The following is a 57,416-nucleotide window of genomic DNA, read 5'->3' as shown; positions in this document are numbered from 1 at the left end:
TGGTACAGAGGGCATTGGTAACTATAACCTTCAGGTTAATGTTGATGAGAATTTTCTAATCAAAACCAATTCTGTAGAAAGACTTAGGGTTACTGGGAATGGTAAAGTGGGAATAGGGACGGCCGCTCCAAAATACCCGCTCTCTGTTGCTGGCGTGATGAATGTCGAAGGCAATGGCGATTATTACGGTGCATGGTTTGGAGGAGAAGCGAGAACTGCGAACCCTTCTTTAAACCTTGGAGGTTGGCACAATCAAAAAGGGTCTATCTTTTGGAATAATAGCGACAGAAGTCTGGTCTTCGAAACTCAGAATAATTCTGATGTTTATCCAAACTCAATGGTTATTAGACATGGTAGTGTTGGCATTGGCACAGACTCTCCTAGTTCGAAACTACATGTAAGAAGTGGGTTATCTGGGGGAACTGTACATGGTTTTTCAAAACTCACAGTAGAAAACTCGGGAGAGGCAATGATCTCAATTTTAACTCCCAATAATGTTCGTGCATATATGGGCTTTGCCGATTCTGATGATAATTATGTGGGGGGAATGCAATACAACCATTCTACTAATCAAATGCTATTTAGGGTTAACAATCATGGCAATGAGGCATTATTGATTGACTCCAATGACTACGTTGGAATAGGTACCGCCTCTCCCACCGAAAAACTCTCAGTAGACGGCACCGTGCTAGCAAAGAAGGTGAGAGTCTCCACCACTGGAGCAGATTGGCCAGATTATGTTTTCTCTCCTGACTATAGGCTCAGAAGCCTTGGTGAACTAGCAGCTTTCATCCAAGTCAATCAGCACCTACCAGAGGTTCCTTCCGCCAAAGAGATAGAAGTAAAAGGACAGGACTTGGGCGATATTCAGGCCACACTTTTGAAGAAGGTGGAGGAGTTGACACTATACATCTTGGAGTTAGAAGCTGGGAGAAAGAAGTTAGAAGTTAGGAACCAAAAATTGGAAGCTGAAAACTCTGAGCTTAGAACCATGTTTCTTGAGCTTAAAAAAGAAGTTGAATCCATCAAAACACAAAAACAATAAGCATCATGAAAAAGACACTTACACTCTTGCTTACTCTGGCACTACCAATATTCGTTTCTGCTCAAATTCAGAACTTCGATACAAATGGTGGTGTCGATTATGACAATACTCGCAAAGATGTTCGAATAGGACCTTATACATCAATTGGCAGCACTCGGATGAATAACTTCGGATATATTGGGTTTAATGCCTATTTAAATTCATCATCAGTAAGTGGTCTCTATAATAGATTCAAGCCAGATTGGCCAGGCAATGGGTCTACCTCAGGAAAAGGAATTGTATTTCATATGACTGCTGGAGGAAATGCAGATCTCAATATAGTTGGTATAGATTGGGGAAGTAGTTCTAACGAACAGGACTTAAGCAGTTTCTCAAACATTATGACTTTAAAACATAATCAGTTAGTAGGTATTGGCACCACTTCACCGACCTCATCTCTCCATATCCTTTCATCTGATTCCCGTGGAATGAAATTCAGCCGATCTGGTGCACATGATTTTGGATATGAAATAGGAGGAACAACTTTTGGCCTCTATGATTACACAGATGGAGAATACAGATGGAGAACTGGAAATGGTCATGTCATTTTAAATGAGTCAGGAGGCAATGTGGGCATTGGCACTACTTCGCCTAACGCAAAGTTAGATCTCAGAAATGGCCACCTTTATGTTGGCGATGACACATTTAACAATCCTGGCAGCTGGGGAGCAACCATCAATCTGGACGACAACGTGCATTCCAGAGTATTGATCGAAGAAAGGGGTACAGGAGTTCAGACCGCCTTGATGTCTCATACGGGTGGAACCTCCAAAGTAGGTACTATCTCAAATCACGATTTTCAAATAGTTGCCAACCACGATGAAAAGGTCAGGATAGCAACAAATGGTAATATCGGTATTGGTACAAGTACGCCTAACGCCAAATTAGACCTAAGGAATGGCCACCTCTATGTCGGTGATGACACATTTAACAATCCTGGCAATTGGGGCGCAACAATCAATCTGGACGACAATGTCCATTCTCGAATTCTGATAGAGGAAAGAAGTACGGGTGTCCAAACTTCCTTATGGGCTCATACAGGTGGAAATGCGAAAGTCGGAACCATATCCAATCATAACTTTAGTATTATTTCTAATGGAAGTGAAAAGATGACAGTCACAACTAGTGGAAAGATAGGTATCGGCACTTTATCACCCACCGAAAAACTTTCAGTTGACGGAACAGTCCTAGCCAAAAAAGTGAGAGTCTCTACCACAGGAGCAGATTGGCCAGACTATGTCTTCTCTCCTAATTACAAACTAAAAAACCTGAGTGAGCTTGAAGCTTATATCCAAGCTAACCAGCACCTTCCAGAGGTTCCTTCCACCAAAGAGATTGAAGAAAAAGGCCAGGATTTGGGAGATATTCAGACCACACTTTTGAAGAAGGTGGAGGAGTTGACGCTTTACTTAATTGAACAGGACAAAAGGAATAAGGATCAAGAGGCTAGGTTAAAGGCTCTAGAAGAGGAGAATAAAAGTCTTAGAAAGCTACTTGAGTCTAAGAATTAAGCTTTCAAATGATCAATGTTGAATTACTAATTCATAATTCAACATTGATCATTTAATATATTACCCCCCAATCCACTCAGCTACAAACAAGTTTGTATCTCTGCCGCCACCATTGTTACGGTTAGAAGAGAAAACAATATGCTTACCGTCATTAGAGAATACAGGGAAGGCATCAAAGGTTTCATCTCTTGTGATTCGCGTCAGGCCAGTACCATCTATGTTGATCATGTAGAGATTGAAAGGGAAGCCTCTTGTAGCTGTATGATTTGAGGCAAAGATGATTTTCTCGCCTGATGGGTGAAAGAACGGTGCCCAGTTGGCTTGGCCAAGATCGGTTAGTTTTCTCAGGTCAGAACCATCGGCATTGCAGATATAAAGCTCCATATCTGTCGGCATTACCAAACCTTCTTTCAATAGGTCCTGGTAGATTTTAATGTCTTCCTCAGTCTTCGGTCTAGAAGATCTAAAAATAAGTTTTGACCCGTCAGGCGAAAAGAATGCTCCACCATCATATCCCAATTCGTTGGTGATTTGCTTCACATCAGAACCATCGATATTCATAGTGAACAACTCCAAGTCACCAGTTCTCATAGAAGTGAAAACGATACGATCGCCTTTCGGGGAAACGGTAGCTTCGGCATCATAGCCCTCCTCATTAGTCAATTGATCAATGATATTACCATCTAGGTCTGCAGTGAAAATATCGAAGCTCGGGTAGATCGGCCAAACATATTTTCCGTCCGCCCTTCTCTCAGGTACTGGAGGGCAGTTCTCCCCACCTAAGTGAGTAGATCCATAAACGATCGTTTTATTCCCCGGCAAGAAGTAGGAACAAGTAGTCCTTCCCATTCCTGTACTGACCATTTGCGGTCGGTTATTCTTTAAGTCATCATTGCGCCAATCCGTCACAAACATTTGATCACAACCTACTCCCCATTCAGCATAGTCCGACTGGAAGACAATGTGCTTGTCGTCAAAACTCCAATACGCCTCTGCGTTATTACCTCCAAAAGTCAATTGCTTGATATTCCTGAGGTACTTCATTTCTTCTGGGTGAAGCAAAAGTGAGTCTTGAGCAGATCTAGCTTCAGTCGAGACTGTTTCTTTTTTCTGTGCACCACAGCCGAAAACCAAAAGGACTAATAATACAGAAATGTATCGCATGGAATATATGATTCGTTGAATAATGGCGCGAAGATAATGATTATTATCTTTGTCCTAAAGTTGAAATTATGAAGAGTTTGAAGCGCCTATTCTTATTGATCACAGTACTATCGATCACATTTGCTTGTACCGATTTTACCACCGACAAAGAACTTAAAGTAGGCCTTGAAAAGGACATTACTTTTCTGGCCGATGATGCTTTAGAAGGTAGAGCGATCGGCACCCCAGGTGAGGAAAAGGCGGCAAACTATATAGCTGAGGCATTCGAAAAGATAGGCCTTAGCCCAAAAGGCACTGATGGCTATTTTCAACCTTTTACAGTTAAGAAATCTACCAATCCCCATGAAGAAGCGGTAGTTGGGACTGATGGCGAAGGTGTTACGGGCAGAAATGTAGCAGGTTTTATTGATAACGGCAGTGACTACACCGTGGTGATCGGTGCTCACTATGATCATTTAGGCTATGGTTCCGAGGGGTCGCTGTTCAGAGGCGAACCTGCCATTCACAATGGTGCAGATGACAATGCCAGTGGTACATCAGCGGTAATTCAGCTTGCCAAAATCCTTAAAGCCAAGAAAAGTAAATACAACTTTCTCTTTCTTGCCTTTTCAGGAGAAGAAAACGGGCTTTGGGGTTCTAACTACTTTTCAAAGAATTCTACTGTTGATCTAGCCAGTGTCAACTATATGATCAATATGGACATGGTCGGTAGAATGAACGAAGAAAAGACGGTAGCGATCAATGGTGTAGGGACGAGTCCACTGTGGATCGAAAAACTGGAGACTATTAATTCAGACAGTCTAAAACTGGTTACTTCAGAATCTGGTGTTGGGCCTTCAGATCATACCTCATTCTATCTTCAAGATCTTCCAGTATTGCATTTCTTCACTGGCCAGCACGAAGACTACCATAAACCTTCTGACGATGCTGATAAAATCAACTACGATGGATTGGTTCTTGTCATTCGCTACATTGAGCGCTTGGTGGATGAGTTAGACAATGAAGATAAGCTGGCATTTACAAAAACCAATGATAGCTCTGGTGATAACCCTAGGTTCACAGTTTCTCTCGGTGTGGTTCCTGATTACCTGTTTGATGGTCAGGGCATGCGGATTGATGGCGTTACGGATGGTAAGCCTGCCTCTGCAGCAGGGATGAAAAAGGGAGACATCGTAGTTAAGCTCGGTGACTCCACCATAGTAGATATGATGAGTTATATGCGAGCACTTAGCGGCTTCAAAGCCGGTCAACAGACTGTAGTTGAATTTAAACGAGGTGAAGAACTGAAGGCTGCTGAAGTCAAATTCTAAGCCTGATGATATTCATAAGAACCCTCATATCATTCTTAAAAGACCCTGAGTATCGCTCGCTCCTTCTAGCTTCAGCAGCTATTGTAGTGATAGGTACAGTAGCATATCATTATATTGAAGGTTGGGGTTGGTTGGATTCACTGTACTTTTCAACCATCACGTTGACAACCATTGGCTATGGCGACTTTGCTCCTCAAACGGATTTAGGCAAAATCTTTACTGTCATCTACATTGCCATAGGCGTGGGTATGGTACTAGCCTTCCTCAATACGCTTTACAAACACTTCCGAGACTTCCCCGCTAAAGACAACAAAAAGTAATTTTCAATTTTTTCGATCAAGTTTGAACTCTTTTTTGGAATGATTGTTCTGTTATAGAATTTATTATTCTGGAACAATCATTCTAAAAAAGATAAAATGATAAAACTTAACAACAAAGTGGCGGTGATTACGGGAGGTAGCACCGGTATAGGACTGGCTTCGGCTAAAACATTTCTTGCAGAAGGTGCTAAAGTGGTGATCACTGGTCGTACCCAAGAAACGCTTGACGCTGCGGTGGCAGAAATTAATGATGACAACTTAACAGCCATTCAATCCGACACCTCAAAACTCAGCGATATTGATGCTCTGGTGACAGCCGTAAAAGACAAATTCGGAACTGTTGATATTCTCTTTGCCAATGCCGGTATTGCCTGGTTTGCACCTATTGATCAGGTAGACGAGGCTTTCTTTGACGCCCACTTTAATACCAACGTGAAGGGATTATTCTTTACAATTCAGAAGTTATTACCAATCTTCAATGATGGTGGATCAATTGTGTTAAACGCTTCTGCAGTAGTTCATAAAGGCTTTGAGAACGGATCAGTATACTCTGCCACCAAGGGTGCTGTAAGAAACTTTGCTAGAACAATTTCTTCTGATTTGGCTCCAAGAGGTATAAGAGTGAATGTGGTAAGTCCTGGGCCAATCGAAACGCCTATTTACAGTAAAATGGGAATGACCGAAGAGCAATTAGCCGGAATGGCAGAAGGCTTTGCAGCCATGGTACCTATGAAAAGGTTTGGAGCTTCCGAGGAAGTAGCTAAAGCCGTACTCTTCCTTGCCTCTGACGATTCATCTTATGTATTGGGTGAAGAGATACTAGTAGACGGAGGAATAGCAACTATCTAAGTTGCTTATTCTGGAACGATCAGTTATTTTTAAGTAGTGAGCAATTCAAATATGAAAGAATTGCTCACTATTAACCATTTAAAATCATGGCTAGAACCAAAAGTTTTGTAGAAAGTGAGGTGTTAGATAAGGCGCTGAATCTTTTCTGGACTCAGGGTTATCATGCCACGTCAATCCAAGATCTTGTCAACCATCTAGGAATCAACCGAGCAAGCATTTATGATACCTGGGGCGATAAACACGGACTATATTTGGAAACACTGAAGCAGTACCGTAGGAATAACTCTGGCAAGCTTCTGGAGAAAATAAGGTCGGAACAATCCGCAGTGGAATTCATCAGAGGTTTCCTGGAAGATATTGTATCAGATTCGTCCGCTGATGAACTAAAAAAAGGCTGCTACCTGTCCAACTCCGCAACAGAACTGGCCAACTGTGACCAAACCGTGAGTGACATGTTCACAGACAACCGAGTAAAAATGGAGGCGGTCTTAAATGAACTCATCAAAGAGGGCCAGGAAGCTGGAGAGTTTTCGTCAAAACACTCTAGTGAGGCGCTTGCCAGGTTTGTGTTTAATGCAGCAAGCGGTATGAGGGTTATGGCCAAAGGTGACATTACCAAATCAGAATTGGCCGATGTTGTAGATGTTACTCTATCCGCATTAACCTGATTTTTATCAGTTTTTCAAAAACTGCTTTTCCATACATTTAGGACCTAAACGTTGCATATGAGGAGAGCGGTTGGTTCATTTTTGTCCAGAAATCAGTTTAGATTACTACGTTATAGTATCGGTATACTATTCATATGGTTCGGCATGCTCAAGTTCTTTCCAGGCGTCAGCCCGGCAGAAGGTTTGGCCACCGACACGATCAGCATACTGTCATTTGGTTTATTGAAGAAAGCGCTTAGCATTAAGTTACTGGCCATTTTAGAGGTTAGTTTAGGCGTTCTACTCATGTTTACCAAAGAGTATCGCATCACCTTTTGGCTCTTGCTCTTCCATATGGCTTGCACCATAATGCCTTTATTCATTCTGCCAGAAGTGACGTTCAAGTCCATACCTTTCCAGTTGACCATCGAAGGCCAATACATTATCAAGAACTTTGTCATTATTTGTGCAGCCTTTGTATTGCTTTTTGCCCATCAGGAGCAATCGTATTCAGAATAATTAGAACACTAGAGAACTTTTATGCTTGAATTCTTATTTATTTAAGAATTAAAAGAAGCAGCTATTGAAATACGATGTAGTCATTATTGGAGGCGGGCCTATCGGGCTAAACTGTGCTATTGAAGCAAAGAAGGCTAACCTTAGTTATATAATATTGGAAAAGGGAGTTTTGGTGAACTCACTATACAATTTCCCTACCAATATGACCTTCTTTTCAACTTCCAATTTATTAGAGATTGGTGATGTTCCATTTATCGCACATAGTGATAAACCCACACGCAAGGAAGCATTAGAATACTTCAGAAGAGTCAAGGAAAGCTGGGATCTAAATATCAGTCTTTATACTGAGGTGGAATCCATGCAAAAGTCGGGTGACACCTATACAATCTATACAAACAAAGGTGAGTTCGAAGCTTCTAATGTTATCGTGTCGACTGGCTTCTATGATACACCGAGGCAACTTGGTATTCCAGGTGAAGAACTGCCGAAAGTGAAGCATTTCTATGACGATCCGCACCCCTACTTAGGTCAGAAGGTACTGGTCATCGGAGCAGCCAACTCTGCATGTGATGTGGCCCTAGAAACCTACTACAAGGATGCGGAAGTCACGATGGCCATTCGAGAATCAGAGATTTACCCGAAGGTGAAATATTGGATTCGCCCCAACATTATTAATCGCATCGAAGAAGGCTCGATCAAAGCCTACTTCAACACTACTGTAAAAGAAATTCGTCCTTGCGAGGTGGTATTGAACACTCCTGATGGAGAAATCACTATTGAAAATGATTTTGTTTTGGCTATGACTGGCTACAAACCAAACTACACCTTATTCGAAAAACTGGGGCTTCCTATCTCGGATGACGAACTCAAGATTCCTTTACATGATCCTGAAACCCTAGAAACTCCGCTTGTGGGTGTTTATGTGGCCGGGGTAATCAACGCGGGTCTTCAGACAAGTAAGCTATTCATAGAAAACACCCGAGTGCATTCGGGTATGATTGTAAATAGCATATTGAAAAAGAACTAGCCCTTCCATTTGATGTTGCAACCCAGGCTTGGGATCTGCTGAGCAGAAACTTCTTTGCCCGCCAAAATCTCTTCTAAGGCATTGCGTATGTCGGCACCAGTGACAAGCTTACCATTTCCGGGCCTTGAATCATCTAGCTGACCTCTGTACACACATTTCAATTCCCCATCAAAAATGTAGAAGTCGGGTGTACAGGCCGCATCATAGGCCTTAGCGACCTCCTGCGTCTCATCATATAAATAAGGAAAATCATAGCCCACTTTTTCAGCTTCAATTTTCATCAAATGAGGTGCGTCTTGCGGATAGTTCTCTACATCATTGGAGCTAATCGCAATAAATGAAACGCCTTTAGCTTTGTAATCACTAACTAATGACACGATCCCTTCGTCTACATGTTTGACAAACGGACAATGGTTACAGATAAACATAATGACAGTTGCCTGACCTGACTTCAAGTCATCGAGGCTCAGTTGTTTTCCTGAAATGGTATCAGGCAGTGAGAAGCCTGGCGCCTTCGTACCCAAGGGCATCATATTCGATAATGTTCTGGCCATTAGAATTACTATTTATGCTAAGTACTGTAAAGATGCACCCGCAAAAGTTAATGCCAAAAAGAAACCGAGCATGTCGGTGACTGTTGTCAAGATTGGACCGGAAGCTAAGGCTGGATCTACTTTCATCTTTTTAAGAAAAAGTGGAATAGTACCTCCAATGGAAACTGCCACTACGGTGTTGATGGCTAATGCGCCACCAACCACCAAGCCTAAATAGGCATTTCCTTCGTAAAAGAATGCTGCTAATCCTATCAAGAGACCAAGCACTAACCCATTAATTAAACCGACTTTGATCTCCTGCATGAGTACTCGAAATAATTCATATGGCTTTACCACACCCAGAGAGAGCTCTCTTAAACTGACTGCTACGGCCTGATTACCGCTGCAGCCCGACATATCAGAGATCACAGGAAGGAATATGGCTAAGGCAATCACCTCTTGCAAAGTATCTTGATACAGTGCGATGACACTTGCGGCTATGATATTGAGCACAATATTCACACTCAACCATGAGAGTCTCCGCTTAGACCTTAGCAAAACGGGCATGGTTCGAAGTTCCTCCCCTCCTACAATACCCTGGGTTTCTAGTAGCTCGTAATTCGACTTGTCCGATTCGGCCTCTCTAACATCTTTCCTCAGGACTAAGCCGAGCAGGTGGTTATCTTCATCAACCACGGGTACACCATAAAAATCGTATTTATCAAAAAACCCGATCAGGTCGTCTAAAGAATCGGTGTCTTTGACAACAAGCGCATCTTTGATCACTATAGATTGGAGCTTCGTATTACCACGAGACAGTAGCACATCTCTCATTTGCAGCACTCCAAGAAACTGACCTTCTTCTATGACATAGATATATTGAACATGATATCCCTCGTACTGATCGGCATTCTCCCTTAATCTTTTTGTGATCTCTCCTACGGTTTCATGTGCTTCAAAGGCTAGATACTCTGTTACCATGATACCACCAGCCGTATCCGGATCATATTCGATTAGTCTTCGAATATTTTCAGCCTCTTCCGGAATCATCTCTTCCAGAATTGCCTCGGCATCCTCATCATCCAACTCGGCTATGATATCTACCTGATCATCACTGTAGAGCTCATTCAGAATAGATGCGGCCGTTTCAACCTCAGCTGCCTCAATGGCCTGCACAGCCTGATACTGCGGAATAAATTCCATTAATCGTGCACCATCTTCCGCTGAGACTAGATCAATGAGCGCTAACCTCTCCTCCTTACTTAGGTGGCTATAGGCATGAACGATTTCATCCGTCTCCAGATTTTCTAGCAACTGATGAATGGCGTCAACTGAAGCAGTCTCAATTAATTCTGAAAGTCGATCTTTGGTATCTGTTGCTTGTTGCATAATCAAATTTCAATTGATTAATTCGAATTCAAAGGTCCATGGAGGTAAATATTTTATTTTTTAATTACTGGCATTAACATCCTTTAACAAATCGCATCGCAAGTTTTCTTTGGGGTCCTCATCTAACCCTACAAATCATAAAAAAATAAGTCATGAAAAAAGAAAACTTAAAAAAATACGGATTGGTCATTTTGGTTATGTTGTTTGTCGGGGCTTCAAGCGTACAGGCTCAACAATTCAGGAGAGGTGAAAGACCACAAGGACAACAAGAACTTAGAGGACCTCAAGCTGGAGAAATGGATAGGAAAGGCCCAAGAGGGCCACACATTCCAAATTTGACAGAAGAGCAAAAAGAGCAAATGAAAGCTTTCAAAATCGAATTTGAGAAAGCCGCTCTCCCCTTGAGAAACCAGATAGGTGAAAAGGAGGCAAGACTGCATACCCTCGTCACTGCCGAAAACTATGACGAACGCGCCACTAATAAGGTGATCGAGGAAATCGGAGATTTAAAGACCGATTTAATGAAGCTTGAAGTTGGTCAAAGGCAAAAAGTAAAAAGCATACTGACGGATGAGCAGGTACTGGCTCTAAATCATCAGGCAATGAGAGGGCCAAAAGGTGGCGCCAAGAGAGGACCAGGTAATGGGCCGCATCATGGTAGAGGAAGATAAATCCATCCACTTCTAAATAGTAATACAATCTCTTACATTGGGGTAGTCTTCTCTGAAGGCTGCCCTTAAACTATTAATCTATTTGACCGATCCGGAAATCATATTGGCTTTGCAGCAAAAGTCTGAAGCGGCTTTTCGTTCATTAGTAGATCATTACAAGGATCGAGTTTATAATACCTGCCTAGGCCTGCTCCAGAACTCCGAAGAGGCTGAAGAGGCCACTCAGGATGTTTTTATCGAAGTATACAAATCGGTAGAAAAGTTTCGAGGCGATGCGAAGCTATCCACCTGGATGTACAGAATCGCTACTACCAAATCGCTCGAGCGTATTAGAAAACAAAAGGCACAAAAGCGCTTTGCTTTTTTTCAATCACTCACCGGAGGCGAAAGGGGCTATGAGACAACAAAGCATGCGACTTTCGATCACCCGGGTGTGATTTTGGAGAATAAGGAACATGCGAAGACGCTCTTTAAGACTATAAAAACACTACCCGACAGTCAACGCATTGCCTTTACACTTCACAAGGTTGAAGGGCTACCTTATCAGGAAATTGCAGAAGTTCTAAACACCAGTGTGCCATCAGTTGAGTCATTGATGTTCAGAGCACGAAAAAATTTGCAGAAAAAACTAAAAACTTATTACGAAAAAAATTTTCAGAAATAGCGCAAGTTATTGCTTAAAACCACATCTAATGGACAGGAGAGCATTATGAAAGCTGAAAAAGACATAGCGGAAAAAATAAATCAGACATTAAATAGTTTGGAGGGGTTGGGTAAGGCAGAGGCAAGCCCGTTTTTCTATAGCAAGCTGGAAGCAAGGATGCAAGACGAGCTAACTTCTTCCATTGGCAGGTTTGCTTTTGTTGGCAATCTTAAGACGAGCATGGCGGTTCTCGGTGTCATAATGGTCTTGAATGTAACCAGTCTATTTCTACTCAGTGGTTCTGACAAAGAGTCGACCACAGGAGGTTCAGACTTAGACCTGATTTCTCAAGACTACTTCTCAGATACCGATGACTATGAATACTTAAACAGCTATTAAGATGAACTCCTTGAAAAACAACAAATACATTGGATGGGTAGTGATCTTATTGGCTGCCCTGAATGTCGCGCTTCTCATTTTCATCTGGTTTGGTCATAATCGATTATCCCAAAAGCCTCGTCAAGGAGGAATGCGGGTTTTGGAAGAAAGACTACAACTCAATGAAGAACAGAAGGAGCAACTTAATCAGCTGCGTGATGAACACTTCAAAAACATGGAAGGTTTGAGAGTAGCATCACAAGCGGCCAGACAGGAACTCCATAGCCTTTGGGCCGAAGCCGATGCTTCTGATAAAGTAACTGAATTATCCCAGCGCATAGGGAATACCCATGCGGCCATCGAAAAAGCAAACTATGACCACTTTGCACAGATCAGAGCAATTTGTTCTCCTGAGCAACAAAAAATCTTCGATGAGCTAATCCAAGATGTTTTAAGACAGGGCGAACGACCAGGTCCTCCTAACGGTAGAATGCCAAGGGGCGGACGAGGTTCGGGAGGTTTACCACCTTCTAGGAATTGACAAAGTACCTCAGTTTCTAAGAATTAGAGCTGCGCCCAAACTTAAAATATGTAAGAGATGAAAAAGGCTATTTTTTCAATGAGCATGGTGGCATTAATATTCAGTTGTTCACCAAACGATGAAGTAACAGATGATATCGATGATACGGTAAATACTGATTTTTCAGGTATCCTCAATTTACCAAGCGACTACTATAACTATGCAAATCCTGAGTTACCCAACCACTTCACTACAGGTCAGGTAGCAGGAATAGATAATACCCCAAATAACAACCCAGTTACGGATGAAGGTGCCACGCTAGGGAGGGTCCTTTTCTATGATGTGAACTTGTCAGGGAATAATACCGTTTCATGTGCATCATGCCATATCCAAGAAAGAGGCTTTGCCGATGAAGGTGCTTTCAGCATCGGCTTTCAAGGCGGTTTGACAGGTAGAAATTCAATGGGACTAGCCAACGCAAGATATTATGACAATGGACGTTTCTTCTGGGACGAACGAGCTAACACATTGGAAGATCAGGTATTGATGCCCATACAAGATGAAGTAGAAATGGGATTAACATTGACCGAGCTAGTGAGTAAGATTCAAGACCAAGACTACTACCAGCCATTATTTACTGATGCTTTTGGGAGCAGCGATGTCACTTCGGAAAGAATCTCACTTGCCTTGTCACAATTCGTAAGATCAATGGTCTCATACGAATCTAGATATGATGAAGGGCTCGTAGCCGTCAACGGAGATGAAGATGACGACTTCCCTAATTTCACAGAACTAGAAAACATAGGTAAGGACTTATTCTTCAGCAATAGAACGCAATGTTCTAACTGCCATGAAACTGCTACTTTCAGTGGCGATCAGGCCAGAAACAATGGCTTAGATGCTGTGCTTACTGATCTGGGGGTTGGAGGCGTAACCGGAAACAATAACGATCAGGGAGAGTTTAAAGTAAACTCGCTAAGAAATATAGCATTAACTGGACCTTACATGCATGACGGTAGATTTGCTACACTGCGTGAAGTGGTAGAGTTCTACAATAATGGTGTACAAAATAGCCCCGGTTTAGACAATAGATTAAGAGTAGGAGGCGGAGGTCGCGGAGGTAATAATGGAAATGTAAGAAGACTGAACCTCAATGGTCAGGAGATTGACGCTTTGGTTGCTTTTCTGAATACATTGACTGATGAATCCTTCTTAACGGATGAGAAATTTTCGAATCCTTTCGTTAATAATTAGAGAACAATAGTTCATATACTATGTATTTTGGTTGAAGAAAAGGAGCTCAAACGGGGCTCCTTCTTCCTTTTATAGCTATCTTATATCGTGCTTGATTCTATCCAGCTGAACAAACTCATTGATTTAAGGCATGTGCTGCATCAAAACCCAGAATTATCGGGGCACGAGGAAAATACTGCTAAGACTATTTCAGAATTTTTAGGGCTGTGCAAAGCCAATCAGATAATCGAAAATGTAGGTGGCCATGGTGTCATCGGTATATGGAATGGTTCAGAAAAAGGAAGCAACATTCTCTTAAGAGCAGAACTTGATGCGCTGCCCATTCAAGAGACCAATGACCTACCTTATGCTTCAGGCATACCCAGTATTTCGCATAAGTGTGGGCATGATGGTCATATGGCCATACTCTGCGGTGTAGCTCTAAAACTAGCAGAAGACAGACCCAAACAAGGTGACATTATACTTTTGTTTCAGCCTGCAGAAGAAACAGGACAGGGCGCCAAAGCCGTCTTGTCCGACAAGAAGTTCAAGGCCTTGAATTATGACTACGCCTTTGCCCTTCACAACCTTCCAAAAAGAAAAAAAGGCAGCATCCTTTGTAAAAATGGTTCATTCTGTGCCGCCTCCACTGGCATGAAGATTAAGCTTACGGGTAAAACCGCACATGCGAGTCAACCCCATACGGGAAACAACCCTGCAATGGCCGTTGCACAAATGATGTTTTGCTTTGACCGAATCTTAGAAACTACAGAATTCAATAACAAAACACTCATTACGCTCACACATACCACCATAGGTGAAGAGAGTTTTGGGGTGTCAGCTGGTCATGCCGAAATATGGCTAACCCTAAGAGCCTTCGAAAGTCATGACTTTGATTTATTGAAGCTTCTTGTAGAAAGAGAAACTAAAAGCATTGCATCTAAATATAGCTTGGGCATTGATCTGACTTATCACGAGTCCTTTGAAGCAACAGAGAACCACAGCGAAGCTGTCGATATTGTTAAATCTGTTGCTTCCAAGTACTCAATCCCCTACAAGTCCATGCGTAAACCAAACCCGTGGTCAGAAGACTTTGGGCTTTTCCTCAAGGAGGCAAAAGGAGCCATGTTTGGCTTAGGTTCTGGAAAAAAGACTCCTGATCTACATAATCCGGATTATGATTTTCCAGATGAAATCATTGACATAGGAGTTCAAACGTTCTGGGGAATCATTCAAGAGATAAATACTTAAACTAAAAAAGCCACTCCGAATAATCGGAATGGCTTTTCTTTATGATTTAGTAGTCCTGCTATTCTGCAGAATCCTCTTCTTCTTTCTTTTTCCGAGAAGCTCTCTTCTTCTTAATTTTTATGGTCAACTCTTCAGATTTACCGTCATGATCAGCACTTAGGGTATCACCGTCATTGATATCACCTTTTAAGATCTCTTCAGCAATCTGATCTTCCAAATACTTCTGAATGGCTCTGTTCAAAGGTCTGGCTCCATATTGAGGATCAAATCCTTTTTCTGATATGAAGTCCTTAGCTTTCGCAGTAAGCGAAACCTTATATCCCATAGCTTCTACCCTTCCTAAAAGCTTGCCAAGAGAGATGTCGATAATCTTATGAATATCATCTCTTCCCAGAGAATTGAAGATGATAACATCGTCAAGTCTGTTCAAGAACTCTGGACTGAAAGTCTTCTTTAAGGCCTTTTGAATTGTATCCTTGATGATCTGATCTTCAGAATCTCTCTTCGTTTGCGTACTGAATCCAATCCCCGAACCGAAGTCTTTCAAATCTCGGACACCAATATTTGATGTCATGATAATGATCGTATTTCGGAAGTCAACTCTTCTGCCCAAACCATCAGTCAAAATACCATCATCAAGTACTTGAAGTAAAATGTTAAAGACATCTGGGTGTGCCTTTTCGATCTCATCTAACAATACGACAGAATAAGGTTTTCTTCTCACCTTTTCAGTGAGTTGCCCACCTTCTTCATAACCCACATAACCTGGAGGCGCTCCAACGAGTCTGGATACAGAGAATTTCTCCATATACTCACTCATATCTATTCTAACCAAAGAATCTTCTTTGTCAAATAGGTAGGTTGAAAGCACTTTGGCCAACTCCGTTTTACCTACGCCTGTGGGGCCTAAGAAGACAAAGGTTCCGATCGGCTTAGCTGGATCTTTCAATCCCACGCGCGTTCTCTGAATCGCTTTGGTTAACTTACTAATCGCTTCATCTTGGCCGATCACTTTTCCCTTGAGCTGCTCGCCCATTCCGACCAATTTGGCCTGTTCTTTCTGAGCAACACGCTTCGTAGGAATACCCGTCATCATAGCAATTACCTCTGCTACGTTTTCTTCGTCAACGGTATATCGTTTTGCCTTACTCTCTTCTTCCCAGCGCTCTTTTGCACTGTCAAGTTGATCGATTAGCTTCTTTTCTTTATCTCTTAACTGAGCTGCCTCTTCATACTTCTGACTTTTAACAACTCTGTTCTTTTCCTTTTTGATATCCTCAATCGCATCTTCCAGTTTGACAATATCTTCAGGAACATGAATGTTGTTGATATGCACTCTCGCACCAGCCTCATCCAATACATCGATGGCTTTGTCTGGTAGGAAACGATCTGATATATATCGATCGGAAAGTTGAACACATGCCTTCAGTGCATCATCCGTATAACTTACATGGTGATGCTCTTCATACTTCTCCTTGATATTATCCAGAATCTGAATGGTCTCTTCTGGTGTAGTCGGGTCGACCATCACCTGTTGGAACCTTCGTGCTAAAGCACCATCCTTTTCGATGTACTGTCTGTACTCATCCAAGGTAGTTGCTCCAATGCATTGAATCTCACCTCTGGCAAGGGCTGGCTTAAACATGTTAGAGGCATCCAAAGAACCTGAGGCTCCGCCTGCACCTACGATGGTATGTAATTCATCAATAAAGAGAATTACCTCAGGTGATTTTTCAAGCTCGTTCATTACCGCCTTCATGCGCTCTTCGAACTGACCACGGTATTTGGTACCTGCTACTAATGACGCCAAGTCCAGAGTCACCACGCGCTTGCCGAACAATACGCGAGACACTTTCTTTTGAACAATTCTTAGTGCAAGGCCTTCAGCAATAGCACTCTTTCCTACACCAGGTTCACCGATAAGGATTGGGTTGTTTTTCTTTCTTCTTGATAGAATCTGACCAACGCGTTCGATTTCTTTTTCCCTGCCCACAATTGGATCAAGCTTTCCATCTTCAGCATATTTCGTTAAGTCCCTTCCAAAGTTATCAAGGACAGGAGTTCTAGACTTCTCACCGCCTTTACCGGACGGCCTGTCACCTCCACTTCCAGATCCACTGCTGCTTCCGAACATCTTTCCAGAATCTTCGTCTGGATCGTCAGTGTCGGATGATGCCAATGGATTGTCGGTCTGGTATTCTAACATTTCTTTTACTACTTCATAGTTCACATCAAACTTCTCTAGTATCTGCGTAGCGATATTGTCTTCATCTCTCAAGATTGAGAGTAACAAATGCTCTGTACCAATCAGTTGACTTTTGAAAATTTTTGCTTCTAGATAGGTGATTTTAAGCACCTTTTCTGACTGTCTTGTCAATGGGATATTAGCCAAGTTCTTCACATTGTGATTAGCCGTCCCTTTTGTAGCTCTTTCGATCGCCTCTCTGAGTTCTTCTAGCGAAGTACCCAGCTTCTTCAGAATGCTCACCGCTACTCCTTCTCCTTCACGAATCATCCCTAGTAAAAGGTGCTCTGTACCGATGTAGTCGTGCCCTAATCTTAGGGCCTCTTCTCTACTCAGGGAGATCACTTCTTTTACTCTATTTGAAAATTTTGCTTCCATTTATTGCCTTTGTCAGTGGTTCAATTCATGCATTAAACCACGATTTCAATATAATAAGATATACCTTACGATCTACTAGAAACGTAATCAAAAACCTAATTGTTCTTAATCATAACACCTGAGTTGTGTAATACCTCTAAAGCGTCAGGGCCCGTACAAAAAAGCAGATCTAAGATGCTCATGTTTGGTACAAAGTCTTTGCCAAAGATTTGGTGATAACTTTTTGGCTCAAACCATGTCAGACTGTCTATAGATTTCTTGGGATGTATTGCCGATCGAAAGTCAACTATGCCCTCAGGTGGATTTTTCGAATATTCCGCAGACTCATTCAACTTGACTTTCATTTTCAGGAGTTTAAGACATAATGTCAGCAAGCGTGAATTGAGTTCATAAAGCGTAGTACAATTCGCTTTGATTTCAGCTTCGAAATAGCCCGCATAGTAGTCAAAAAACGGAGACTTCCCATAGGCCGATTGAATCGCCCGCCAATGGTTGTTGGCCCACTTCTGTTTGTAGTCTATGGTAAGGTTTTTAATTAGAACCTTTCGCCCTCCATGGTGCACAGGAATGCTCAGACTCTGGATCTTATTAGAGCCGATTATCTCACAACGATTTCGGTAAGACTGCTTCTCAAAGTTTTCGTGGGTTTCAATGAAGACCTCTTCGCTATAGCTCAGCAAAACGAAATAGGCCACCGATGGTAGGTATTGGGATTCAACAAGAACTTTCATTAGAGGTACTCATTAATATCTCCCAAACCTTCTCTAACTACTTCAAAGTCGTCCTGTGAACAATCTACTACAGTGGAAGCTACATTGGCGCCATAACCGCCATCAATGACTATGTCTACCAGATTTTCATATTTCTCAAAGATCAGTTCAGGGTCTGTTGAATATTCAAGAATCTCGTCCTCATCGTGAATGGATGTGGTGATGATTGGGTTACCAAGGTTCTTTACAATCTCTCGAGGTATGTTGTTATCAGGAACTCTGATCCCTACCGTCTTCTTTTTTGCATTCAAAACCTTTGGTACACTATTGCTGGCATTCAGAATAAAGGTGAATGGCCCGGGTAGTGCCTTTTTCATCACTTTGAAAATAGGCGTGCTAAGTCCTCTTGTGTACTCTGCAATTTCGCTAAGATCATAGCAGATAAATGATAAGGCCTGAGGCTTGGTATTTTTAATTTGGCATACTCTCTGAACCGCCTTGTTATTACTAAAGTCACAACCGATTCCATAAACCGTATCAGTGGGGTAAATAACCACACCACCAGACTTCAAGACCTTTACGATCTTATCAATCTTATCGATTTCAGGGTTTTCTTCGTATAGCTTAATTAATTCCGCTGCCATGGCTGTGACTTGAGGTCGAAGTTAGGACAAATTGACTATTTTTGTGCCCTTATGCAGAAAAGAAAGCGATTTATGATCGGTATGGTGATCTTCTCGGTGATCCTAACCTCTTTTTCATTTTACTTTTATCAGGTATTCTATGGATCAAATATTCTGATTGAGAAAACAGCACAAGTGGTGTTGATTGACAGAGATGATAATTTCGATTCTCTCAGGAACAAGCTTTATGACCAAACGATTGTTGACGAAATTTTGTCTTTCAGCTTTGTAGCAAAAGCACTCGGTTACCAAGACAATGTTAAACCGGGCGTCTATCTGCTGGAACCTAATATGAACAATTTGGAAGCCGTGCGTAGACTAAGGGCTGGTGACCAAATCCCTGTAGACGTCACATTTAATAATGTTCGCTTCAAAGAAGACCTTGTTGAGAAAATTGCCGATGATACAGGAATCGATCCTGATGAGTTTCTGAACCTACTTAATGACGAAGCATATTTAGCCACACTTGGCTTCAATAAGGAAACGATTATGGCCATGTTCATCCCCAACACCTATGAGGTGTATTGGACCATTTCTTCGAAGGCCTTATTCGACAGGATGAAAAAAGAATACGATAGGTTCTGGACAAGTTCCAGAAAAGCAAAGGCAGAAGCGCTGGGTATGTCACAAGTGGAAGTTTCAACCCTAGCCGCAATAGTACAAGATGAGATGTATATCGCCAGCGAAAGTCCGACAATTGCCGGCCTCTACATCAATCGCATCAAGGAAAATATGCTTTTACAAGCAGACCCAACTGTAAAGTTTGCATTAGGAGATTTCACGATCCAAAGAGTGCTTCTAGCTGACACCAGAATTGACAGCCCTTATAACACCTATAAATATCGAGGTCTACCTCCAGGTCCTATCAACTTACCTACAATAGCTTCCTTAGATGCTGTTCTAAATTATGAAAAGCATGACTATCTTTATATGTGTGCAAGAGAAGACTTTTCAGGCTATCACCGCTTTGCAAAGGATTTGACCCAACACAATAAAAATGCAAGGCTCCTGCATAAGGCCTTGAATGATAGGAAAATATTTCGATAAGCATGTATAGTGCCTCTACCCAGATAAGGGTAAGATATGCCGAAACTGATCAGATGTCATATGTGTATTATGGCAATTACGCCATGTACTATGAAGTAGGCCGTGTAGAAGCACTTCGTCAACTAGGTTTTCAGTATAAGAGCCTGGAGGAACAAGGCATCATGATGCCGGTACATGATTTACAATGTAAATATCTATCACCGGCCAAGTATGACGAACTCCTTACCGTCAAGGTAATCATCAGGGAGCTACCCAAGGTCAGGATGATTTTCGAGTATGAGGTGCTCAATGAAGAAGGAACGTTAGTCAATGAAGGTAAAACCACTTTGGTATTCATCAACATGGAGACCAACCGACCTTGCCGTGCACCCGAAGCGCTGACAGAAGTATTAAAACCTTACTTCTCATGAAAGCGAAACTTCTATCCATTGTGCTAGAGAATCCGCTTTACATAAGGCTGGTCAACCTACTCCAACATATCAAGGTCGGAAAAGCCAAAGTTGGGCTGTATGATGCTATTGTCATTTTCATTCAAAAGCTAAGCAACGATAGGTTGTTAGCGAGAGCCAATGGTGTGGCTTTTAGTTTTACAATGGCGATATTCCCTGCCATCATTTTCTTATTTACGCTTACGCCTTACATTCAAAACTTTTTCCCTGATGTTACCAATGACCAAATCATTGGCTTTCTAGAAAACTTGCTTCCAGAGAACCTGTATGCTGCTGCTGACTCTACAATTCATGACATCATTAATAAGCAGCGTGGTGGACTATTGTCTTTTGGTTTTGTCCTTACGCTCATCTTATCAACAAATGGAATGAACTCTTTGATGAGCGCTTTCAATGCTAGCTATAAAACAAAGGAGACTCGTGGTTTTCTAAAAATGCGTTTTATCGCAACGGTACTTATATTTATTCTGGCACTATCCGTATTGATTTCTGTCGGGCTCTTAGTGGTTGGCCAACAGCTGTTAGAGGATAACAGTATTAGAGAGATAATTCAGGAAAACATCTCAATTGACATCATCATTCTTTTGAGGTTTATAGTCCTTTACATCGTTTTTCAGATTGCCATTTCAAGTATTTACTACCTGGCACCTGCGGTACACAAAAGGTGGCACTTTATGAGTGTGGGTTCAGTATTCTCGACATTTACTATCATCCTGGCATTTTTCGGTTTTTCGTACTACGTCAACAATTTTGGAGCCTATAATCGCCTCTATGGATCGATCGGGGTTTTGATTGTCTTAATGTTACTTCTCTTCATTATTTCACTAATTCTGCTAGTAGGCTTTGAAATGAATGCTGCCTTTGACAAGGCCAAAACAAAAAAATTAGAAGCCGAAAGCATTTAATTGAGCCTAGTCGCTTGCACAAAAAAAAACTCCACTTATCTTTGCAGTCCCAAACGGGAGATCACACACAGAGGCGTGCCCCAAAGGGCTGCCTTTGGCAGCAGAGTGGTCGTCACAAAGTGATCCTAAAGTGAAATGCGGTGGTCTTGCCCCGCAGGGATCTCCAAGGGAAAAACCATTGTACCGAGAGGTATCCGGGTTAAAAAAAGTAAGGGGATATGTTCTTTACTTACATATTACAGAATGATTTTGACCAGACCTTCTATTATGGTCATACCAAAAATCTTGATGAGAGATTAAAAAGGCATAACCAAGGAAAAGTAAGGTCGACCAAAAGCAAAAGACCGTGGCGTTTACACTACAAAGAAGTGTTTCAGACCAAGTCAGAAGCTTATAAAAGAGAGATGTTTTTCAAATCCATCGATGGCTATCGATTCTTGAAAGACAAAAAGATAATTTAATACAGAGGCGTGGCAGAGTGGTCGAATGCGGTGGTCTTGAAAACCATTGTACCGCGAGGTACCGGGGGTTCGAATCCCTCCGCCTCTGCAGATTATTTGGTCCGTTCGTCTAGGGGTTAGGACGCCAGGTTTTCATCCTGGTAACAGGGGTTCGATTCCCCTACGGACTACTTACAAAGAGCTCAGCTAATGCTGGGCTTTTTTTATGCCCTTCGGGGAGCCACGCTGCAAGCTGGCCCAATCCTGAATTAATCCGCTGGATTAATTCTATGCGGATTGTCCTCCTATGGACTACTTACAAGGAGCCCCGACATGTCGGGGCTTTTTTTAAGCTTTATGCTTGGGAGCTTACCCTGCAGGCTGGCTCCTCACTAAAAACTCCACAGGAGCTTTTTTGACGCTCGGCCCTCCTACGGACCCCTTAAAAAAAGCAGTCATTCCAGACCTTTCTTTTTAAACTGTCTATGCTCAAATGATACTCTTGGTAGGGTAATTTCGGGTTAGACCGTACCATATTTGTCTAAGGCCCAAGTCAATCTATAACGGAAATAAAATTTTGAGTTTTTTTCTGTCGATGCTTGGATAATGCAATCGATTGCATAATTTTGTGTCAGAAGAGGAAATTGAATTCTACTGACAACTTTTTAATTGTTAGATTTTAAGCATAGTAAACTAATGGAGGAATTAAAAACGAGTCGTCATACGAATGAGTCTACTATAGACAAGGTTAAAACGCATTCGAATGGCAACGTCAATTCACAAGGTTCCCACGATTTCAATCACCAGCGCGTTTCAGTGAGAGATATTATAGAGAACCATTACCGTAAAAGGTAAGTAAGAACGCCCCGAAAGGGGCGTTTTTGTTTTAGCCCCCTACACAGTTGTCTTTTCTTCCGGTATCCACCAAGTGGAAAATCTTCCATCCGTCTTCCGACTTGTAAAGTTTGAAAACGTTGACCCCACAATGTGAAAATTGATCCCCCAAATAGAATTTAAAGGGAGTCCAAACGGAAGCCATTTTACCATCAATCTCAATCGTCCCAAATTCAATTCTTTCATCCCAAACCTTATCGTGCGGAGTGCCGACAGACTTTAAAAAACTGCTGAAGTCACTACTGACTACTCTAGCTTTGCCCTCTCGGTTTTCTTGGACCCTTTGAAAGACAATCTCGTCACTAAAAACCGAATGTACCATGGCACTATCGCCAGCTCTCATGCCATCAAACATGGTCATCACGGCATCTTTGATCGCCTGAACATCGTCTTGTGCCCTTAGGCTGCCACCAAAAATAAAGAGCCCAAAAAGGGCTCCAATTATTATTTTCATTTTCATAATCGAAGCTTTAAACTCAAAGCTAAGATTAATCAAAAAATGTGTCTTGTTGAAATAAGCTAATTACCTGGCTCTTCGAATGCTTCCACCGGTATTAGAGCGGACATCTGCCTTTGGGCGACCTCTATAGCTCACTGTTCCACCCGTATTCGCACTAGCTCTAAGGCGTTCTTGTGCATTAACCCTGACATCAGCACCAGTATTTGCCTTTGCATACACCTCAATAGCTTCTACGTCATACGCGTATATAGTTCCTCCAGTAGAGGCCGTGGCCTCCACTTCATCAGCGTCACCGGTCATATCAATTCTACCAGATGTTGTGGCGCTTAAGTCCAGGCTCGTCACCTTAATTTTAGCATCAACCACCCCTGAAGTACTAGTGGTAACAGACAAACGTCTGGTTTCAATCATATCTTCAAAAGAAATTTCAGCACTTGTATTTGCTACAATTTCCTCGATTTCTTCAGTATAAGTGAGTGTTACACGAATTCTGCCGTTGCGATTTCTTCTTGACCAAGAATTTCGACTTACAAAAATACTTAATCGATCACCTCTGACCTCAGTTCTTACTCTGTCAATATCCATTCGAGACACTTCGATGTCGACACTGTTCTCGTTGCCTTTCTTGGCAATGACTTGAATACCTTCAGATACTTTTAATTCTGTGAAACTATCTAAACTTCTCGTATCGGTCTCTTGTGCAAAGGCGATTGAGGTGATAAAGAGTAAGATAATTGTGATTTGAGTTTTAATGGTGTTTTTCATATCCATGACCTTTTGATTACTAAGCAATAGACAGCAAACATAATGTACTAGTTGCATGAAATAAAAAAAGCCCCGTCCTCAGAAGTTTCGGGGCGGGGCTTTTTTTGACCAAAATACCCTTATGCGGCCAAAGCTCCGATGTTCGGAATTGTAATTAAGCTTCTACTATAGACAATCACACCTTCCTCTTTTAACTCATTGATCAGCGTGGTAACGGTTTGTCTTGAAGAACTGATCAGACTGGCGATCTCATTATGCGTCAGATAATTTCTAATTACTAAACCTGCATCGGCTGGCTTACCTTCTTTATTAGCCCAATCGACTAAGAAATCCTTGAGCCTCGCTTTGACATCCTTAAAGACAAGGTTGGCATAACGATGCTCTAATTTTCTCAACTTCTCGCCCATTTTCTTAGAGAATGAAAGTGCCAAACTTGGGTGCTTGTGCATCAGCTTTTCGAACTCTTCCATAGTGAATGTACATAGGATTACTTCACTTGATAAAATTTCCGCAAACTCCTGGCTGACTTGAAAATTAGTGATTGGAATCTCTCCAAAAAGATCTCCAGTCAGTATGATGTCCTTAATCATCTCGTTTCCAAGACCATCGATCTCACTGATTTTAATCTTACCGTTTATTAGAAAGTATAGTCTTTTTGAATCGTCATTCGCAAAGTAGATCGTCTGTCCCTTCTTCATTCTAACAAACCTTGAAATTGAACACAGGTCATGAATTTGTTCCTTGCTCAGGTTCGCGAATAGATCATAATTTCTTAGATACCAATATTTTATTTCGTTTTGCATGACTTATAAATTTATTACCAATTGAAATACTGCTATGGCGATTATGATCGCTCCTAGCACCTTGTTATAGTTTTTCGTTAATCTCAAATAGATGAACTCTCTCTTTCGGGTGGTGAATTCAGCTACTAACCATTGTAGCAGAAATGCACCCAATGCTGACCCAACGACAAAAGCGACCTGTACAGGCCATCTATCGTTTTCCAGTATGGAGTTGGTTCTGAGATAGGTAATAATAAAAAGCCAAAAGGGATAGAGTTGTGGATTAAGCAAGCCAAAAGTGACACCTAACCAAAGCTCTTTTCCTTTCTTTTCTGATTTATGTTTATACTCTGAAGTAGCCTTCTGGAAGATCAGATATGTTCCGAATAGAAATAGAACACCGATTGTCAAATATTTGAGGTAGTCTTCGAGTCCTTCGTATTGCGAGATAAAATTTGAACTGCCAATGGCGAGTCCGCAATACAATAACTCAGGTAAACTACCGCCAAATCCAAAGGTTATGGCTGCCTTCTTATTCTTGTGAAGTGCAGTGTGAATAGTACCAAAGTTCACTGGTCCCAACTGCACCGATCCGGCAAAACTAATTGCCGTGGCTATAACTAAAGCTTCCAGAATGGACCAGATCATTTGGTCATCATGGTTTTAACTTTGCCATTTACGTTCTGCTCTTCTGGTTTTTCGGAGAAGTGACCTCGAAGTAGCTTGAACATTGTCCAGAATGGTGTCACTTTGGCCCCATTCCTCATGTTTTCAATGCTGACTTTGCAAGAAGTCTTCATGCTGGACATGGTGTCTTTATAAGCTCGAAGTAAGTTGTACTTCGGATCATAAATATGACCAGGTTCAGAGGTTACTCCATTCAACTCCATCACCTTGATGTTCTTTCCGGCAAATAAATCCTCAATGGAACTTACTTTAAGATCGAAACGCCCAAAATTGAAGCCTTGAATGTTGCTGGAGATTTCATCGAAAACGGCAACCAATTCTTTGCTGATCAAATGTTGACCACTTAAGAATTTTGTGCCTAAGCAGTGATTACCTATAGGCTGCAAGTTTTCATACACCCCATTTGGCAACACATCCTCCAAATGACTCCCATGTTTTTCCTCAAGGGTGGACATTTGAAGTTTTGCTCGTTCGCTTTTACTCAGCAACTCCCGAATAGTAGAAGTACCATCTCCAGTAACTCCCAAAAATTCTTTTTGGACAATGGAGGTAATGTTACTAGTGCCACTGATCGGAAGTTTGTGATATAAGACACCCAATTCGATATCAAAATCAACGTACTCCTGAATAATGAAATCCTGATCTGTCCGCTTGAGATAATCCGTCAGCTGATCTTTATTATCAACCTTCTCCACTTCAGCGCCTCGCTCTCCGACATCTGGTTTTATAATTATCGGAAAACTCAGGTCTGACTGCTCAATTCTACTGAGTACTTCCGGTAATGTGGCCGACAATTTGAAGAACAATGTTGTCGGGCGATACTTAGGATCAATTTTGTCGAGAATATCAATTTTAGACTCTCCAAAAACGCCCCCATGAATGATTCCTGGATTAGCTGCCGTAAAGTAGGTCAAAGACCTAGCTTTGATCGACAAATAAACCCAATACGGCACCAGTGGAAGGAAAAACAACCAAAAAGGCCAGTATTCATAGTAGATGATCTTTACCAGAAAAAGTGGTAATCTATGCCTCATAACTCAATTCGAAAGATAATCAACGCCAGAACATAAACTTAGTTTTGTCAAGAATAAGTGTTAACCAACACTTTGTCGCTCTACCGTCTATAGAACCGTCCTCTAAATGACAATTAGTGTGCCAGACGAATAGAATAATATTTAATCAATTGATCTTCAATAGTTTACAAAATTCTCTTTGAAAAAATGATGAAAAATTTACACGATATTTCGTGTATTTCAGATTATTTCAGGAAAAGTGATATTCATTTAAAAAACTGCTCAGCGAGATATTTGGCCTATATTTTGTTCACAAAACAAGGAACAATCAAAAATTCACGAAATATCAAGAAAATAACATGAGATTCACTTTTTCATTTTTTTGCCTTCTTACTCTTTTTTTCAACCCTCTAAATGCACAATCTCAAGACGACCATACCGGTAACCAGGTTCTCGTCATTCTCCTAGATAAATCTGAAATCAAAGGAGAGTTGGTCAGTGAAGATGACCGAGAAGTTGTCGTAAATAGCGAATCACTAGGTTTACTGACTTTTCAACGCACTGAAATAAGAAAAATAATATATCTAGATGCAAAGGGCAGAATGCCTAACCCTAATCCCACTCGATACTTTTTAGGGCAATCGGCCTATACACTCAATAAGGGTGAGGGATACTATCAAAACATCTATGGTTTAGTCAATATTGTTAGCTATGGAGTTACTGACCGATTCAGTGCATTGGTAGGCACTGAGTTAATCTCTCTTTTCGGTGGGTCACCTATCATATTAGCAAATCTCAAGTATGGTGTTCCTATTGCAAAGAATCTGCAAGGTGCAATTTCATTTTCCTATTTAACCTCTGCAGGAGACCTCAGTGGTGAATTAAACCTAGGGAGCCTAAATGCACTTTTGACCTACGGAAACAAGGAACATAATATCACCTTTGGTACAGGCTATGCCTTGGCAAATGGTGAGATAAACAACACAGGGCTATTGACCATTGGGGGCATGACTCGTCTAACCGGTCGTCTGGCTTTTATCACAGAAAACTATGTTCTTACTGGGGAAAATGATGCCTTAATATCTGGAGGCCTTCGTTATATTGGAAAGAAACTCACCCTGGATCTACTCATATTTGAGGAAGGAATTCCAGCGATAGATATTGTACTTAAATTTTAGTTAGAAAAACCACGTTTGATACCGAGTTTTTTCATTCTGGATTCCAAGGTAGTCGGCTTCATTCCCAGGATTTTGGCAGCACCTTTTTCTCCACTTACCCTCCAAGTAGTTTTTTGTAGTACATGAATAATGTATTTGCGTTCAAACTCATGCAATGTATCTAGCTCGGTGGTCACCGACTGGGTGGTCGATTTAGGAATCCAGTCTCCTAATTCTAAAGAAGTACCGGAACTTAAAATCACAGAGCGTTCAATTACATTTTCTAGCTCCCTGATATTTCCGGGCCAGTGATAACCCTGAAGTGAGTTAATAATTCTTTTAGGAATTGACACGATCTTCTTACCGATCTTAGCTGAAAATCGGTTTACAAAGTGCTTAACTAATAGTGGAATATCTTCTTTTCTCTCCCGTAGTGGTATGCTTTGGATCGGAAAGACATTCAACCTATAAAAGAGATCAGCCCTAAAACTTCCGTCATCAACTTCTTTTTCAAGATCCCTGTTGGTTGCCGCTATTACACGTACATCAACTTTCTGGGTGTTTGTACTTCCCAATCGTTCAAACTCCCCCTCTTGAAGGGCTCTCAAAAGCTTAGACTGAAGCTCTAAGGGCAACTCGCCAACTTCGTCCAGAAACAAGGTGCCGCCATCAGCCAACTCAAACCTTCCTACTTTTTTAGCAATAGCTCCAGTAAAAGCTCCTTTTTCATGACCAAAAAGTTCACTTTCTATCAAATTAGCCGGAAGTGCAGCACAATTAACCTTCACCAATGGCCGATCACTTCTCTTACTGATATTATGTATCGCTCTTGCCAGTAATTCCTTTCCTGTACCTGACTCTCCAAGAATCAAGACAGTTGCATCCGTAATGGCTACCTGTTCCGATGAAGAGAGTACAGACCTAAACCTATCGCTTTGAGTAATGATCTCCTGAAAATTGTGCTCAAACTTGATCTCTTCCTGCAAATAGGTATTCTCTGCTTCCAGCCTGTCCTTAAGACTTTTTACCTCGTCAACCGCTTCCAGAAGTTTTTCACTGGCAATTTTTCTTTCTATCTCAGCAGCAGCACGATCAGAAAAGAGCTTGAGTATGTCCTGTTCTTCCGGAGACAGTTGAAGTTTGTCATTATTAAGCACGGCAATATGACCAATGCAATCTCCCGAATCGTTTAAAATTGGTATTCCGAAGTAGCCCTCTATCCCAGGTTCTTTTTCAAACTCGTCTTGCACACCTTCTTGAATAAAGAGCGGATCTGTTGTCTCCATAATCAACTTGCATGGCGTGCCTTCAGTATTGTATTCTACATTCTCCTGAAGTGTGTCATCCTTGAAATAAGCCAAGGTGCGAAGTCTCGACTTACTAGAGTCGGTACATTCAGTTATTATAGCCATGTGGACTCCTAGCGATTTGGCTATGTTCTCCACCAAAGACACAAAGAAATCCGAACCTACTGCATCGGCAGTTGCCTCCGACAGAGACTTCAAAAGTCTTTCTTTCCGCTTTCTTTCGGTTATGTCCAGCACAAAGCTCACGTTGAAAGCATGCCCCTCAAATTCTATGTGATTGACGAAGATTTCAACAGGGAATTCAGTACCATCTTTCTTGCAATGAGTAGATTCGAGTCTAATACGTTTTTCCACTTTTGACCGTGCCCACAAATCAGCGAATCGTTCCTCATCAAAATTTGGATTAAGGTCCAGAATACTTAGTGACTTAAATTCATCCGCACTATACCCGTAGAGTATCTGAGCCGTTTCGTTGGCAAACCTCAGGCTGCCAGATTCTTCCATCCAGAAAACGGATGCCAAAGCCCTTTCTACCGTAAATTGAGAAAGACGACTATAGTTGGGCAATTGATTTGACACACTCATTTCTCACGAAATATCGTGTTTTTATTTGAGACTAGGTAATTACACAATTAGTATTCAAATGTCAGGCATGCGGCCTTGATATACATCCGTTTAGTAACCTAGTCCGTAGATATGGCTATACTTGAAAAATTTTTAGCATGAAGCGATCCATCACACTCTTATCCTTTTGTCTTTTAGCCCTCATTGGAGGACATACTTCTTATGCCCAAAACAGCGGCTACGATTTAAAGCATTACAATTTGAAGAGAGGCCTAGCCATCCAAGGCTACGATCCGGTAGCATATTTTACTGAAAACAAAGCGGTAGAGGGTTCTGAAAACATCAGCCATAATGCTGCCGGAGTGACTTATTATTTCTCTTCAGCTAAGAATAGGCAGCTGTTTATTGCTGACCCAAAGCGGTATGAACCGGAGTATGGTGGATACTGTGCATATGCCATGGCAGATGGAGATAAGGTTAGAATAGACCCAGAGACCTTCAAGATTATTGACGGTAAGCTTTACCTCTTTTATAATTTTAGATTCACCAATACACTCAAATCTTGGAATAAAGATGAAGCCAACCTCCTGCCGAAGGCAAATACTCAGTGGGGCAAAATAGTGTCGGGCGGCTGATTTCCACTCTGAGACACAGTTAAACTTCCGTATATATTACTTACATTTGGCTCTATCATTGGTTAAAAAACAACATTAGATGCAATTAAAGCACGTTTCGGCTAAAATTTTAGACCAACTTATTCAGGTCTCTGAGCAGTTACAAGATCAGGCTTTCAGACAACCATTAAAGGTTTTATCTGATAACACCATTGGCAAGCACATCAGGCATATCATTGAGTTTTATGATTTAATGATCCTGGGAATCAACTGTGGCGAAGTGAATTATGACCAAAGAAGTCATGATCGTGTAATCGAGGAAAACCGCTTAATGGCCATTGAGAAAATGAACTCCTTGAAGTTGGAAATTGAAAAAATTGCATCTGACAGCTCCTTAAAACTTAAGGCGAATTATAGCCTGGACAAGGAAGACCCAATCGAGATTGTAACCTCTTACTATCGCGAACTACAGTACAATATTGAGCATGCTATTCACCATATGGCGATCATCAAAATTGCCATCTTAAGTGAATTCGCTAATGTCAACATTCCTGAGGGCTTTGGTATTGCATATTCGACTATCAAATACGAGAAGGATAAACCATGTGTACAGTAACTTTTCTACCGAAAGGGAACGACAGGTACATTCTAACTTCAAATCGAGACGAAACACCGAAAAGAGCAGCTCTTGCCCCTGAAGCATACCTTGTCGCGGGCACTACTATTTATTATCCAAAGGATCCCTTAGCCGGAGGTACCTGGATCGCTACGGACAAAAACAGATATACCGTTTGCCTTCTCAATGGAGGTTTCGAGAAGCACAGCCACACGCCACCCTATCGATTGAGCAGAGGGCAGATGGTTTTGCAGTTTTTCGAATTCGGGGATTTGAGTTCATTTGAGAACAATTTCGTATTCCAAGGCATGGAACCCTTTACTTTTGTGATTGTAGAATCTACAATTGAGGGGGTAAAGCTTAACGAACTTATTTGGGATGAAAATCAGCTCCATTCAAGAACGCTAGATGCGAACGAGTCTTTCATTTGGTCTTCTAGCACACTGTACCCCGAACCAGTGAGAGTTGAACGCAAGTCTTGGTTTGAAAAATGGGCGATAAATCAGCAAGCCTTTACTCAAAGGGCAATTATGGAATTTCATCATTTCGGAGGTAAAGGTGATGCATGGAATGACTTTGTTATGAATCGAAATGGAGTAGTTCAGACAGTCAGTATCACCTCTATCGAAAAAGAAGATTCCGAGTTCAGAATGATTTATAAAGACCTGCTAAAAGAAAAAGGCGTCATTGACGCCTCTTCCTAATTTCAAACGCTGCTGACCTTTCTTATAGGTCAAACTTGATTCCTTGTGCCAGTGGTAGCTCAGTAGTATAATTCAGCGTATTGGTTTGTCTGCGCATGTATGCTTTCCAAGCATCAGAACCAGACTCTCTACCTCCACCTGTTTCTTTTTCTCCACCAAAAGCACCACCAATTTCGGCACCTGAGGTTCCAATGTTCACATTGGCAATACCACAGTCAGATCCTGCTGCAGAAAGGAATTGATGTGCCTCCTGAACATTATTGGTCATGATTGCTGATGACAAGCCCTGTGCTACGCCATTTTGTAAATCAATGGCATCATTCACATCTCCACTATACTTCAAGAGATATAGGATAGGGGCGAATGTCTCATCTTGAACAATTTCAAATTCATTCTTGGCCTCGATAATGCATGGTTTCACGTAGCACCCACTTTCATAACCAGCACCTTCTAATACACCTCCTTCGATTAGCACATTTCCACCTTCTGACTTAGCCTTCTCAATAGCAGCATTATAGTTAGCCACAGCATCAGTATCGATCAACGGACCCACATGATTGTTCTCATCCAATGGATTACCAATTCTCAGCTGCGCATAAGCATCCGTCAGTGCATTTTTCACTTTATCATAAATAGACTCGTGAATAATTAGTCTACGAGTAGATGTGCACCGCTGCCCTGCAGTACCAACAGCTCCAAATACACTGCCAATCACGGTCATCTTGAGATCAGCCTCAGGAGTAATGATAATGGCGTTATTTCCGCCCAACTCAAGGATGGATTTTCCTAATCTTTCAGCTACCGCCCTGCCTACAATTTTTCCCATTCGGATAGAACCTGTAGCAGACACAAGAGGCACACGTGGATCGGAAGTCATCATTTCACCTACTTTGTAGTCTCCATTGATCATACAGGAGATTCCCTCAGGAAGATCATTCTCTTTGAGTACTTCAGCAATAATATTCTGACATGCAACACCACATAAAGGCGTCTTTTCCGAAGGCTTCCAAACGCACGTATCACCGCATATCCAAGCCAAGGCGGTATTCCATGCCCAAACTGCTACAGGAAAGTTGAAAGCTGAGATAATACCTACTATACCTAGTGGGTGCCATTGCTCCTGCATATGGTGGCCCGGGCGTTCAGACTTGATTGTCAAACCATGCAACTGTCTAGAAAGACCCACTGCAAAATCACAGATATCAATCATCTCCTGAACCTCACCAAGACCTTCCTGATAGGACTTGCCCATTTCATATGAAACCAGCTTACCTAGGTCGTCCTTATACAATCTCAGCTTATCACCGAATTGACGAACGATTTCGCCACGCTTTGGCGCTGGCATATCTCTCCATTCCTTAAAAACACCTTGCGATGCCTTGATGATGGTATCATACTCTTCTCGAGTAGTCGAGGTAACCGCTCCGATCAATTCGCCATCGACAGGTGAATATGACGAGATCGATTCCCCACCGCCCATTGAATTAGAGCCAGTTGAAGACCCGTTGTTACTCGCTTTTACACCAAGCTTTTGCAGTGCATCTGCGATGCCAAAATCCTGCTGAATTCCCATTTCCTAATAGTTTTTATTTACACCTCATAGTTACGGGAATTTTGGATGAGGACAAAGTCTGAAAGCACAAATGCTCAGGCATAAAAAAACCTCGACATGTCGAGGTTTCATATTTTGTCTTTGGCTTTTACCAGTCAATCTTAAAATATTCTTTCTCTCCATCAGGGTATTTCCCCATGACATAAAAGTCCCTTTTTTTATTGTCTAGAATTGACTGAAACTCTTCCAAACTATCGATGTCTTGATCTCCGACTTTGGTAATCACAAAACCGTCTTTGAGACCAGCTTCTTTCCAGGCGCCTTCTCCTAACTCAACCATTTGAACTCCACCTTCAACTTTTAGTCTATACTTAATACTCTCAGTGATATCGGCAAAAATTGCCCCTTCAATCTTATAGGTAAAGCTGATTTCATCGGGAGTCCGTGCCAGGTACTCCGCTTTCTTCCTAAGTGTAAGCGAAGTTTCTTTCACATCACCTCCCCTTTTGAACTTAACCGAAATCAAATCACCAGGCCGCTTACGAGCCACAAACTCTTGTAACTCACTAGTCGTTTTGATAGATCGATCATCTATGCCAACGATGACATCGTCATTTTTTAAGCCAGCCTTATCTGCTGCACTGCCTGGGTTTACACCTCGGATATGAACACCTGAAAGCTCATCTGTGAACCTACCGTCAGCGTCCCGAATTTCAACACCAAGCAATCCTCGCTGCACCTCTCCAAATTCCAAGAGGTCATCCATAACTTTCTTGACCAGTATGGAAGGCACCGCAAAAGAATAACCATTGAATGTTCCAGTATTAGTGGCGATGGCCGTATTAATACCAATCAAATCACCATCGAGGTTTACCAGTGCACCACCGCTGTTTCCTCTATTGACTACTGCATCGGTCTGTATGAATGACTCAATACCATAACGATTTCTGTTGCCACTAATCAAATTGATATTTCGCGCCTTGGCGCTTACAATACCAGCAGTAACTGTATTATTTAGATCAAATGGATTACCCACTGCGAGGACCCATTCTCCAATTTCTACTTGATCAGAATCACCGAAATCAACAAAAGGAAGATTTCCTGCTTTGATCTTTATTAGGGCTAAATCTGTATCAGGATCGGTCCCGACAAGTTCAGCACTGAGTCTTCTATTATCGTCCAACCTAACTTCCAACTCATCGGCATCTTCTACCACATGAAAGTTAGTAGCAATATATCCGTCATTAGAAATGATTACACCCGAGCCTGTAGATTGTCGTACTCTTCTTTCCCTTCCAAACAATTTTGACCATCTACCTGATCGCTCTGAAGGTGCGGAAGTATTCGTTATATGTACCACAGCTGGTACGGCAGACCTGGACGCTTTGATAAAGTTGATGCCTTCTGGTACCACATAAGTCCTTGGTGTTTCATCAATTTCACCAAGTGATGTGGTCAAAGAAGTCGTTTGACTAAAATCATCGGGGTTATTTGAATTATTACTACCCAAGAGCCCCATACCCAACAACACAATAAGCCCACCTAAAAGCGATGAAGCCAATACACCAATAAAGAACTGTCTCTTAGAAATCATAGTAACAAGCTTTTGACCAATGAAAATTTAACGCAGGAGAAAGGCATGGTGTTCTAATTTATTGAAAATAAGGGTGCATTTAACCGGATTTAACAAAAAAAGAGGGCTCCGATAAATCGGAGCCCCTTAATCAACCTCAACAACACTAACCTACTTCACGGTTATTTTTGATACTAATTTCTTTGTCTCATCCTTTGGTATTAACACATTGAGAATACCGTTTTCATAAGATGCTTCAATCTTCTCTTCCACTACGCTATCAGGTAACTGAAACGCCTTTTTAAAGGTTCCATACTGAGTTTGTACGGAGTAGAAGTTTTTTGATTTGTCTTCCTTCTCGAATTTCCTTTCCCCACTGATGGTCAAGTAACCATCCTTAAGATCGATACTGATATCTTTCTTATTTAGCCCTGGCACTGCAACTTGAATTTCAAATGCGCTATCCGTTTCAGCCACATCTGCTCGAGGCGTAAATGCAGACTTACTTTGGTCAAAGGACTCATTGAAGAAACGATCAACAAATCTGTCTATTGTAGCTGGCATTAACCAATCTGAGTTTTTTCTTACTGTATTCATATTTCTAGGTTTTAATTTTTTCATTCTGTGCCTCCCTATAATTCAAAACCGTACCAATGCGATTACCACTATGTTTTACTGTCATTTTGACCTATTTTATGACTTCTATTCAAAAAATACAGCCATAATGTCATTAGTAGTCATAGAAGTTGAATATGAGATCAAGTAACGATTACCTATTTTAGCTCAACTTTTTACAGCCAATGTCATCAGAAAGAAAGCATCTCCTTAAAGCCTTTGGTCCCGGAATATTGTTTGCCAGCACGTGCATTGGTGTTTCTCATTTGGTGCAATCCACAAGAGCAGGTGCCGACTTTGGCTATGGCTTAGTTCTTTTTATAGTGGCCGCTCTAGTCTTTAAGTATCCATTCTTTGAGTTTGGATCTCGATACGCTGCTGCAACAAAAAAGAGTTTGCTTGAAGGCTACCTCAATGAAGGTAAGTGGGTGCTTTGGATTTATTTCCTCCTTAGCCTAGGATCCATGTTCACCGTTACGGCAGCGGTAACCTTTGTAACGGCTGGAATGCTTAATAACCTAACAGGATTGACTGTTGATCCCGCCTGGGTTTCTGGAGGCATCCTACTCTTTTGCGTTCTAATTCTGGCCGTGGGTAAGTACAGTCTATTGGACTCATTATTAAAGATTGTAGGAACAGTCTTGTTAGTATCTACCCTAGTGGCTTTTATAGCGGCAGTAGTCAAAGGACGAGCTACACCAATTGAAGGGTTTATTCCGAAGGAACTGGCTGAAAGGAACAGCATTATTTTCGTAATCGCACTTATGGGGTGGATGCCTACAGCGGTTGATCTATCCACTTGGAATAGTCTTTGGGCTATAGAGCGGATGAAGCAAACGGGCTATAGACCGAAGCTAAAAGAAATACTCTTTGACTTTAAATTTGGCTATTGGGTCACAGCAATTCTGGCCATCTGCTTTCTTACGCTAGGAGCCAATGTCATGTACGGCTCGGGGGTGGAACTGTCTGGAAACTCAACAGTTTTTGCTGATCAGGTGGTTACGCTTTTCACGGATGCGCTTGGGGGTTGGTCATACCTGATTATTGCCACGGCAGCTTTCAGCACCATGTTTAGTACTACCATTACGGTGGTAGATGGCTTTGGAAGAGCAATGGGAGAAACCGTGAGATTACTCTTTTTCAAAGAGGCCGGAGTGAGAACAACTTACACTTGGATGATGGCAACGGTAGCTATAGTCTCATTCTTTTTTATTCTTCTACTTTCTTCCAACTTGAAAGACCTTGTCGACCTTGCCACGACACTCTCATTTGTGATTGCTCCTGTGATAGCATTTATCAATTATAAGGTGATTATGTCTAATCAAATTGAGGCTGAATTCAGGCCTAGACCTTGGCTAAAAAACCTGGCTATTATTGGATTAATCTTCCTTACAGTATTCGCGCTCATCTACATGGCGGTTTACTTCAATTTGATTGATCTAAATTTTTAGTGAAAATCTCAAAAAGGGTTTGGTTTATTTTCAACCAACCGCTAATATTGCACTCCGATTCGCAAATGAGTGGATCAAATTCCTCCTGACCTGCCTGCCGGCAGGGCTCAGTCAACTGAGCTTAGTCAATTTCGGCAGAAAGTTTCTGAGGAAGCTGTTCAAATTAAAATCAGCAAAAACTACATATTCCTCCTTAGCTCAGTTGGTTAGAGCATCTGACTGTTAATCAGAGGGTCCTTGGTTCGAGTCCAAGAGGAGGAGCTTAAAAGACAGCCAGTTACGAAAGTGACTGGCTTTTTTTATTTCTAACTTGCATGTTTTCTGCACGTTTTTACCGAATCCAAATCGAATCATACACCTAAGTTAGGCCGATTCTCTTACAACTAATTATCCCTCAACCCACCAAAATCCCTCAACCCACCAAAAATATATTTTAAATCAGGTAAGTAATTTTAAAATGGTCTACTAGGTATTGGCGTTTCTAAGTATTTCCGCCATAAATGGGGAAAAAGATACGTTCGATAATGACGAGACATTAGGTAAATCATGTAATAAAATCCTGAATTGTAAAAAGCAAAATCCCTTTCAGAATTAAAAAGTTCAACCTCTTTTTTCAAAACTTCTTTGTATTCGGAAAGAGATGCCGGTAATTGAATACTATGCTGAAGTGTGCCTGAGTCTCCTGATGCATTACCCTTAAACAACAATTCATATGTCTCTTGTTCTGGATACCACATTTGTAGATCAAGGTCAGGAAATGAAGTCTCGATAATTTCTTTCAGAGTTTTATAATCTTCCTCTACCTCTAAAATCGCACACCACTCAGAAAGAACGGTGTATAGTATGGAAGAACCCACCTCTTCTTTCTCAGCTTTGAAATGCGATTCAATGAGTTTTTCTTCGTTGGTGTAGAATAGTGGAAAGTCTCTATATATGCTATATGCATTAGCAGTCATGCTAATTAACTTTTTCAACCAGTTTCTTGCAAGATCATGGTGACCAGTTTTATACAAGAGTAAGAGCCCCATATTTATCTCAATGCAGTGTTCATCATAATTGGGATTGAGAGATGGTGGATTGTTATCTATTAGATGAAATAACGACTCTGCAATTACAGCTGAGTTTTGTAGGTATGTTTGGATTAAAGGGGTCTTCTTTCCAGCTACATATGCTTGTGCTTCAGCTTCATAAAACATTGATAAACCAATGCTCGATATAATACCAATTTGCTCCCAAACAACTAGACTGTAATCGAAGTAATTAAACGACCTTTTATTCAACGAATGCTTTACAGAACAATATGGCTGAAGTTTTGCAAAGTAGTCAAACCCTATCTCTGTATGAGTATATCTAATCTCGTGAAAAGCTGTAGTGATCTTCTTCTCGCTAAGAAAGTTTCGAGTTTCTAACCAGTACCATGTTTTTATTAACAAAATCTCTGAGGCCTTAAAAACAGGTTTGAGATTGTTAAGCTCCTTTCCCCAAACCCAAATCATATTTAAACAGAGGTTTAGAAGCTTTACCTGCTTTACACTTCCTCGTTTTGATTCTTTCTTCTCAAGGGTTAGTTCGATGAGTTCATCAAAATGATTCAACTCATAATCGTTTAGTTCTATAAAAGCCAATGTCTTATGAAGAAGCCTGGCATGCTCCGAAGGAAATAGCGATTCCGCAAAAAAGTACTCTTCACAGAGAGTAGTAAGTTTATCTATGCTCCAAAACTCTACTTCTAAATTCCCTTTGGTATGCTGATTGGTGTATTGCACCCATGGGACTTGAACATTTTGACTCAAATAACCATTAGTTGAAACGACAACCTTAACAGGAAGACTCTTATGTTTTGATTGTACTCGTGTATTCAAATAGACATCAAACAATTCATTCAAAGACGCCCTAACTGAATTTTGACCATCATCCCAAGTAGCTCTTGATATATCACCTTGTTTTACTACAAACAAGAAGAGTTTTTTACATTTATCATCCGGATCAATTCCAACCGCTGCTATATCTACTCCGTCTTGACGACCCTTTTCTGGCCTCACTAGAGGTGGGATTTTCATACTTAGTAACAGTTCAGATAAGACGAAATCCAACTCCTTATCTTCCTTCAGATATGATAGATATTCTCTTATTACGAACCTCATAATCTTTGTTCGTTAGTCCAGTGTAATCGAGCTAATGCCATACCATATTGATTCAAAAACTCAGCTCTAGGCATCTCATAGCTATACTCAAATTTTCCTAACTTCTGTTTTTCAGAGTATTCTCCATTCTCATTTCTATGAAACCAAGATTCTCCAACCTTAATATCAATCTGCTTTGCCATCTCCAAAAAAGATCCCTTCTGCGAACTTTGTAAGGATTCTTGCTGCTGTCTGGCTTCGAGTTTCCTGTATAACATCCCTCGTTTTTCTGAGCCTTCAACCTCTCCAATATTAGGCAACTCCTCAAGAGCTTTAAAATAGGCTTCAGCAATATCGATTATATAGTCTAAAACTTCTCTCACTCTATCAGACACTTCAGGCCTCCTTTTCTTTAGATACTCAATGGTAGAATGGTAATTGATCACTACGTATTCTGTGAAAGCAGATGAAATAATTCGGTAGCTCATTTCATCCTCTCTTGATTTCAGAATAGAGAACAAAAGACTTTTCAAGTGATGATGGCTAAAAGCATGCCCAAGTATTTTTGAGGTTAGATATCTAATACTCTTAAAGTCTGTCTTCTTTATAAACTCCTCATCCAACTCAACTTCATAAACCTTACTTGCAAAAAGAATACTGAGGATTCCTTTAAAAGCTCTGTGAAATATAGCTTGGTCATCATTCAACCATTTTGTTATGAGGATTCTAAACCAAGCTTGTTTCGACCTAAATGCTTTTAAAATAAGGTTCTTAAAAGATTTAATACTTGCTTCGCCATCTCCTGCATGGGCAACCACCCAACTTCTAAGAAATTCTTCAAGTAGGTCTGGCGTTTCCTCTAAAAAGTCTTCAAGTAACCTTTCCGTCAGATTGACTAGCCCTATGAATTCAGGTTTTACATGAGACAGTTTCAGTAGTAGCTTTTTGTAAATATCTCGTGACTCCGCTCTATCAATCTTTTCATCAAGTACAAAATAGATTTTCGATTGAACGTCAATATGATTGATTTCAGCAAGCTTAAGTATTTCAACATCCGCCCAGTGAATTTGCTTTCGAAAACAGGCTAACACCTTCAAAACTTCACCCTGAATAGATGTATTACTTGATTCTTTCAGGCTTCTCAGGTTAAGAGCTAACTCCTTAATTATTGTTATCTCTTTGTCTTTTGGCAAATCACTCAGCCTAAGTTGAAGTACAGAATTAAGTGCATAGTAAGCCAAGTCTTCATCTTCGAGCAGTGGCTTTAACCTCAACCAAGCTGGCTCAACACCATCGGCTTCGGAAAGTGAAGCAATCACATCGCTAAGAAACTCATGTAGAACTTTGTTCTGAGATTCGGCCATAGCCTTAAACAACCATTCTCCATTTTGGGGACGCTCTTTTGTATAACCGCGTACAGCTTGATGGATTTCATAAGCCGCCATATCGTTGCCAAGACTGCTTTTGATCCTTGGCAGTATATCGAGAAGCTCTTCTTTTGTGACACTTGACTTTGGTAATTCTTTACAGAAGTCCAGGAAATAAGACCAGAACCTTTTCTCATCCATTGCCTGGTCCATTTTCGTGATTATCGGATTAGCCATTGATCTTCTCTAATCTTAATTAAGTGTATTCAGTCATTCGAAAGTATCAAGAGTGACGTGTCTTCTCTAAATTGTAAGGAGCCAAACAAACAATAAACTCTTTCTCCTTTTTGAACCCTCGAAAATGTTCACAGTGAAAACAATCGGCATGAACATTGGCATAGGAAACACCGTGAAAATCTCTCTTGTCTAAGAGGCAGTTATCAACGGTTGAAACCTTACCATAAAATGTCCTTTCTGATTTTCTGACAGTAATCTTTTTATAGTAATCTTCATAGAATTTCTCTCTTTGTCGTTTCTGTTGCCTTTCTTTTCGCCTTTCGACTACTGCTTCTTTGTTCAGCCTCTTAATCTCTTCATCATAAGCTTTCTGTTTAGCTTCTTCTTTCTCCAAATGCTTTTCATACAATTCTGGGATTCGTGTGTTATGAATCCAATACTTATATAGCGTTGAATCCGTAAGCGTATCTTTGAGTTCATCAAAAACACTCTCTCTATCCACTTGGCTAAGGTCAATTTCGACCGCAGAGACTCCGATCTCCTCAATTTTGAGTTTCTTCAAGTCATCAACAAAATGTGTCACTGCTATTTCTATCAATAGCATTTTGTTTTTGATCATGATATAGAGGTCGGGAATTATATCATGAAGCTTCTTCTCAACATAGACTTCCTGAAATCTTATGACCTGAGGAGGCCGCAGATATATGCCTTTATATCGAATAGCAGGAAGCTTAATTTGTTTCTCAGTCGCCAGAATTTCCTTTGCTAAAAGATGTAAAGTAGTTTCTAAGGCATACTTACATTCTGGAGCATTGTGATGCGCAAAATGATGCACTTTTTGCCTGCCTTTTCTCGCGACTAAAGACGCTCCACATGCTGGGCAAGTGCAACCACAAGACAAGCCTGATTCAACGACTTCAATACATACTAGTAAGTCGTCCTTTAAAGCATAGGGAATTTTTAAAGCCAATCGCCATTAATTTATTAATGATTAAATTAACAGTTTAGATAGATAAAATCATAGTATTTCAATTGAACTCACACAAGAAACGCACTCATGTCTACTCCTTTTGGTTCAGAAAAAATCATCTCACATAAAATTGATAGTGGGGAACTGAGCACTTTCCTTGTAGGTTTTGATCTAGAGGACAATGGCCAAAAAGCATATAGGATTAAACCTTTGGTTCAAAAGTTAACTGATGTAATCCATGAGTTTGCTTTTGGTTTTCACGAGAATCAAACTACGAACAATACAGAGACATTATCTAAACTTATAGAAGCCGCTAAATCAATCTATAAGGTTGATTCTTTTAGTAAAGTGAAAGATATCTATGCAGGCAATGGAAGCATAGAAGATGATGTTGAAGATAAATATTTAAGACGTGGAGAGTTCGGAGAGCTGATTCTACATCTTTTATTACGTGATTTTTATAAAACTATACCTCTTTTATCCAAAATATACTTCAAAGACTCTTTTGGGCATACAGTTCATGGTTTTGATGCAGTACATATACATGAAGAAACAAAGACACTATGGCTTGGTGAATCAAAAATATATAAGGATGGTAAGGCTGGCTTAAGGGCTTTAATTCAAGATATTCATGAGCATTTCAAAAGTGACTATTTAGAATCTGAATTCCTCTTAATTTCAAAAAAAGTAAAGCACTTTGACAACATACCAGAAAAAGATCATTGGCTAGATGTCATGTCTAAAACCAGTAAACTATCTGAACAATTAAACACCATTAACATCCCTCTGCTTTGTACTTACAATTGTTCACTCTTTTCCGAGTATTCAGATGAAAACTCAGAGGAGTTTTTGGGAGCATATATAAATGAAATGCGTGAGCTTAAAAGCTATTTTGATGCTTCAAATGACCATCCGCTTAAAACCAACTTAAACATAATTCTCATTTTGTTCCCTGTTCAGGACAAGGTGGATTTAGTCAAGCGACTACATAATAAATTATCAATCCTTCAAAGCCTTGGCGAGTAAATGGAAGAATTAATCCAAACACTAGAAACTCAAAATTCTTTCGATTCTGAGGAAACCTTTGAATTATATCGAACTTGCTCTCAATATCTTATTGATGATGAGTTAAAAGCTCAAAGATTAGTGGTCAACCTACTTAATAACAAAAGCAAACTTGACCGAAGTCTAGATGGAATTTTAACTGATTTAGTAGAAGCTGTAGGGTTCTACCCTTATTTGACAAAAGAAGAACTACAACTTGATTCTTCTGCTTCTCTAATAAGAAAAGAATATCATCATTCAGAGAACTTGAACAAGTTCTTTCACGAAGATCAAAGGTACTTACTCTCACTTTTAAAAACGGACAAAAATGTGATTGTAAGTGCCCCAACGAGTTTTGGTAAAAGCCTCTTAATCGAAGAATTTGTTGCATCTGGGGCATTTTCGAATCTCGTAATAATCCAACCAACTCTGGCACTTCTAGATGAGACTCGAAAAAAACTAAATAAGTACAGTGACCAATATCGACTCGTGGTTAGAACATCTCAGGAGCCTAGTACTGAAAGAGGCAACTTGTTTCTTTTTACGGCAGAAAGAGTCAATGAATACAAGACATTTCCACATATTGATTTTCTGGTCATAGACGAGTTCTACAAATTGAGTGCAAAAAGGGACGATGAAAGAGCTGATTCTCTTAACAATGCCTTTAACTACATACTAAAAGAGTTTAACAGTAAATTCTATCTCCTTGGGCCGAACATTGACGGGATTTCTCCTGGTTTTACCGAAAAATATAATGCTGTTTTTTACAAAACGAAATCATCTTTAGTCGATACAAAAGTCGTAGATATTTATACTCCCAACAAAGAAGTATTTGATCAAACCACACATCATCGGAAGAAGGGTTACAAAGAGGCAGTTGAAACCAAAGAAAGAATACTTTTTGACTTATTGATTCAGAACAGAAATGAACAGTCAATAATATACTGCTCATCACCATCAAGAGTAAGGCAGTTAGCTGTTAAATTTTGTCATTACCTCTTACAATCTTCTTTAGGTCATGTGACACAAGAGTTGGATATCATTGAATGGATAAGAGAAAATATCTCAGAAGATTGGAGTCTTATAAAGCTTCTGAACAACAGAATCGGTATTCACGATGGTGCTCTTCAAAAACATATCACAACCTCGATAATCAATTATTTCAACAATGGTGAACTCAAGTATTTATTTTGCACAACTACAATTATCGAAGGAGTAAATACAAGTGCCAAGAATATCATCTTTTATGACCCGACCAAAGGTCAAAGAACTCCAATTGATTTTTTTGACTATTCGAACATCAAAGGTCGGGCAGGGAGACTTATGATACATTACACTGGTAATATTTACAATTTCAACCCAGTGCCTGAAAACACACAAATCATTATTGATATCCCTTTTTTTGAACAAAACCCGATTTCAGATGAAGTCTTAATTCAACTTGACGAAAATGAAATCTTAAATAAGGGTTCAAATCAATACGATTCGATTTTAGCAATACCCGAAAGAGAAAAAGATGTTATTAAAAATAACGGGGTTAATGTCTTTGGGCAAAAGACAATTATTGATACTCTAAGAACTGATATTAGAGATAAGTATCATCTTATTTCCTGGAGCAGATTTCCGACCAAACCTCAATTATCGTATATCCTAACTTTAGCTTGGAACAACCTACGAAAGCCCTCTGAAACAGGTGGACAAATGACATTAAATGCTCTTATTACCGTAACACAAATCTATGGTTACAATCAGAGTATTTGGAACCTTGTTGAAAACAATTTTGCCTACCTCAAGGGATTGGCAAAATATTCAGAGGCTTCTGATGCCGAAATTCGGGACGAGGCTATTAGGAATAGTTTTCAAACATTGAAACACTGGTTTGAATATAAAATACCAAAATGGTTATCGGTATTGAATTCAATTCAAGAGTTTGTTTGTCTAGAAGTAGGAAGAAGACCAGGTAATTATAGCTACTTTTCTAGCCTAATTGAAAATGATTTTCTTCGAGACAACCTCGCAATCCTATCAGAATTTGGAATCCCTGGTTCTGCGATAAGAAAGCTAGAACCTCTAATACCAGCCAGCATATCTCAAGACGAGGTTATTCTAAGAATTAAAGAACAGAATTTGGCCGAAAACAGAGTATTCTTGGAGTATGAGAGAAACAAATTGAGAGAAAACTAATTGAATCTCATTGCCAATAATGAACAGCTAAAATTCAAGAAATAATATTAATCCAATTGCCTAAATTAGACTATAAAGATCGCTACACAGAAGCTTTGATCAAGATTCAAAACTTCCTTGATTTCGCAATAGATATTTCTGACATAACTGCGGGAAAGAAAAATGTACCTTGGAACTTAGTCCGTGGACATCAGCTATATAACCGTTTAACTATAAATTGTTTGAGCCTCATACATTTATTACCTAAAAACAGGTATTTCCCAAGTGAATTTGAGTTCTGGGACTTTTCATCAGTAGCATCACTCGCTAGGAATTTAGTCGAAAATTATTATTCATTCTTTTATATCTGTATAGAGCCAATAAACTCCGAAGAATCTGATTTCAGACTATTACTACTTACATACCACCTTAATAATGAAAAGTACAAATTCTATAAAGAGTCTGGACAACCACAGAACGTGCTCGATGAATTTGAGGAAAACCTTCCAAAAGCTAAAAGGAAGCTTGAAGGTCTTCCATTCTTTGAAAAGATTGATAATTCAAAAAAACGAAGCATTCTAAAAGGACTACAGTTCAAGTATTTGTCTAATAAAGAAATTGCAGATCGAATTCCATTCGATACAGAAGAGTACCAACCTCTTTATCGATTCTTTTCTAACCAAACTCACTCTACACCTCTTGCCTTCTTTTCTCAAAATAATGAACGTGGTAGAGGCTTAGAAAGTGAGGTTGAAGTATCCTATATTACAATGGCGCTAGATTTTGCGATCAAATATCTTCTTGCTGCCATTCTTGACATGACCAAACTATTTCCAGATTGTGTTAACCAGCTGAGTCATCAGAAGCTAGCGATTATCAAAGAAGAATTTGAGCAAAGAACTACAAATTAGAAGATTTTAGACTATCAACTCATCGTAATCATCAATGACAGAATTATCAAAGGAATTGAGAAGGTTTGAGCAATTGCTTCAGTTTGAAGCCTCCAAACTCAACTTATTTGGATTAGTTACCTTCTGATTCGATTTTACAGTTGTGCTGAACGCGTCCAGTTGGTGCAGTATAACCTGATTGCCTATTGGTATCCTTAATCAACTGAGTGGATGGACAATTTTTTAGGTGATACACTTTTGAACGCTTGTTCTTGGTCCAAACAAAAAGCTGCTTTGTACTTTGATCGATGCTTGCTTGATCCTGATTAACGTTCTTTTTAGGATGATTCACCCATATCGGTGCGGAATATATCCGGTCACCATCTTGTTGCTCCACAACAACATAATAGAACTCGGCATCTCCGGTCGCGGTTTGATCAAGGACAATCGATCTTGTTCCAATTTCAACTGTTTCCTCAATTAATCTTCCGCTAGATTGCTTTACATTAGTCGCCTTCTTGCTGTCCTCCGCTTCAACTAGACCACCATAAACTGTAATGATAGCCTCCTCTTTATCTTCATCTGGATCCTGAATCAATACTTCAATCTTCAAGGATTGATCTATAGTAGCACTCATATTGGAGCCCATGAAAGTGTCTCCAATATTCAACTTGACACTTGCATTGGCATCCTCAGAGGCAAAGGTACGTTGGCCTCTGAAAGCTTCAAATACACTTTCTTGAGTTAGGTCTTTCGCAAAAACACCAGTACGGATATCGGTGGCCATTCCCCAGGTTTTGTAATGGTTGTCTTGACCAGCGCTTGGAGAAATGTGAAACCCCTGTTTTAAGTAAAAGAAGTAGTCATTATGATGTGGGTATTTGTCATGATGGTTCTCCTTTCTTGCTTTCTGCATTGCAGGTCCACTGAAAATCTCAATGAGATGTACATACTTATCCAGTTTTGAAATCAACGTGCTAAAGTGAGGTCCCAAGTCTCCCGCATCAATTCCGTAATCGTTAAACATGTTCTCCTTTGTTGAGCTTTTATTTCCGCTATAGAATAAATCTTGCTGAACATTGGGATGATTGAGCTGAAGGATGGGAGGACTATCCAATTGATCAAGGCGATCGACTAAGGCATTGAAATTCCCATTGCCGGCCTTTATTACTTCATCAATTCCAAGAACATTCATGTGGTTCCCCTTAGAGATCGCAGAAAACTCTTGACCGTAAATCGCAAGAAAATCATCATCAGTTGCGTCTCTGGCTGCCATGAGCAAAGGCTTTACCTTAAGTTCTTTGTTTCCACTGGCAAACTTTTGAGTTACCGTCTTTACACTAGATCCGTTATAAAGGGCATTATCATTGGCAATCAGCACACCATCTTTACGATCTGCTTTTGCGCCGAATTCCGCTGACTTGTGATTGTGTGGAGTTACAGCAAAGAAATCAAGACCGTGAGACTTGGCCATGTCGTAGGCCTCTTCCGGCGTGCCTGAGCCGTCAGATATGGCAGTATGTGCGTGTAACAACCCAAAGTAAAGACTGAATTCGTCTCCAGCTTTTTGATTGCTCATCAGAACTCCACCCGCAATGCTTAAGGCCAGAATCCCATTTAATAAATTTCTCGTATTCTTTTTCATGGTGCTTGCCCTTTCTATTATTTTTTACTGTTCTCAAAGAAGTTCTCGAGGGTTGAGGTTAATGAGTGAATCATTGAACTGCCCCCAGCCAATATTCCCGCTGTCAGTAGAATATCCACCATATGAAAAAGTGTTTGTTGAAAGCCGTTTAATCCATCTGAATTGAACAAGGACTCCAGGATTCTGAACCCAACGGCAGCAACGATTATGCCTATTATTAGGCTCGTTCGAAGAGTAATTACTCCAGTTTCAGCTCTGAACACTTCAAGTTTCTTCTTAGCACCGTCCCTATCATTAACTGCCGCTGTTACGGTGCTTTGACTAATCCCAGCAACAGTATTTTGTAAACCATCTTTTGCTGTTGTTAGGCTTTCCTCGGCACTTGCTAAATCTTGTTTGAGTTGTACTTTGTCCTTTCGACGCCAAATACCGGTATATACAATAAGTGAACGCTCCACGATGATCCAAAGGGCTCCCAAATTTGTAAATAAATCAATGGCCTTTTTTTGTAAGTCCTTTTCAAAAACAATGGTATTTGTGGCAAATGTCGTCACGTATAAAGTTATCCCTAATACCACCAAGGAAAACGTGATAATCGAATCTTTTAAGCTCTTCATGCTCTTATTTTAATAATGTCAAATCGATAGAGAAGCACTCAAATGATGATTTGAGCCTGTTTAGGAAAAGAATCTAATCGTTAATACTAAAATTAGATTATTCCATTTTATCAAAATAATTTATATAAAACAAATAAATAGACCGTCTTTGATCATTTATGGTATTTGACTATTTTGACTTGATAATATCCAGAACATGAATGAATTCAAGGTCAAAATCACAGGAGTAGGTAAGCTTTGGGATGTGGATTTTTTCTTGGAAAAAGATCCAAGTAAGAGCATCTCATTCAACTACAAGGCAGGCAGAAAAGAATGGTTTACAGAAAAATTTAAGTATTCAGGAGGCGATGAGTTTATCTATGAGTTGGTAGTCATGGCAAGGTATGGGACTAAGTGGTCTGGTCAGATACTCATATACAAAGATGGAGTGGAAGAGGAGTTTCTAAAATGGTCTAGTGCAAAAACTGGTAAGAATAACGAATCCAGGAGAACCAAACCGACAAAAAAAATACCATGATAGAAAAACGAGCATTGAATTTATTCAAGTATCTCTTAGTGCTTCTGATTTTGTTTTTCGTTGAAACGGAGGCCATATCACAGATAGGCGTCATTACCGATTCGAAGGGTGAGACATCTTTGCAAACTCAACAGGATCTTATTTTAATTAACGCTGCAGAAAAATCGTTTGGAGTTTCTTTTGGTCCACAGAAATACCCAGAAGATAAAAAATTAAATTGGCTTGTAACCTTTAAGGCCAAAGGGAAAAAAGGAATCTCACAGTTACTCAAATCAGGTGATTTCGCCTTGGATGGCAGTCTTTCAGCACCTCTTCTGTTTCCAAGTGAGTCAGGAAATAAGTTTTGGTACATAATCCCAGAACTTACCTTGTCTAGGCCAAAAGTGTACGATGCAGCTCTACCCATAGGAGAGGGAGTATTTACGGATAACAACTTAGATTGGAATGTTTCCTTTGGAATTAACGATGAAAAAGGCTCAATCAAAGGGCTCTCTTTGAAGCTCGGTTACCAAGACAATACTTCCTTAATCAAAACACAGTCAATACAAACTGTGAACTCACAAATGACCAATGGGACCACGATTGTTCAAGTAGTATCAACCGACGATGCCTATAACATTGGACAGTTTAGAAAGAACAATGGAATGGTGAGGATTAATGGAGACTACGGTAATAACTTTGCCAAAAATCGATTACTATGGATGCTGCATGGAAGGTTCGCTTCTGATCAAAGGCTGAAACCTCTTTACAACTTGGCTGCTGGTCTATATGTGGTCAAAGACGGGGCTCCTTTGGAAGCTGTTGGCGGTTTCCAGGTTCAATGGGGAGACATATTTCAAACCAGAACTGAAGACAATTTCTTTAACAGACTATCTATTAATCTAGTTGTAGGAATAGGCTTAAAATGACTCAAACTAAATCTTGTGCATCTGCAAAGACTTAACAAACTTCTTCTCCTATAAATTTTGACCCTCTGTGGAATAATGGTTCAAAAAAGGTAATCTCTATACCATACCATTAGATTGAATTCTCTTAGTCAAAACCCTGAGCAAAGAACTCCTGAATAGAGATATCAAAGGCGCTAAGGAGTTTGAGTAGACTCGTATACCTCAAATCTTTTCCCTTTTCATATTGTGCATATTGAGAACGAGATATATCATGCTCATAAGCAAACTTCTCGGCATTTGTATATCCTTTGGCTATTCGCAGCGACCGAATTCGTTGCCCTAACTGATCCAGCTTGTCTTTGTAAAGTTGATCCTCCTTCATGGATCAATACAGCTCAAAAACCATCTTTTAAACAACCTACTTTAATATGTCCTATTATAATAGGATTTATGAAAAACTGATTCTAGATTTGTTCTAATAGCAATTGGTAAAAATCTAAACTCCTTATCCATGAAAAAACTTCTTTTACTTACAACAACCCTTTTGATCACAGCTTGTGGCGGCTTTGAAGAGGTCGATGACAATTCGTCTATTGAAGCACTTGGAAAAACCGTTCTCACGGCCGTAGCCACAAACAATAGTAACCTGTTTGACAAATATGTACCAGACAATAAAGAAGAAGCATTAGCATATTACAAACGATATATGGAGGTGAACAATCTAAGCCTCATTCAAGAGAAGAGTATCGAGCGAATGATGACGAAAAGGTCAAGAACCATTGGGAGTGTGAATCAGACACATCAGGAGTTTTTGGAAAATGGCCTAAATGATTGGTCAGGCATTGAGTTTTTAAACGTCAAGTATGACTCTGACAATAGAGGCGCAAATATGGTTACTGGTCTTCTTATCTCTTTCAAGAACGGTGATAATTTCGGAAATATCAGGGTGGGCGAAGCCTGGGAAACCGACAAAGGTTGGATGGCTACTGAAGCTCTCCAAATGACTTACTATGGGCCAAATGCTTCGGGGCGATAAGTAAAGTAAGGCTAAAACCCTATTGTCTGATGTGTTGGGTGACAACAATCTTGAAGACTCTCGTTAGGGAGTCTTTTTTATTTGCCGTGAATTATCTAGCTTTCATTAAAACACACACATTCAATGGAAGTCATCTGCCTCGAAGAACAAGCCTTTTTCGATCTAATTGACCGCGTTGTAGAACGAATTGGTAAAGGTCAGCAAGAGCTACCCAAATGGATCAATCAAGACGAGACTATGCGGCTTTTGAACATAAAATCCCCTACCACATTGCAGGAGTACCGGAACAATGGTGATATCCGGTTCACACAACCCCGAAAAAGGGTCATTCTCTACGATAGAGATAGCATCAATGAATTTTTAGACAAACACGCAAAAGACACATTCTAAGATGGAAGATTTTGACGAGGAAGCAGAACAGACAAAAGATATACCCTACCTTGATGGTTTTAACATTGGCTATCAACTCGAGAAGAAAACAGAGGATAAATCGCTATCAAAAGAAGATCAAAATTTGATTTCCTCTATGACCAATTTGCTTAAGAAAAGCAGAAGCGATAGTGATAAAATTCAGGGTATGCTTGATGGTCGTAAGCAACGGATTAAAGACCAAGCCCGTGAACAAAACCACTCAAATAAGAAACAGCGAGACCAAGATCGTGAACGGTAGTTCCCTTATTTAAAACCCTTTAATTCGCTTCTCTTTCCTGTCCAATGTTAGATGCCTTTTTAATGCCTGAACGGGTTCTGTCAAGGGCGGCAAAGGATGAGCCGTTTATATACCCTTGACAGGTTCCGCTCAGGCGTTTTCTTTGCAGCTTATTGGAAGGAAAACACCAGATAAGACTAATCAGTTAACTAAGTAGCGGGTTATCATCTGCCAAGGCTTTTAATCGATCATCTTCGTAGTATGGTTTTTTAGCAATCTTAAGCGGATAACTCCCCCCGAAGATGGCATAAATGCCGTCATAGTCACGAATGGCATGTGGTGTTTGCCTAGTAAGCTCTAAACGTTCAATCGGTTGCGCATTCCCACCGTGTAATTCATCAGAAATTGCTCGATCCGATTTATACTTGACGGTTGTTGTGCCCATCAATTTTGACAAATATTCTGCTGTGGTATTCTCGCTCGTACCCAACCAAGTCGTTACAACACTATTGCTGATAAATGACTCCCATGATTTTGGGTAATGCTTTTTCAACTGATTAAGATCTTGAAGTATCATCCAGAATTGTAATCTGTACTCAGGCGTTAGGCCAATATTTTTATCAATGATCTGCATGTATCCCAGAGCTGGAAACTCATCCATGAGTAAGAGGACTGACTGGTTCTTATTTCTCTGAGTTGCTAGAATACTCATGCTCATCATTATTCTTAGCCATTTTGCATGTGTTTCAAGTCGTTCTGGTGGGATGATTAGAAACACTCTTTTCTTCCCATTGGTAATTGAATTAATGTCAAAGGTTGATGATCCAGTAGCGCGTTCCATCGCAGGAGATTTGAATATCTCCAACTCTTTGTGAACGTGAGACAGAACACCTTGTGCTTCTTTAGCCGAATGCTCAAAGCTGTCCCGGATGTCAATGGCATTTTCTTTTAGGACATTCACATCATAATCCTCTTCCATATCCACAAGTAGGCTAATTCGCTTTTCAGACGAGAGCTTAAAGAGTGATCGGAGATTAGAAAGTGTTCTTTCTTCATCAGGCCTATGCGCCAAGTAAAGAAGATAAGTTGACACCCAACTCCTGGCACGATCCTCCCAATAGGGGTCTTTGGTTTCAGCATTTTTTGGGACTAAGCTTTCCGCAAGCATATCGCAATCATCCAACAAGTCATCTGATTCTATATCCAGAATATCAAGAGGATTGATTGAGTCCTTCTGTATGCTATGCTTCGTATTGTACTTTTCCTGAATATTCCAAGGATCAAGGATGATAGTCTCAAACCCATGTTCTTGCATACTTCTTGCAGTGATAGCAGTTAGAGTTCCTTTCACATCTATGATGATCATTGAACCAGGATAACTCTCGTGGTTAAGAAGTTGGGGAATGACCAGAGATGTTCCTTTACCAGAGCGCGTTGCGCCAAAGGTCATAAAATGACCTTCTTTATCAACGTATTTACCACCACCAATGTGGACCCCTTTGTTAGAAATACCAAGTCCATTGTTTTCACCAAATCCAGCTTGTCCTTTCTTAATGGCATCCAAGTGTGGCTCATAGAGTGCCTCTTGCTGTCCATTGGCAATCTTCAATTGATACTCGTAGGCATGTAAAAACTGATCTTCGAACGGAGCAAGCGTATTCTTCTTACGTTTTTCTTTAGTGAAGCGGTTTTTAAGCTTAATTAGCTCATAAAACTCTTTCGCTTCTTGCCAGTTTTGAGTGCTTAACATCTGGCCATTGTCTAATCTTAAATCATAGGATAGGTCAGCCCTAAGGTTAGCCCTACCCCAAGCATCGAATCTCATCTTATCAAAGCGGTCAGTTACACGAACAATAGAAAATTTCCCCCAAAACTCAATGTATTGTAGGTACTCATGATGTCCAAATATGGGCTCTCTGGAATCTGAGTTTGAACTAAGTTTAAAATCTACCTGCCCCGCATATTGAGCTGCTCCATTGGTTTCCCGTGCTCCTCTCAAATTGAACACTTTCAGCGTTTCCCTTATACGTGCATAATGACCTCTTTTATCTTTATCAGAGTAGGTTTTCCAACGGTTACGGAGCCCTTTTTTATCCAGTTCCCATTTTTGAAAAACACGGCTTCCCATAAGCCTACTTTCATAATTGAGGCAGTCCGGATGAAAGCGACCAATACGGGTAGATGTAGAGCCACCGCTAGCCATTCTTCGAAGCCCTATTAGGCCTTTTCGAAAATAAAAGAGAACTACAAGCGCTATGAAGATAGCTGCTACTGATTCAAGAGGCTTCATGCCTAAAATCGCATAGGCATGGCCAAAAACTAGTAAGAACATATATGTGTGTGTGTTTATTAATGGATTATTTAATCTCGTTCGCGATCTCGGCTGATTCCTAAATCCCGATGATTTTCTCTAGATTTTTCGTTGACCTCATGCATTCGGTCTTTCTTTAATTCCTTTTTCAGCCAACGTGGATAATCAGGGTGATTTTTACCTATTTTCTCAGCAATTTTATACACTGTTTTTCTTGAATTTTTCTGTATCTGTTTTCTTTGTTGTTGGTAATTCTCCCTAAGTTTCTGTCTGTCTATTGTGGTGTTCTGAATCTGTTTCACTCCATCGGGTTTCAAAACTGGCATGGGTTTCCCTTGGTCGATAATCTTTTTTTGTTCCCCATAATCGAGCTTCAACTTTAGCAATTCTTTATCTCTGGTTTTGATCTCTATTTTGTAATTACGATCAGCAGCTAAATCATCATCGAACCTATTCATTTATATTATGTGTTGATATATGAAAAATATTGTACTATAATATAATAAACAAAATTTGTAAGAATAATAGATGCTCAAATTATTACATGATCGTGTTCGTAATCCAAAAGAACGAAGACAACTTGCCATAGAAATGTTCTTAGAAGAATTGGGCGAAACAATTACCGATCAAGACTTTATAGCAGGATGGTCAATTGATTCCATTGATGATTTCCTGGACATACTGAATTATGACCCTGATCCTTACTGGCTTAACGCTATTCGACAAACTGTCAAAGAGGAAGTTATGGAGTATCGTACTATGTATAAGAAATTCACTAGCGGTCATTTTGAAGGAAATGATAATGTACCCGTTAGCTTTGATGAGCTAACCTAACGATCTCTGTCCTTCTCCCTGTTTGTATTTCGCCTGCCACAATAGTCGATCATGTTAGTCATTGATTCCTGTACAAAGTTGAATTGCCTGTCTTGTCTAAATTGACGTTTCTGTTTCAATAATTCTAGACTTGAATTCTCTAACTTATAGGAACTGTTCAATGATCTTACTTGCGCTTGTACATTCTCCACTGTCGGCAAGTTATTCAAGACATCGCTAATCTTATCTTTGATTTCCTTTGAAGTTTTAAAGTGACGAAGTTGGCGTGTTAAACTCAAAGGATTACCTAAACTGTCAATCACAACAACTCGTTTGCCCATGGCCAAGTAAAACTGATTCTGAGCAAGTCTTGAGACAAAATCTGAACCATCTTTACTGTACTCATAACAAGTGCGAATTATGTTTCGAATGGACTTCTGTCTTTTACTCAACCTCTTGGCCTGTTGCGCTTCTGCTTGATTGTAAGATCGACCAGACTTTTCTTCATTTGTTTTCGCAAGCTCGAAGGACTTTTCAAGCTCTCGGGAGACCTCCTTATGTTTATAGTAGTTATTGGATATTGGTTTAAGTTTTCTTTTCTCAATATCGGCCAACTGGACGACTAAATGAGCATGTTCTCGTCCATTCTTCTGATGTAAAACAATGGCTCGGGGCTGTCCTACAAACTTGAGTTTCTCCATGAGTGCATCGCATGATTTTATGTATTGCTCTGGAGTCAGCATCTCATTTTTTCGAGGGTTGATATTAGCATGGTATAGCACTTTTCCAGATTGCGAATTTGTTAGCTTTCCCATGTCTTCCATATCACGCAAAGCGTGATACAAACTATCATTGATAGCGACACCAGATATCTCAAGAATGGAGACTTTTTCATTCTCGTCTTTCAGAAGATGATTAGCCAATCTTTTTGCCCCTTTGACAGCTTGTCCGTTAATCACCATAACCAAGAGCTTTCCTAATTTCTAAACGTAATTGTCTGATATGGTGAAGAGTCAATTGTAACTCATCGGTAATAGGCAAATAACCCATATTAAGCTCGCGTGCGATCTGGTTGAGGTTCCCCCCCACTTTACCAATCTGAGCGAGGGTTTTTAATAAAACCTCGATCTCTACATTGGGAGCTTTGCGTTTACGCAATGCTTTTTCTTCAAGACATTTCTTTCGGAAATAGTCTGATTTGGAAAGCCCCGAAGCCTGGCAACGCTGTTGAAACAGATTGAATTCTTCCGGTAATACTCGGAAGTTGATAATCTTAGTTCGCTGTCGTTTCTCGCTTTTTTGCATTAAGGCTCTCTCGGCTTTTCCAACTGATGGCATCGCCATCACACAGGGGATCAAACGGGGAAGTATTCCCCTTTGCAAGTCGGACGGTTTTACCGTCCATGGCTTGCCCGTATCCATTTCGCTAACGTTGACATCTGGTGAAAGGTTTATCTCAACTATTTGATTATCTGTGTCTTAAGGTGTCATATGATGCGAAAACGGGATACGGTATTTGTACTGTTGTTTCAGGTGAGTTCAGATTGTTCCATATAGTACCAATGAAAAATAATTTCACTTTTTTAGCTCGGCATCAGACCATCATCACTAAAGGAAGTGTAGTTTTCGGCTGTCAGTATCAAGTGGTCTAGCAAAGTGATATCAAGCAACTTCGCACCTTCACTCAATTTTTGAGTGAGCTTGATATCGGCTTGGCTCGGTTTGAGATTTCCTGAAGGGTGGTTATGCGCTACAATGATACCGCTAGCCATACCCATCAGGGCTAGCGCAAAAATAACCTTAGGATCTGCTACTGTCCCGGAAACACCACCCCTGGAAATTGAAGAGATGCCAAGCACCCTATTGGCGCGGTTCAAAAGCAGTACTTTGAACTCCTCTATGAGACCTATCTGTGCATCATTCCAGTTTTCGCGAAAGAGCTTTTCAGCATCTTGAGAACAGGTCACGATTTCCCTATCGTTAAGGTCAATACTCGGATAATAGGACAGGGTGATTTCGGCAACTTTGGATTTCAATGATCTCATTAAAAAACTCTCCTTGGTTTTCTGTGAAAGGAGAGTTTTTTAGCCTCAATCACTTTACCTAAAAAATGGTCTCTTAGGGAAAATGTACGCTTGGTTTGGTTGATATGGACCCTACAAAAAAGAGACAAAACCCATTCTTAATTAGACATGGTTTATAAATAGTTCACAAAGTCCTAAACTTACACAACTGGTAAATATTTTGTCCGACAGACTTGTCAAAAACAATAACACATCATTTATTTGTGGTTTACCCCAACAAAAAAACACTTCAGCACAACGTATCCATGACCGAAAAGGAAAAGCTCGATTCTAGAATTCAAAAGTTATATGGGGTTTCCTTAGACGAGTTTAATGGATACTTCATCTCATACGTCACTCGCGACAGTCTAGTCCATGAAGTTTGTATCAATTGTTTGACTTTAGGTCATGATGACAAAAGCATAGCAAACATTCAAAATCATAGATTTACAATTTCTGGTCATTTTAAGGATCAGTATCAGTTCGAAATCAGTGAATATAGGAAAGACGGAATGGCTTTAGTGCAAAGAGACACCTTAAATAAACCGCTAACCAGAGCTCAAAAGAAAGGAAAGAAAAGGCATATCATGACTTTCGGCAGAAATTGGCGAAGAACACTTGCCTGCTTCATAAGCGGCAAAAACACGAGAGGGGAAAATTTTACGCATCACGCTGATAAAATAATACAAGAAGAAATCATAGAAGAAATCACAGGTGATGATTCAACTTTCGAGCACGTTCAAAGATTAGTGATTGATTACATCAATGACCTAAATAGTCATAAGGATCTCACATTTTGAAATTTTATAGACGCATAAAAGATTTTTGGATAACCATTTGGCAGGAACTCAGGGAGTCATTGACTTCAACCGAAAATGACCAATTTGATAGATTGGGCAGGGCGGTTATAATCGTAAGGATATGTGCAGTGGGCCTACCTATTATAACTGGGCTTTACTTTTCAGTATTCCTTAGGGATATAGGTTATGGTGTCAGAGAATTTCTTGGGTATATTGGTGTCAAGCCTTTTATTCCAGTTAATACTCCTATTGCATATTCTGTCAACTGGGTTGCGACAATCTTCATTATACTAATCCTAGTTACTGGTTTTTTGATAATAATTCATTCGCTCCTTGATGACAGACTAGACCATCTCAGAACAAAGAAGATCGTTGACCTTGGGGCAAAAGTTCCCTCTTTTGAAGTAGTCAGGCAACTACCACAAATCACCTACGATCTTAAGTCTCATTTCAAGGTTTATCAACCACTGTTGAAAGAGTTAGTTGGTGAAATAAAAAATGAAGATGATATACAGTTTATAGATGAGCAGTATGCCGTTATTTTTAAGAAATATCTTGATACTCTAAAGATTGTTACTCGTGATTTTTTCCGACTACATCGAGTTCCGATAAGATTAAGTTTAA

Annotated in this window: 60 protein-coding genes and 3 tRNA genes (2 of these 63 running past the window's edge); 37 read left to right on the top strand and 26 right to left on the bottom strand. The window is 40.3% G+C overall.

All coding sequences use genetic code 11. The features are described 5' to 3' along the window. Positions 1-1,045, top strand: the 3' portion of a protein-coding gene (locus BFP97_RS18160) for a hypothetical protein (RefSeq protein ID WP_069843783.1). 254 nt of this gene lie to the left of the window's left edge; the window shows 1,045 of its 1,299 coding nt (coding positions 255-1,299); its start codon lies off the left edge, out of view; it ends in the stop codon at positions 1,043-1,045. Positions 1,046-1,050: 5 nt separating this feature from the next. Further along, positions 1,051-2,595 carry a hypothetical protein gene (locus BFP97_RS18155; protein WP_069843782.1) on the top strand — a complete coding sequence of 515 codons (1,545 nt, stop codon included), beginning with the start codon at positions 1,051-1,053 and terminating at the stop codon, positions 2,593-2,595. Positions 2,596-2,655: 60 nt separating this feature from the next. Here BFP97_RS18155 and BFP97_RS18150 read toward each other — a convergent pair whose 3' ends face one another. Further along, positions 2,656-3,759 (bottom strand): TolB family protein, encoded by a 1,104-nt coding sequence (locus tag BFP97_RS18150; protein ID WP_069843781.1) that lies wholly within the window; start codon positions 3,757-3,759, stop codon positions 2,656-2,658. Between the two features lie 68 nt (positions 3,760-3,827). Between BFP97_RS18150 and BFP97_RS18145 the strand changes: the two genes are divergently transcribed. The 6 genes from BFP97_RS18145 to BFP97_RS18120 all read left to right on the top strand — a co-directional run bounded on the left by BFP97_RS18145 (position 3,828) and on the right by BFP97_RS18120 (position 8,431). Continuing rightward, the gene (locus BFP97_RS18145; RefSeq protein WP_069843780.1) at positions 3,828-5,069 is read left to right on the top strand and encodes a M28 family peptidase; all 1,242 of its coding nucleotides are present in this window, start codon (positions 3,828-3,830) and stop codon (positions 5,067-5,069) included. A 5-nt stretch (positions 5,070-5,074) separates the two neighbouring features. Beyond that, a complete protein-coding gene (locus BFP97_RS18140) occupies positions 5,075-5,389 on the top strand; it encodes a potassium channel family protein (protein ID WP_069843779.1) in 315 nt (104 codons plus the stop codon). 96 nt (positions 5,390-5,485) lie between these two features. After that, positions 5,486-6,238: a glucose 1-dehydrogenase gene (locus BFP97_RS18135; RefSeq protein WP_069843778.1), complete on the top strand. Its 753-nt coding sequence runs from the start codon at positions 5,486-5,488 to the stop codon at positions 6,236-6,238. 86 nt (positions 6,239-6,324) lie between these two features. Beyond that, complete coding sequence (locus BFP97_RS18130) at positions 6,325-6,906, top strand: TetR/AcrR family transcriptional regulator (RefSeq protein WP_069843777.1); 582 nt, start codon at positions 6,325-6,327, stop codon at positions 6,904-6,906. A gap of 57 nt (positions 6,907-6,963) precedes the next feature. Further along, complete coding sequence (locus BFP97_RS18125) at positions 6,964-7,404, top strand: hypothetical protein (protein ID WP_069843776.1); 441 nt, start codon at positions 6,964-6,966, stop codon at positions 7,402-7,404. 64 nt (positions 7,405-7,468) lie between these two features. Then, positions 7,469-8,431, top strand: a complete 963-nt coding sequence (locus tag BFP97_RS18120; RefSeq protein WP_069843775.1) for a YpdA family putative bacillithiol disulfide reductase — start codon at positions 7,469-7,471, stop codon at positions 8,429-8,431. Here the strand turns inward: BFP97_RS18120 and BFP97_RS18115 are convergent. Beyond that, positions 8,428-8,985, bottom strand: a complete 558-nt coding sequence (locus BFP97_RS18115; protein ID WP_069843774.1) for a thioredoxin family protein — start codon at positions 8,983-8,985, stop codon at positions 8,428-8,430. The genes BFP97_RS18120 and BFP97_RS18115 overlap by 4 nt on opposite strands. Positions 8,986-8,997: 12 nt before the next feature. Continuing rightward, entirely contained in the window at positions 8,998-10,353 is a 1,356-nt protein-coding gene (gene mgtE, locus BFP97_RS18110) for a magnesium transporter (RefSeq protein ID WP_069843773.1), read from the bottom strand. A gap of 152 nt (positions 10,354-10,505) precedes the next feature. Here mgtE and BFP97_RS18105 point away from each other — a divergent pair, with 152 nt between their 5' ends. The 6 genes from BFP97_RS18105 (at position 10,506) to BFP97_RS18080 (ending at position 15,049) form a co-directional block, all read left to right on the top strand. After that, the gene (locus BFP97_RS18105) at positions 10,506-11,024 is read left to right on the top strand and encodes a Spy/CpxP family protein refolding chaperone (RefSeq protein WP_083262650.1); all 519 of its coding nucleotides are present in this window, start codon (positions 10,506-10,508) and stop codon (positions 11,022-11,024) included. Between the two features lie 82 nt (positions 11,025-11,106). Beyond that, a complete protein-coding gene (locus tag BFP97_RS18100; protein WP_069843771.1) occupies positions 11,107-11,688 on the top strand; it encodes an RNA polymerase sigma factor in 582 nt (193 codons plus the stop codon). Between the two features lie 9 nt (positions 11,689-11,697). Continuing rightward, positions 11,698-12,066 (top strand): hypothetical protein, encoded by a 369-nt coding sequence (locus BFP97_RS18095; RefSeq protein WP_069843770.1) that lies wholly within the window; start codon positions 11,698-11,700, stop codon positions 12,064-12,066. Between the two features lies 1 nt (position 12,067). Then, the gene (locus BFP97_RS18090) at positions 12,068-12,586 is read left to right on the top strand and encodes a Spy/CpxP family protein refolding chaperone (RefSeq protein WP_069843769.1); all 519 of its coding nucleotides are present in this window, start codon (positions 12,068-12,070) and stop codon (positions 12,584-12,586) included. A 57-nt stretch (positions 12,587-12,643) separates the two neighbouring features. After that, complete coding sequence (locus BFP97_RS18085) at positions 12,644-13,819, top strand: cytochrome-c peroxidase (RefSeq protein WP_069843768.1); 1,176 nt, start codon at positions 12,644-12,646, stop codon at positions 13,817-13,819. An 87-nt stretch (positions 13,820-13,906) separates the two neighbouring features. Next, the gene (locus BFP97_RS18080) at positions 13,907-15,049 is read left to right on the top strand and encodes an amidohydrolase (protein WP_170827509.1); all 1,143 of its coding nucleotides are present in this window, start codon (positions 13,907-13,909) and stop codon (positions 15,047-15,049) included. Positions 15,050-15,107: 58 nt separating this feature from the next. Here BFP97_RS18080 and BFP97_RS18075 read toward each other — a convergent pair whose 3' ends face one another. From BFP97_RS18075 to BFP97_RS18065, 3 genes are all read right to left on the bottom strand, one after another. Next, positions 15,108-17,672: an ATP-dependent Clp protease ATP-binding subunit gene (locus tag BFP97_RS18075; protein WP_069843767.1), complete on the bottom strand. Its 2,565-nt coding sequence runs from the start codon at positions 17,670-17,672 to the stop codon at positions 15,108-15,110. A gap of 95 nt (positions 17,673-17,767) precedes the next feature. Continuing rightward, a complete protein-coding gene (locus BFP97_RS18070) occupies positions 17,768-18,403 on the bottom strand; it encodes a WbqC family protein (RefSeq protein ID WP_069843766.1) in 636 nt (211 codons plus the stop codon). Continuing rightward, positions 18,403-19,026 (bottom strand): L-threonylcarbamoyladenylate synthase, encoded by a 624-nt coding sequence (locus BFP97_RS18065; protein WP_069843765.1) that lies wholly within the window; start codon positions 19,024-19,026, stop codon positions 18,403-18,405. Before BFP97_RS18065 ends, BFP97_RS18070 begins: the two co-directional genes overlap by 1 nt. Before the next feature lie 51 nt (positions 19,027-19,077). On the opposite strand from BFP97_RS18065, the gene mltG reads away from it, so the two are divergent. From mltG to BFP97_RS18035, 6 genes are all read left to right on the top strand, one after another. Further along, the gene (mltG, locus tag BFP97_RS18060; protein ID WP_069843764.1) at positions 19,078-20,112 is read left to right on the top strand and encodes an endolytic transglycosylase MltG; all 1,035 of its coding nucleotides are present in this window, start codon (positions 19,078-19,080) and stop codon (positions 20,110-20,112) included. A gap of 2 nt (positions 20,113-20,114) precedes the next feature. Continuing rightward, positions 20,115-20,522, top strand: coding sequence for an acyl-CoA thioesterase (locus BFP97_RS18055; RefSeq protein ID WP_069843763.1), 408 nt, complete (start codon positions 20,115-20,117; stop codon positions 20,520-20,522). Continuing rightward, the gene (locus BFP97_RS18050; RefSeq protein WP_069843762.1) at positions 20,519-21,466 is read left to right on the top strand and encodes a YihY/virulence factor BrkB family protein; all 948 of its coding nucleotides are present in this window, start codon (positions 20,519-20,521) and stop codon (positions 21,464-21,466) included. The genes BFP97_RS18055 and BFP97_RS18050 overlap by 4 nt, the downstream gene beginning before the upstream one ends. A gap of 218 nt (positions 21,467-21,684) precedes the next feature. Further along, complete coding sequence (locus BFP97_RS18045) at positions 21,685-21,927, top strand: GIY-YIG nuclease family protein (protein WP_069843761.1); 243 nt, start codon at positions 21,685-21,687, stop codon at positions 21,925-21,927. Between the two features lie 3 nt (positions 21,928-21,930). After that, positions 21,931-22,015: transfer RNA gene (locus BFP97_RS18040), tRNA-Ser, on the top strand. A gap of 10 nt (positions 22,016-22,025) precedes the next feature. Further along, positions 22,026-22,097, top strand: a tRNA-Glu gene (locus tag BFP97_RS18035). 695 nt (positions 22,098-22,792) lie between these two features. Here BFP97_RS18035 and BFP97_RS18030 read toward each other — a convergent pair. From BFP97_RS18030 to BFP97_RS18010, 5 genes are all read right to left on the bottom strand, one after another. Continuing rightward, positions 22,793-23,260, bottom strand: a complete 468-nt coding sequence (locus BFP97_RS18030) for a nuclear transport factor 2 family protein (RefSeq protein WP_069843760.1) — start codon at positions 23,258-23,260, stop codon at positions 22,793-22,795. A 63-nt stretch (positions 23,261-23,323) separates the two neighbouring features. Beyond that, entirely contained in the window at positions 23,324-24,025 is a 702-nt protein-coding gene (locus BFP97_RS18025; RefSeq protein WP_170827508.1) for a head GIN domain-containing protein, read from the bottom strand. Positions 24,026-24,144: 119 nt separating this feature from the next. After that, the gene (locus tag BFP97_RS18020; protein WP_069843758.1) at positions 24,145-24,828 is read right to left on the bottom strand and encodes a Crp/Fnr family transcriptional regulator; all 684 of its coding nucleotides are present in this window, start codon (positions 24,826-24,828) and stop codon (positions 24,145-24,147) included. 3 nt (positions 24,829-24,831) lie between these two features. Continuing rightward, positions 24,832-25,455 (bottom strand): LysE family translocator, encoded by a 624-nt coding sequence (locus BFP97_RS18015; RefSeq protein WP_069843757.1) that lies wholly within the window; start codon positions 25,453-25,455, stop codon positions 24,832-24,834. Then, positions 25,452-26,528 carry a hypothetical protein gene (locus BFP97_RS18010; RefSeq protein WP_069843756.1) on the bottom strand — a complete coding sequence of 359 codons (1,077 nt, stop codon included), beginning with the start codon at positions 26,526-26,528 and terminating at the stop codon, positions 25,452-25,454. The genes BFP97_RS18015 and BFP97_RS18010 overlap by 4 nt, the downstream gene beginning before the upstream one ends. A gap of 338 nt (positions 26,529-26,866) precedes the next feature. On the opposite strand from BFP97_RS18010, the gene BFP97_RS18005 reads away from it, so the two are divergent. Continuing rightward, positions 26,867-27,685, top strand: coding sequence for a hypothetical protein (locus BFP97_RS18005; RefSeq protein WP_069843755.1), 819 nt, complete (start codon positions 26,867-26,869; stop codon positions 27,683-27,685). Here BFP97_RS18005 and BFP97_RS18000 read toward each other — a convergent pair. Beyond that, positions 27,682-29,556, bottom strand: a complete 1,875-nt coding sequence (locus BFP97_RS18000) for a sigma-54 interaction domain-containing protein (RefSeq protein ID WP_083262647.1) — start codon at positions 29,554-29,556, stop codon at positions 27,682-27,684. The genes BFP97_RS18005 and BFP97_RS18000 overlap by 4 nt on opposite strands. A 137-nt stretch (positions 29,557-29,693) precedes the next feature. On the opposite strand from BFP97_RS18000, the gene BFP97_RS17995 reads away from it, so the two are divergent. The 3 genes from BFP97_RS17995 (at position 29,694) to BFP97_RS17985 (ending at position 31,469) form a co-directional block, all read left to right on the top strand. After that, a complete protein-coding gene (locus tag BFP97_RS17995) occupies positions 29,694-30,170 on the top strand; it encodes a YHS domain-containing (seleno)protein (protein WP_069843753.1) in 477 nt (158 codons plus the stop codon). Positions 30,171-30,249: 79 nt separating this feature from the next. Then, a complete protein-coding gene (locus BFP97_RS17990; RefSeq protein WP_069843752.1) occupies positions 30,250-30,765 on the top strand; it encodes a hypothetical protein in 516 nt (171 codons plus the stop codon). Next, the gene (locus BFP97_RS17985; protein ID WP_069843751.1) at positions 30,753-31,469 is read left to right on the top strand and encodes an NRDE family protein; all 717 of its coding nucleotides are present in this window, start codon (positions 30,753-30,755) and stop codon (positions 31,467-31,469) included. The genes BFP97_RS17990 and BFP97_RS17985 overlap by 13 nt, the downstream gene beginning before the upstream one ends. Before the next feature lie 22 nt (positions 31,470-31,491). On the opposite strand, the gene BFP97_RS17980 is transcribed toward BFP97_RS17985, so the two are convergent. The 3 genes from BFP97_RS17980 to BFP97_RS17970 all read right to left on the bottom strand — a co-directional run bounded on the left by BFP97_RS17980 (position 31,492) and on the right by BFP97_RS17970 (position 35,191). Continuing rightward, complete coding sequence (locus tag BFP97_RS17980; protein ID WP_069843750.1) at positions 31,492-33,042, bottom strand: aldehyde dehydrogenase family protein; 1,551 nt, start codon at positions 33,040-33,042, stop codon at positions 31,492-31,494. Between the two features lie 127 nt (positions 33,043-33,169). Then, a complete protein-coding gene (locus BFP97_RS17975) occupies positions 33,170-34,615 on the bottom strand; it encodes a trypsin-like peptidase domain-containing protein (protein ID WP_255399505.1) in 1,446 nt (481 codons plus the stop codon). A gap of 150 nt (positions 34,616-34,765) precedes the next feature. Then, positions 34,766-35,191: an Hsp20/alpha crystallin family protein gene (locus BFP97_RS17970; RefSeq protein ID WP_069844381.1), complete on the bottom strand. Its 426-nt coding sequence runs from the start codon at positions 35,189-35,191 to the stop codon at positions 34,766-34,768. A 203-nt stretch (positions 35,192-35,394) separates the two neighbouring features. Between BFP97_RS17970 and BFP97_RS17965 the strand changes: the two genes are divergently transcribed. Both BFP97_RS17965 and BFP97_RS17960 read left to right on the top strand, forming a co-directional pair. Continuing rightward, entirely contained in the window at positions 35,395-36,660 is a 1,266-nt protein-coding gene (locus tag BFP97_RS17965) for an NRAMP family divalent metal transporter (protein ID WP_069843749.1), read from the top strand. A 187-nt stretch (positions 36,661-36,847) separates the two neighbouring features. Further along, positions 36,848-36,921: transfer RNA gene (locus tag BFP97_RS17960), tRNA-Asn, on the top strand. Positions 36,922-37,112: 191 nt separating this feature from the next. Here BFP97_RS17960 and BFP97_RS17955 read toward each other — a convergent pair. From BFP97_RS17955 to BFP97_RS17945, 3 genes are read right to left on the bottom strand one after another with little or no spacing between them, the layout of a single operon-like run. Next, positions 37,113-38,804 carry a hypothetical protein gene (locus tag BFP97_RS17955; protein WP_069843748.1) on the bottom strand — a complete coding sequence of 564 codons (1,692 nt, stop codon included), beginning with the start codon at positions 38,802-38,804 and terminating at the stop codon, positions 37,113-37,115. Continuing rightward, positions 38,801-40,387: a hypothetical protein gene (locus BFP97_RS17950; RefSeq protein WP_139135364.1), complete on the bottom strand. Its 1,587-nt coding sequence runs from the start codon at positions 40,385-40,387 to the stop codon at positions 38,801-38,803. Before BFP97_RS17950 ends, BFP97_RS17955 begins: the two co-directional genes overlap by 4 nt. 46 nt (positions 40,388-40,433) lie before the next feature. Then, positions 40,434-41,357, bottom strand: a complete 924-nt coding sequence (locus BFP97_RS17945; protein WP_139135363.1) for a competence protein CoiA family protein — start codon at positions 41,355-41,357, stop codon at positions 40,434-40,436. An 87-nt stretch (positions 41,358-41,444) separates the two neighbouring features. Between BFP97_RS17945 and BFP97_RS17940 the strand changes: the two genes are divergently transcribed. From BFP97_RS17940 to BFP97_RS17930, 3 genes are all read left to right on the top strand, one after another. After that, the gene (locus BFP97_RS17940; protein WP_069843745.1) at positions 41,445-42,383 is read left to right on the top strand and encodes a DUF1837 domain-containing protein; all 939 of its coding nucleotides are present in this window, start codon (positions 41,445-41,447) and stop codon (positions 42,381-42,383) included. Continuing rightward, positions 42,384-44,585 carry a helicase-related protein gene (locus BFP97_RS17935; protein ID WP_069843744.1) on the top strand — a complete coding sequence of 734 codons (2,202 nt, stop codon included), beginning with the start codon at positions 42,384-42,386 and terminating at the stop codon, positions 44,583-44,585. A gap of 221 nt (positions 44,586-44,806) precedes the next feature. Continuing rightward, on the top strand, positions 44,807-45,475 hold the full coding sequence (locus tag BFP97_RS17930) for a DUF5677 domain-containing protein (RefSeq protein ID WP_139135362.1): 669 nt from the start codon (positions 44,807-44,809) through the stop codon (positions 45,473-45,475). Between the two features lie 112 nt (positions 45,476-45,587). Here BFP97_RS17930 and BFP97_RS17925 read toward each other — a convergent pair whose 3' ends face one another. Both BFP97_RS17925 and BFP97_RS17920 read right to left on the bottom strand, forming a co-directional pair. Continuing rightward, on the bottom strand, positions 45,588-47,099 hold the full coding sequence (locus BFP97_RS17925; RefSeq protein ID WP_069843742.1) for a PHP domain-containing protein: 1,512 nt from the start codon (positions 47,097-47,099) through the stop codon (positions 45,588-45,590). Between the two features lie 17 nt (positions 47,100-47,116). Then, entirely contained in the window at positions 47,117-47,716 is a 600-nt protein-coding gene (locus BFP97_RS17920) for a hypothetical protein (RefSeq protein ID WP_069843741.1), read from the bottom strand. 196 nt (positions 47,717-47,912) lie between these two features. On the opposite strand from BFP97_RS17920, the gene BFP97_RS17915 reads away from it, so the two are divergent. Then, positions 47,913-48,233: a hypothetical protein gene (locus BFP97_RS17915; protein WP_069843740.1), complete on the top strand. Its 321-nt coding sequence runs from the start codon at positions 47,913-47,915 to the stop codon at positions 48,231-48,233. Next, positions 48,230-49,141 (top strand): hypothetical protein, encoded by a 912-nt coding sequence (locus BFP97_RS17910; protein ID WP_139135361.1) that lies wholly within the window; start codon positions 48,230-48,232, stop codon positions 49,139-49,141. Before BFP97_RS17915 ends, BFP97_RS17910 begins: the two co-directional genes overlap by 4 nt. A gap of 124 nt (positions 49,142-49,265) precedes the next feature. Here the strand turns inward: BFP97_RS17910 and BFP97_RS17905 are convergent, their stop codons facing one another. After that, the gene (locus tag BFP97_RS17905; RefSeq protein ID WP_069843738.1) at positions 49,266-49,502 is read right to left on the bottom strand and encodes a helix-turn-helix domain-containing protein; all 237 of its coding nucleotides are present in this window, start codon (positions 49,500-49,502) and stop codon (positions 49,266-49,268) included. A gap of 129 nt (positions 49,503-49,631) precedes the next feature. Here BFP97_RS17905 and BFP97_RS17900 point away from each other — a divergent pair, with 129 nt between their 5' ends. The 3 genes from BFP97_RS17900 to BFP97_RS17890 all read left to right on the top strand — a co-directional run bounded on the left by BFP97_RS17900 (position 49,632) and on the right by BFP97_RS17890 (position 50,826). Then, a complete protein-coding gene (locus BFP97_RS17900) occupies positions 49,632-50,156 on the top strand; it encodes a hypothetical protein (protein ID WP_069843737.1) in 525 nt (174 codons plus the stop codon). Between the two features lie 123 nt (positions 50,157-50,279). After that, a complete protein-coding gene (locus BFP97_RS17895; protein ID WP_069843736.1) occupies positions 50,280-50,546 on the top strand; it encodes a helix-turn-helix domain-containing protein in 267 nt (88 codons plus the stop codon). 1 nt (position 50,547) lies between these two features. Then, positions 50,548-50,826, top strand: coding sequence for a hypothetical protein (locus tag BFP97_RS17890; RefSeq protein WP_069843735.1), 279 nt, complete (start codon positions 50,548-50,550; stop codon positions 50,824-50,826). A 184-nt stretch (positions 50,827-51,010) separates the two neighbouring features. On the opposite strand, the gene BFP97_RS17885 is transcribed toward BFP97_RS17890, so the two are convergent. Then, positions 51,011-53,137 carry a type IV secretory system conjugative DNA transfer family protein gene (locus tag BFP97_RS17885; RefSeq protein WP_069843734.1) on the bottom strand — a complete coding sequence of 709 codons (2,127 nt, stop codon included), beginning with the start codon at positions 53,135-53,137 and terminating at the stop codon, positions 51,011-51,013. A 29-nt stretch (positions 53,138-53,166) separates the two neighbouring features. Further along, positions 53,167-53,574 (bottom strand): hypothetical protein, encoded by a 408-nt coding sequence (locus BFP97_RS17880; RefSeq protein ID WP_069843733.1) that lies wholly within the window; start codon positions 53,572-53,574, stop codon positions 53,167-53,169. 70 nt (positions 53,575-53,644) lie between these two features. Here BFP97_RS17880 and BFP97_RS17875 point away from each other — a divergent pair, with 70 nt between their 5' ends. Continuing rightward, a complete protein-coding gene (locus BFP97_RS17875) occupies positions 53,645-53,950 on the top strand; it encodes a hypothetical protein (RefSeq protein ID WP_069843732.1) in 306 nt (101 codons plus the stop codon). Here the strand turns inward: BFP97_RS17875 and BFP97_RS17870 are convergent. From BFP97_RS17870 to BFP97_RS17860, 3 genes are all read right to left on the bottom strand, one after another. Continuing rightward, the gene (locus BFP97_RS17870; protein ID WP_069843731.1) at positions 53,947-54,891 is read right to left on the bottom strand and encodes a relaxase/mobilization nuclease domain-containing protein; all 945 of its coding nucleotides are present in this window, start codon (positions 54,889-54,891) and stop codon (positions 53,947-53,949) included. The two genes, BFP97_RS17875 and BFP97_RS17870, sit on opposite strands and share 4 nt — an antisense overlap. Continuing rightward, a complete protein-coding gene (locus tag BFP97_RS17865) occupies positions 54,881-55,351 on the bottom strand; it encodes a plasmid mobilization protein (RefSeq protein ID WP_069843730.1) in 471 nt (156 codons plus the stop codon). The genes BFP97_RS17870 and BFP97_RS17865 overlap by 11 nt, the downstream gene beginning before the upstream one ends. A gap of 161 nt (positions 55,352-55,512) precedes the next feature. Beyond that, positions 55,513-55,974: a JAB domain-containing protein gene (locus BFP97_RS17860; protein WP_069843729.1), complete on the bottom strand. Its 462-nt coding sequence runs from the start codon at positions 55,972-55,974 to the stop codon at positions 55,513-55,515. Positions 55,975-56,186: 212 nt separating this feature from the next. On the opposite strand from BFP97_RS17860, the gene BFP97_RS17855 reads away from it, so the two are divergent. After that, a complete protein-coding gene (locus tag BFP97_RS17855; RefSeq protein WP_139135360.1) occupies positions 56,187-56,792 on the top strand; it encodes a hypothetical protein in 606 nt (201 codons plus the stop codon). Then, positions 56,789-57,416, top strand: partial view of a hypothetical protein gene (locus BFP97_RS17850; RefSeq protein WP_139135359.1) — the 5' portion only. 614 nt of this gene lie beyond the right edge of the window; only the first 628 of its 1,242 coding nucleotides appear in the window; it begins with the start codon at positions 56,789-56,791; the stop codon falls past the right edge of the window. Before BFP97_RS17855 ends, BFP97_RS17850 begins: the two co-directional genes overlap by 4 nt.

Origin of the sequence: Roseivirga sp. 4D4, from assembly GCF_001747095.1 — a bacterium.
GTDB lineage: Bacteria > Bacteroidota > Bacteroidia > Cytophagales > Cyclobacteriaceae > Roseivirga.
Note: the sequence above shows the minus strand (reverse complement) of the source record. Positions and strands in the feature narration are given on the sequence as shown.

Coding starts and splice junctions, on each gene's coding strand:
- BFP97_RS18155 (WP_069843782.1), top strand. CDS start 1,051: ATGAAAAAGACACTTACACTCTTGCTTACTCTGGCACTACCAATATTC.
- BFP97_RS18150 (WP_069843781.1), bottom strand. CDS start 3,759: ATGCGATACATTTCTGTATTATTAGTCCTTTTGGTTTTCGGCTGTGGT.
- BFP97_RS18145 (WP_069843780.1), top strand. CDS start 3,828: ATGAAGAGTTTGAAGCGCCTATTCTTATTGATCACAGTACTATCGATC.
- BFP97_RS18140 (WP_069843779.1), top strand. CDS start 5,075: ATGATATTCATAAGAACCCTCATATCATTCTTAAAAGACCCTGAGTAT.
- BFP97_RS18135 (WP_069843778.1), top strand. CDS start 5,486: ATGATAAAACTTAACAACAAAGTGGCGGTGATTACGGGAGGTAGCACC.
- BFP97_RS18130 (WP_069843777.1), top strand. CDS start 6,325: ATGGCTAGAACCAAAAGTTTTGTAGAAAGTGAGGTGTTAGATAAGGCG.
- BFP97_RS18125 (WP_069843776.1), top strand. CDS start 6,964: ATGAGGAGAGCGGTTGGTTCATTTTTGTCCAGAAATCAGTTTAGATTA.
- BFP97_RS18115 (WP_069843774.1), bottom strand. CDS start 8,985: ATGGCCAGAACATTATCGAATATGATGCCCTTGGGTACGAAGGCGCCA.
- mgtE (WP_069843773.1), bottom strand. CDS start 10,353: ATGCAACAAGCAACAGATACCAAAGATCGACTTTCAGAATTAATTGAG.
- BFP97_RS18105 (WP_083262650.1), top strand. CDS start 10,506: ATGAAAAAAGAAAACTTAAAAAAATACGGATTGGTCATTTTGGTTATG.
- BFP97_RS18090 (WP_069843769.1), top strand. CDS start 12,068: ATGAACTCCTTGAAAAACAACAAATACATTGGATGGGTAGTGATCTTA.
- BFP97_RS18085 (WP_069843768.1), top strand. CDS start 12,644: ATGAAAAAGGCTATTTTTTCAATGAGCATGGTGGCATTAATATTCAGT.
- BFP97_RS18075 (WP_069843767.1), bottom strand. CDS start 17,672: ATGGAAGCAAAATTTTCAAATAGAGTAAAAGAAGTGATCTCCCTGAGT.
- BFP97_RS18070 (WP_069843766.1), bottom strand. CDS start 18,403: ATGAAAGTTCTTGTTGAATCCCAATACCTACCATCGGTGGCCTATTTC.
- BFP97_RS18065 (WP_069843765.1), bottom strand. CDS start 19,026: ATGGCAGCGGAATTAATTAAGCTATACGAAGAAAACCCTGAAATCGAT.
- mltG (WP_069843764.1), top strand. CDS start 19,078: ATGCAGAAAAGAAAGCGATTTATGATCGGTATGGTGATCTTCTCGGTG.
- BFP97_RS18055 (WP_069843763.1), top strand. CDS start 20,115: ATGTATAGTGCCTCTACCCAGATAAGGGTAAGATATGCCGAAACTGAT.
- BFP97_RS18050 (WP_069843762.1), top strand. CDS start 20,519: ATGAAAGCGAAACTTCTATCCATTGTGCTAGAGAATCCGCTTTACATA.
- BFP97_RS18045 (WP_069843761.1), top strand. CDS start 21,685: ATGTTCTTTACTTACATATTACAGAATGATTTTGACCAGACCTTCTAT.
- BFP97_RS18030 (WP_069843760.1), bottom strand. CDS start 23,260: ATGAAAATGAAAATAATAATTGGAGCCCTTTTTGGGCTCTTTATTTTT.
- BFP97_RS18025 (WP_170827508.1), bottom strand. CDS start 24,025: ATGAAAAACACCATTAAAACTCAAATCACAATTATCTTACTCTTTATC.
- BFP97_RS18020 (WP_069843758.1), bottom strand. CDS start 24,828: ATGCAAAACGAAATAAAATATTGGTATCTAAGAAATTATGATCTATTC.
- BFP97_RS18015 (WP_069843757.1), bottom strand. CDS start 25,455: ATGATCTGGTCCATTCTGGAAGCTTTAGTTATAGCCACGGCAATTAGT.
- BFP97_RS18010 (WP_069843756.1), bottom strand. CDS start 26,528: ATGAGGCATAGATTACCACTTTTTCTGGTAAAGATCATCTACTATGAA.
- BFP97_RS18005 (WP_069843755.1), top strand. CDS start 26,867: ATGAGATTCACTTTTTCATTTTTTTGCCTTCTTACTCTTTTTTTCAAC.
- BFP97_RS18000 (WP_083262647.1), bottom strand. CDS start 29,556: ATGAGTGTGTCAAATCAATTGCCCAACTATAGTCGTCTTTCTCAATTT.
- BFP97_RS17995 (WP_069843753.1), top strand. CDS start 29,694: ATGAAGCGATCCATCACACTCTTATCCTTTTGTCTTTTAGCCCTCATT.
- BFP97_RS17990 (WP_069843752.1), top strand. CDS start 30,250: ATGCAATTAAAGCACGTTTCGGCTAAAATTTTAGACCAACTTATTCAG.
- BFP97_RS17985 (WP_069843751.1), top strand. CDS start 30,753: ATGTGTACAGTAACTTTTCTACCGAAAGGGAACGACAGGTACATTCTA.
- BFP97_RS17980 (WP_069843750.1), bottom strand. CDS start 33,042: ATGGGAATTCAGCAGGATTTTGGCATCGCAGATGCACTGCAAAAGCTT.
- BFP97_RS17975 (WP_255399505.1), bottom strand. CDS start 34,615: ATGATTTCTAAGAGACAGTTCTTTATTGGTGTATTGGCTTCATCGCTT.
- BFP97_RS17970 (WP_069844381.1), bottom strand. CDS start 35,191: ATGAATACAGTAAGAAAAAACTCAGATTGGTTAATGCCAGCTACAATA.
- BFP97_RS17965 (WP_069843749.1), top strand. CDS start 35,395: ATGTCATCAGAAAGAAAGCATCTCCTTAAAGCCTTTGGTCCCGGAATA.
- BFP97_RS17955 (WP_069843748.1), bottom strand. CDS start 38,804: ATGAGGTTCGTAATAAGAGAATATCTATCATATCTGAAGGAAGATAAG.
- BFP97_RS17950 (WP_139135364.1), bottom strand. CDS start 40,387: ATGGCTAATCCGATAATCACGAAAATGGACCAGGCAATGGATGAGAAA.
- BFP97_RS17940 (WP_069843745.1), top strand. CDS start 41,445: ATGTCTACTCCTTTTGGTTCAGAAAAAATCATCTCACATAAAATTGAT.
- BFP97_RS17935 (WP_069843744.1), top strand. CDS start 42,384: ATGGAAGAATTAATCCAAACACTAGAAACTCAAAATTCTTTCGATTCT.
- BFP97_RS17925 (WP_069843742.1), bottom strand. CDS start 47,099: ATGAAAAAGAATACGAGAAATTTATTAAATGGGATTCTGGCCTTAAGC.
- BFP97_RS17920 (WP_069843741.1), bottom strand. CDS start 47,716: ATGAAGAGCTTAAAAGATTCGATTATCACGTTTTCCTTGGTGGTATTA.
- BFP97_RS17915 (WP_069843740.1), top strand. CDS start 47,913: ATGAATGAATTCAAGGTCAAAATCACAGGAGTAGGTAAGCTTTGGGAT.
- BFP97_RS17910 (WP_139135361.1), top strand. CDS start 48,230: ATGATAGAAAAACGAGCATTGAATTTATTCAAGTATCTCTTAGTGCTT.
- BFP97_RS17905 (WP_069843738.1), bottom strand. CDS start 49,502: ATGAAGGAGGATCAACTTTACAAAGACAAGCTGGATCAGTTAGGGCAA.
- BFP97_RS17900 (WP_069843737.1), top strand. CDS start 49,632: ATGAAAAAACTTCTTTTACTTACAACAACCCTTTTGATCACAGCTTGT.
- BFP97_RS17895 (WP_069843736.1), top strand. CDS start 50,280: ATGGAAGTCATCTGCCTCGAAGAACAAGCCTTTTTCGATCTAATTGAC.
- BFP97_RS17890 (WP_069843735.1), top strand. CDS start 50,548: ATGGAAGATTTTGACGAGGAAGCAGAACAGACAAAAGATATACCCTAC.
- BFP97_RS17885 (WP_069843734.1), bottom strand. CDS start 53,137: ATGTTCTTACTAGTTTTTGGCCATGCCTATGCGATTTTAGGCATGAAG.
- BFP97_RS17880 (WP_069843733.1), bottom strand. CDS start 53,574: ATGAATAGGTTCGATGATGATTTAGCTGCTGATCGTAATTACAAAATA.
- BFP97_RS17875 (WP_069843732.1), top strand. CDS start 53,645: ATGCTCAAATTATTACATGATCGTGTTCGTAATCCAAAAGAACGAAGA.
- BFP97_RS17870 (WP_069843731.1), bottom strand. CDS start 54,891: ATGGTGATTAACGGACAAGCTGTCAAAGGGGCAAAAAGATTGGCTAAT.
- BFP97_RS17865 (WP_069843730.1), bottom strand. CDS start 55,351: ATGGATACGGGCAAGCCATGGACGGTAAAACCGTCCGACTTGCAAAGG.
- BFP97_RS17860 (WP_069843729.1), bottom strand. CDS start 55,974: ATGAGATCATTGAAATCCAAAGTTGCCGAAATCACCCTGTCCTATTAT.